The 57,671-nt window shown below is 56.4% G+C and carries 53 protein-coding genes (2 of these 53 only partly in view); 30 read left to right on the forward strand and 23 right to left on the reverse strand.

The window, feature by feature from the left end; translation table 11 throughout:
- From B3H65_RS08115 to hflX, 12 genes are all read left to right on the forward strand, one after another.
- Positions 1-169: the final stretch of a YajQ family cyclic di-GMP-binding protein gene (locus B3H65_RS08115; RefSeq protein WP_009140315.1), read on the forward strand. Its footprint begins 329 nt before the window's first position; the window shows 169 of its 498 coding nt (coding positions 330-498); the start codon falls outside the window, past its left edge; it ends in the stop codon at positions 167-169.
- A 9-nt stretch (positions 170-178) separates the two neighbouring features.
- Positions 179-1,519 (forward strand): 30S ribosomal protein S12 methylthiotransferase RimO, encoded by a 1,341-nt coding sequence (gene rimO / locus B3H65_RS08120; protein WP_009140316.1) that lies wholly within the window; start codon positions 179-181, stop codon positions 1,517-1,519.
- 2 nt (positions 1,520-1,521) lie between these two features.
- Positions 1,522-2,133, forward strand: coding sequence for a CDP-diacylglycerol--glycerol-3-phosphate 3-phosphatidyltransferase (gene pgsA, locus B3H65_RS08125; protein ID WP_286684829.1), 612 nt, complete (start codon positions 1,522-1,524; stop codon positions 2,131-2,133).
- 3 nt (positions 2,134-2,136) lie between these two features.
- The gene (locus B3H65_RS08130; protein ID WP_286684830.1) at positions 2,137-2,634 is read left to right on the forward strand and encodes a CinA family protein; all 498 of its coding nucleotides are present in this window, start codon (positions 2,137-2,139) and stop codon (positions 2,632-2,634) included.
- A gap of 206 nt (positions 2,635-2,840) precedes the next feature.
- Entirely contained in the window at positions 2,841-3,923 is a 1,083-nt protein-coding gene (recA, locus tag B3H65_RS08135) for a recombinase RecA (RefSeq protein ID WP_009140319.1), read from the forward strand.
- Positions 3,924-3,966: 43 nt separating this feature from the next.
- Positions 3,967-4,635 (forward strand): regulatory protein RecX, encoded by a 669-nt coding sequence (locus tag B3H65_RS08140; protein ID WP_286684831.1) that lies wholly within the window; start codon positions 3,967-3,969, stop codon positions 4,633-4,635.
- 294 nt (positions 4,636-4,929) lie between these two features.
- A complete protein-coding gene (gene rny, locus B3H65_RS08145; protein WP_117680104.1) occupies positions 4,930-6,480 on the forward strand; it encodes a ribonuclease Y in 1,551 nt (516 codons plus the stop codon).
- 1 nt (position 6,481) lies between these two features.
- The gene (locus tag B3H65_RS08150; protein ID WP_286684832.1) at positions 6,482-7,570 is read left to right on the forward strand and encodes an ATP-binding protein; all 1,089 of its coding nucleotides are present in this window, start codon (positions 6,482-6,484) and stop codon (positions 7,568-7,570) included.
- Positions 7,571-7,648: 78 nt separating this feature from the next.
- Positions 7,649-7,969 (forward strand): stage V sporulation protein S, encoded by a 321-nt coding sequence (locus tag B3H65_RS08155; RefSeq protein ID WP_009140323.1) that lies wholly within the window; start codon positions 7,649-7,651, stop codon positions 7,967-7,969.
- 2 nt (positions 7,970-7,971) lie between these two features.
- On the forward strand, positions 7,972-9,330 hold the full coding sequence (gene miaB / locus B3H65_RS08160; protein WP_286684833.1) for a tRNA (N6-isopentenyl adenosine(37)-C2)-methylthiotransferase MiaB: 1,359 nt from the start codon (positions 7,972-7,974) through the stop codon (positions 9,328-9,330).
- Positions 9,327-10,247, forward strand: coding sequence for a tRNA (adenosine(37)-N6)-dimethylallyltransferase MiaA (gene miaA, locus B3H65_RS08165; RefSeq protein ID WP_278561921.1), 921 nt, complete (start codon positions 9,327-9,329; stop codon positions 10,245-10,247). The genes miaB and miaA overlap by 4 nt, the downstream gene beginning before the upstream one ends.
- Entirely contained in the window at positions 10,248-11,537 is a 1,290-nt protein-coding gene (gene hflX / locus B3H65_RS08170; protein ID WP_286684834.1) for a GTPase HflX, read from the forward strand.
- 14 nt (positions 11,538-11,551) lie between these two features.
- On the opposite strand, the gene B3H65_RS08175 is transcribed toward hflX, so the two are convergent.
- Positions 11,552-12,292, reverse strand: a complete 741-nt coding sequence (locus B3H65_RS08175) for a heparan-alpha-glucosaminide N-acetyltransferase (RefSeq protein WP_286684835.1) — start codon at positions 12,290-12,292, stop codon at positions 11,552-11,554.
- The gene (gene lexA, locus B3H65_RS08180; RefSeq protein ID WP_009140328.1) at positions 12,293-12,931 is read right to left on the reverse strand and encodes a transcriptional repressor LexA; all 639 of its coding nucleotides are present in this window, start codon (positions 12,929-12,931) and stop codon (positions 12,293-12,295) included.
- Positions 12,932-13,089: 158 nt separating this feature from the next.
- Here lexA and B3H65_RS08185 point away from each other — a divergent pair, with 158 nt between their 5' ends.
- The 3 genes from B3H65_RS08185 (at position 13,090) to dut (ending at position 14,494) form a co-directional block, all read left to right on the forward strand.
- Positions 13,090-13,530 carry a LysM peptidoglycan-binding domain-containing protein gene (locus tag B3H65_RS08185; protein ID WP_286684836.1) on the forward strand — a complete coding sequence of 147 codons (441 nt, stop codon included), beginning with the start codon at positions 13,090-13,092 and terminating at the stop codon, positions 13,528-13,530.
- Between the two features lie 72 nt (positions 13,531-13,602).
- Positions 13,603-14,046 carry a transcriptional regulator NrdR gene (nrdR, locus tag B3H65_RS08190; RefSeq protein ID WP_009140330.1) on the forward strand — a complete coding sequence of 148 codons (444 nt, stop codon included), beginning with the start codon at positions 13,603-13,605 and terminating at the stop codon, positions 14,044-14,046.
- A 4-nt stretch (positions 14,047-14,050) separates the two neighbouring features.
- Positions 14,051-14,494, forward strand: coding sequence for a dUTP diphosphatase (dut, locus tag B3H65_RS08195; protein WP_286684837.1), 444 nt, complete (start codon positions 14,051-14,053; stop codon positions 14,492-14,494).
- Positions 14,495-14,539: 45 nt separating this feature from the next.
- Here dut and B3H65_RS08200 read toward each other — a convergent pair whose 3' ends face one another.
- The gene (locus tag B3H65_RS08200; RefSeq protein WP_286684838.1) at positions 14,540-15,805 is read right to left on the reverse strand and encodes an MGDG synthase family glycosyltransferase; all 1,266 of its coding nucleotides are present in this window, start codon (positions 15,803-15,805) and stop codon (positions 14,540-14,542) included.
- 104 nt (positions 15,806-15,909) lie between these two features.
- On the opposite strand from B3H65_RS08200, the gene B3H65_RS08205 reads away from it, so the two are divergent.
- The 3 genes from B3H65_RS08205 to B3H65_RS08215 all read left to right on the forward strand — a co-directional run bounded on the left by B3H65_RS08205 (position 15,910) and on the right by B3H65_RS08215 (position 18,013).
- Entirely contained in the window at positions 15,910-16,851 is a 942-nt protein-coding gene (locus B3H65_RS08205; RefSeq protein ID WP_286684839.1) for an NAD(P)/FAD-dependent oxidoreductase, read from the forward strand.
- Between the two features lie 344 nt (positions 16,852-17,195).
- Positions 17,196-17,513, forward strand: a complete 318-nt coding sequence (locus tag B3H65_RS08210; RefSeq protein WP_286684840.1) for a hypothetical protein — start codon at positions 17,196-17,198, stop codon at positions 17,511-17,513.
- Positions 17,514-17,530: 17 nt separating this feature from the next.
- Entirely contained in the window at positions 17,531-18,013 is a 483-nt protein-coding gene (locus tag B3H65_RS08215; protein ID WP_286684841.1) for a hypothetical protein, read from the forward strand.
- 27 nt (positions 18,014-18,040) lie between these two features.
- Here the strand turns inward: B3H65_RS08215 and B3H65_RS08220 are convergent, their stop codons facing one another.
- The 9 genes from B3H65_RS08220 to B3H65_RS08260 form a co-directional block, all read right to left on the reverse strand.
- Positions 18,041-22,117, reverse strand: coding sequence for an S-layer homology domain-containing protein (locus B3H65_RS08220; protein ID WP_286684842.1), 4,077 nt, complete (start codon positions 22,115-22,117; stop codon positions 18,041-18,043).
- A gap of 185 nt (positions 22,118-22,302) precedes the next feature.
- Complete coding sequence (locus B3H65_RS08225) at positions 22,303-23,202, reverse strand: peptidoglycan amidohydrolase family protein (RefSeq protein ID WP_286684843.1); 900 nt, start codon at positions 23,200-23,202, stop codon at positions 22,303-22,305.
- A complete protein-coding gene (locus B3H65_RS08230) occupies positions 23,202-23,444 on the reverse strand; it encodes a phage holin (RefSeq protein WP_286684844.1) in 243 nt (80 codons plus the stop codon). The genes B3H65_RS08225 and B3H65_RS08230 overlap by 1 nt, the downstream gene beginning before the upstream one ends.
- 10 nt (positions 23,445-23,454) lie before the next feature.
- A complete protein-coding gene (locus B3H65_RS08235; RefSeq protein ID WP_286684845.1) occupies positions 23,455-23,730 on the reverse strand; it encodes a hypothetical protein in 276 nt (91 codons plus the stop codon).
- A gap of 72 nt (positions 23,731-23,802) precedes the next feature.
- Entirely contained in the window at positions 23,803-24,243 is a 441-nt protein-coding gene (locus B3H65_RS08240; protein WP_286684846.1) for a carbohydrate-binding protein, read from the reverse strand.
- Entirely contained in the window at positions 24,236-24,388 is a 153-nt protein-coding gene (locus B3H65_RS08245) for a hypothetical protein (protein ID WP_286684847.1), read from the reverse strand. Before B3H65_RS08245 ends, B3H65_RS08240 begins: the two co-directional genes overlap by 8 nt.
- Positions 24,389-24,949 carry a hypothetical protein gene (locus tag B3H65_RS08250; protein WP_286684848.1) on the reverse strand — a complete coding sequence of 187 codons (561 nt, stop codon included), beginning with the start codon at positions 24,947-24,949 and terminating at the stop codon, positions 24,389-24,391. It lies immediately after the preceding gene.
- A gap of 45 nt (positions 24,950-24,994) precedes the next feature.
- Positions 24,995-25,633 (reverse strand): BppU family phage baseplate upper protein, encoded by a 639-nt coding sequence (locus B3H65_RS08255; protein ID WP_286684849.1) that lies wholly within the window; start codon positions 25,631-25,633, stop codon positions 24,995-24,997.
- A complete protein-coding gene (locus B3H65_RS08260; RefSeq protein WP_286684850.1) occupies positions 25,630-25,896 on the reverse strand; it encodes a BppU family phage baseplate upper protein in 267 nt (88 codons plus the stop codon). Before B3H65_RS08260 ends, B3H65_RS08255 begins: the two co-directional genes overlap by 4 nt.
- 126 nt (positions 25,897-26,022) lie before the next feature.
- Here B3H65_RS08260 and B3H65_RS08265 point away from each other — a divergent pair, with 126 nt between their 5' ends.
- Together B3H65_RS08265 and B3H65_RS08270 are read left to right on the forward strand one after the other, a co-directional pair.
- Positions 26,023-27,300, forward strand: a complete 1,278-nt coding sequence (locus tag B3H65_RS08265; RefSeq protein WP_286684851.1) for an IS30 family transposase — start codon at positions 26,023-26,025, stop codon at positions 27,298-27,300.
- Between the two features lie 356 nt (positions 27,301-27,656).
- A complete protein-coding gene (locus B3H65_RS08270) occupies positions 27,657-28,610 on the forward strand; it encodes a tyrosine-type recombinase/integrase (protein WP_286684852.1) in 954 nt (317 codons plus the stop codon).
- A 192-nt stretch (positions 28,611-28,802) separates the two neighbouring features.
- On the opposite strand, the gene B3H65_RS08275 is transcribed toward B3H65_RS08270, so the two are convergent.
- On the reverse strand, positions 28,803-29,672 hold the full coding sequence (locus B3H65_RS08275; protein ID WP_286684853.1) for a DegV family protein: 870 nt from the start codon (positions 29,670-29,672) through the stop codon (positions 28,803-28,805).
- 140 nt (positions 29,673-29,812) lie between these two features.
- Between B3H65_RS08275 and B3H65_RS08280 the strand changes: the two genes are divergently transcribed.
- A complete protein-coding gene (locus B3H65_RS08280; RefSeq protein WP_286684854.1) occupies positions 29,813-30,433 on the forward strand; it encodes a DUF1836 domain-containing protein in 621 nt (206 codons plus the stop codon).
- 94 nt (positions 30,434-30,527) lie between these two features.
- On the opposite strand, the gene B3H65_RS08285 is transcribed toward B3H65_RS08280, so the two are convergent.
- The 4 genes from B3H65_RS08285 to B3H65_RS08300 are packed head-to-tail and all read right to left on the reverse strand — an operon-like array spanning position 30,528 to position 33,200.
- The gene (locus tag B3H65_RS08285) at positions 30,528-31,061 is read right to left on the reverse strand and encodes an adenine phosphoribosyltransferase (RefSeq protein WP_286684855.1); all 534 of its coding nucleotides are present in this window, start codon (positions 31,059-31,061) and stop codon (positions 30,528-30,530) included.
- A 39-nt stretch (positions 31,062-31,100) separates the two neighbouring features.
- Positions 31,101-31,973 carry a MerR family transcriptional regulator gene (locus tag B3H65_RS08290; protein ID WP_286684856.1) on the reverse strand — a complete coding sequence of 291 codons (873 nt, stop codon included), beginning with the start codon at positions 31,971-31,973 and terminating at the stop codon, positions 31,101-31,103.
- Position 31,974: 1 nt separating this feature from the next.
- Entirely contained in the window at positions 31,975-32,409 is a 435-nt protein-coding gene (locus B3H65_RS08295; RefSeq protein ID WP_259298276.1) for an FHA domain-containing protein, read from the reverse strand.
- A 59-nt stretch (positions 32,410-32,468) separates the two neighbouring features.
- On the reverse strand, positions 32,469-33,200 hold the full coding sequence (locus tag B3H65_RS08300) for a CDP-alcohol phosphatidyltransferase family protein (RefSeq protein ID WP_286684857.1): 732 nt from the start codon (positions 33,198-33,200) through the stop codon (positions 32,469-32,471).
- 474 nt (positions 33,201-33,674) lie between these two features.
- On the opposite strand from B3H65_RS08300, the gene adhE reads away from it, so the two are divergent.
- Positions 33,675-36,320 (forward strand): bifunctional acetaldehyde-CoA/alcohol dehydrogenase, encoded by a 2,646-nt coding sequence (adhE, locus tag B3H65_RS08305; RefSeq protein ID WP_286684858.1) that lies wholly within the window; start codon positions 33,675-33,677, stop codon positions 36,318-36,320.
- An 82-nt stretch (positions 36,321-36,402) separates the two neighbouring features.
- Positions 36,403-37,167 carry a phosphotransferase family protein gene (locus B3H65_RS08310; RefSeq protein WP_286684859.1) on the forward strand — a complete coding sequence of 255 codons (765 nt, stop codon included), beginning with the start codon at positions 36,403-36,405 and terminating at the stop codon, positions 37,165-37,167.
- 101 nt (positions 37,168-37,268) lie between these two features.
- Here B3H65_RS08310 and B3H65_RS08315 read toward each other — a convergent pair whose 3' ends face one another.
- Positions 37,269-37,934, reverse strand: coding sequence for a thiamine diphosphokinase (locus B3H65_RS08315; RefSeq protein ID WP_349675994.1), 666 nt, complete (start codon positions 37,932-37,934; stop codon positions 37,269-37,271).
- Complete coding sequence (locus B3H65_RS08320; RefSeq protein WP_286684861.1) at positions 37,934-38,674, reverse strand: HAD family hydrolase; 741 nt, start codon at positions 38,672-38,674, stop codon at positions 37,934-37,936. The genes B3H65_RS08315 and B3H65_RS08320 overlap by 1 nt, the downstream gene beginning before the upstream one ends.
- Before the next feature lie 316 nt (positions 38,675-38,990).
- Here B3H65_RS08320 and glgB point away from each other — a divergent pair, with 316 nt between their 5' ends.
- From glgB to B3H65_RS08355, 7 genes are all read left to right on the forward strand, one after another.
- Positions 38,991-41,285: a 1,4-alpha-glucan branching protein GlgB gene (gene glgB, locus B3H65_RS08325; RefSeq protein WP_117680085.1), complete on the forward strand. Its 2,295-nt coding sequence runs from the start codon at positions 38,991-38,993 to the stop codon at positions 41,283-41,285.
- Between the two features lie 102 nt (positions 41,286-41,387).
- Entirely contained in the window at positions 41,388-43,814 is a 2,427-nt protein-coding gene (locus tag B3H65_RS08330; protein ID WP_286684862.1) for a glycogen/starch/alpha-glucan phosphorylase, read from the forward strand.
- 61 nt (positions 43,815-43,875) lie between these two features.
- Positions 43,876-45,024 (forward strand): glucose-1-phosphate adenylyltransferase, encoded by a 1,149-nt coding sequence (locus B3H65_RS08335; protein ID WP_286684863.1) that lies wholly within the window; start codon positions 43,876-43,878, stop codon positions 45,022-45,024.
- A 4-nt stretch (positions 45,025-45,028) separates the two neighbouring features.
- Positions 45,029-46,132 carry a glucose-1-phosphate adenylyltransferase subunit GlgD gene (glgD, locus tag B3H65_RS08340; protein ID WP_009140347.1) on the forward strand — a complete coding sequence of 368 codons (1,104 nt, stop codon included), beginning with the start codon at positions 45,029-45,031 and terminating at the stop codon, positions 46,130-46,132.
- A gap of 122 nt (positions 46,133-46,254) precedes the next feature.
- Positions 46,255-48,534 carry a glycogen synthase GlgA gene (gene glgA, locus B3H65_RS08345; protein WP_286684864.1) on the forward strand — a complete coding sequence of 760 codons (2,280 nt, stop codon included), beginning with the start codon at positions 46,255-46,257 and terminating at the stop codon, positions 48,532-48,534.
- 183 nt (positions 48,535-48,717) lie between these two features.
- Entirely contained in the window at positions 48,718-52,023 is a 3,306-nt protein-coding gene (locus tag B3H65_RS08350) for a 4-alpha-glucanotransferase (RefSeq protein ID WP_286684865.1), read from the forward strand.
- A 108-nt stretch (positions 52,024-52,131) separates the two neighbouring features.
- Positions 52,132-52,374 carry an FmdB family zinc ribbon protein gene (locus B3H65_RS08355; RefSeq protein ID WP_009140350.1) on the forward strand — a complete coding sequence of 81 codons (243 nt, stop codon included), beginning with the start codon at positions 52,132-52,134 and terminating at the stop codon, positions 52,372-52,374.
- Between the two features lie 160 nt (positions 52,375-52,534).
- Here B3H65_RS08355 and B3H65_RS08360 read toward each other — a convergent pair whose 3' ends face one another.
- The 4 genes in view from B3H65_RS08360 to priA are tightly spaced (at most 32 nt apart) and all read right to left on the reverse strand, a layout consistent with a single transcriptional unit that may run on beyond the window.
- Positions 52,535-53,941 carry a transcription antitermination factor NusB gene (locus B3H65_RS08360; RefSeq protein WP_286684866.1) on the reverse strand — a complete coding sequence of 469 codons (1,407 nt, stop codon included), beginning with the start codon at positions 53,939-53,941 and terminating at the stop codon, positions 52,535-52,537.
- Complete coding sequence (fmt, locus tag B3H65_RS08365; protein ID WP_286684867.1) at positions 53,941-54,876, reverse strand: methionyl-tRNA formyltransferase; 936 nt, start codon at positions 54,874-54,876, stop codon at positions 53,941-53,943. Before fmt ends, B3H65_RS08360 begins: the two co-directional genes overlap by 1 nt.
- A gap of 32 nt (positions 54,877-54,908) precedes the next feature.
- Positions 54,909-55,445, reverse strand: coding sequence for a peptide deformylase (gene def, locus B3H65_RS08370; RefSeq protein WP_286684868.1), 537 nt, complete (start codon positions 55,443-55,445; stop codon positions 54,909-54,911).
- A gap of 15 nt (positions 55,446-55,460) precedes the next feature.
- A protein-coding gene (priA, locus tag B3H65_RS08375) for a replication restart helicase PriA (protein WP_286684869.1) crosses the window boundary here: on the reverse strand, positions 55,461-57,671 show its 3' portion. It continues 255 nt past the right edge of the window; the window shows 2,211 of its 2,466 coding nt (coding positions 256-2,466); its start codon lies off the right edge, out of view — the gene reads right to left on this strand; it ends in the stop codon at positions 55,461-55,463.

Consider the following 57,671-nt stretch of genomic DNA (forward strand, 5'->3'; position numbering starts at 1 on the left):
TAAGAAGATCAACAAGGACGTCAAAGACATCAAGCTTAAAGTCAAGGTCACCATCGAGGCCGACAAGCTTCGCGTGAGCTCTGCTTCCAAGGACGCGCTGCAGCAGGTTATCGGCTTTTTGCGCGACCAGGATTACGGTCAGCCCCTTCAGTTCACCAACTATCGATAAGGCATCAGCATGGCTAAAGGTTCTCTACTCTACATCACGCTTGGTTGCGCCAAGAACGAGGTCGATACCGACCGCATGAGGGCGCTGCTTGACGCCGCGGATTACCAGGAAGTCGATTCCGCACAAGACGCCGACGCCGTCATCATCAACACTTGCTCGTTCCTTGCCTCCGCAACCTCGGAGAGCATCGAGACTACGCTCGCTTTGGCCGAGGAGGTCAAGGAGGGTGTTCGCGCTGCGCGCATCATCATGTGCGGTTGCGTGCCCTCTCGTTACGGCGACCAGCTGCCTCAGGAGCTGCCCGAGGTCTCCGCGTTTGTCCGTGCGGATGAAGAGGACGGTATCGTTGCGGTTGTGGACGAGTTGCTGGGCGTTGAGCGCGATATGCCCTCCTTTATTCCCAACATCAAGCGCACCGTCGAGGGCTCCGTCGCTTATGTGAAGATCTCTGATGGATGCGACCGTTTTTGCAGCTTCTGCGCTATTCCGTATATCCGCGGTAGGTATCACTCTCGCCCTGCCGACCGCATCATCGCGGAGGCGCGCGAGCTTGTCGCCGGCGGCGTTAAGGAAATCGTCCTTATTGGCCAGGATACCGGTATCTGGGGTAAGGATTTCAAGGACCAGGTCGATGGTCCCGCAAACCTCGCCCAGCTCCTTGTTGCGCTGGCTGAGGAGCTGCGTCCCCAGCACGTATGGATCCGCGTTCTCTATCTTCAGCCGGAAGGTATGTCCGGCGAGCTTATTGCGGCGATTCGCGACACGCCCGAAGTGCTTCCCTATATCGATATCCCGGTTCAGCACTGCAACGAGCGCGTCTTGAAGTCCATGCATCGCAGTGGCTCCGAGCAGCAGCTCGACGAGTTGTTCGCTCGCCTGCGTTCCGAGATTCCGGGCATGGTCATTCGCACTACCAGCCTTGTAGGGTTCCCCGGCGAAACCGACGAGGAAGCGGAGCAGATGCTCGCGTTCATGGATCGCAACTCCTTTGATTACACCAGCGTGTTCGCTTACTCTCGCGAAGAAGGTACCAGGGCCGCCGAGATGGACGATCAGGTGGACGAGGACGTCAAGCTCGAGCGCGCCCAGAAGGCCCTGGACCTTGCCGAGGCCCTGGGCTTCGCCGCCACCGCCTCGCATGTGGGGGAGACCGCTGAGGTCATCATCGATGGTATAGAGGAGAACGATGGTTTCTCCGAGTTCATCGGTCATGCTTGGTTCCAGGCTCCCGACAGCGACGGCGCTGTCCACCTTGATATCGAAGAGGCCTGCATTGGCGACATCGTAACGGTCGAGTTCACCGACAGCTTCTGCTATGAGCTGGTCGGTCATGTTGTTGAAAGCGAATAGTAATGGCATCCCAGCATAAAGAACTGCAAAGCATTTGGACTCCGGCGAACATCGTCACCTGCGTTCGCATCCTGTTTATCCCTGTGTATATGGCTTTTGCCCTCGGCGCCTTTACCATTGTGGGCATCTCCTATGAGTTCCAGGCGATCGCGGCATTCGTGATCTACATGGTGCTGAGCTTGACCGATAAGGTCGATGGGCATTTGGCTCGTTCTCGTGGCGAGATTACCGATTTTGGAAAATTCCTCGATCCCATCGCCGATAAGCTGCTCGTCTTTTCCGCGCTTCTTATCTTTATCGAACAAGGGGTGCTCGCTTCCTGGATCGTATTCATCATCCTCTTCCGCGAATTTCTGGTCAGCGCTCTTCGCATGGTCGCCAGCGCAAACGGCGAGGTGATCGCTGCAGATAAACTGGGCAAGTGGAAGACCGCGGTTACCATGGTTGCCATCTGCGGATACTTGCTTGTTGATGTTATAGCGCTGTATTCCCTTGATGCAGCATCCATTCTGCTGACCGTATGCCATGTTTTCATGGCGGCCGCCGTTGTGCTCACGGTGGTTTCCGGTGCGCAGTACTTTTGGAACTGCCGCAAGATTGTGTTTAGGGTGTAGCGCATGGAGCTTGAACAAGATATTTACGCGCTTTGCCAAAAGTTGGTCGAGACGTGCGCGGCTAAGGGCTTGACCGTATCTACGGCGGAGTCTTGCACCGCAGGTCTGGTCGCTGCTCACATCGCCGATGTTTCCGGGGCATCCGCTTGTCTCAAAGGCGGCGCCGTTACATATTGCGATGAGGCGAAGCAAGCGCTTCTAGGGGTCTCGCCTTCAACCTTGCATTCTTTTACCGCGGTGTCTCGACAGACCGCTTTGGAGATGGCAACCGGTTCTCGCCAGGTATATGCTTCGGATATAGCGGTTAGCACCACTGGGTACGCAGGTCCCGGCGGTGGCACCGAAGAAGATCCGGCGGGCACGGTTTACATCGGCATCGCCTCCAAGCGCGGCCATCAGGCTTGGCGCTGCTCATTTGCCGGTGACAGGCAGCAGGTCCGTCTCGAGGCGGTCCGATTCGCGCTCGATCAGCTTCTATGCGAATCCATGGAGCTTTCGTGATGTAAACCCTCTACAGCGTCGCATGTTACGACTTGAATGGGCTGTTTTACGTGCGGCGCTTAGATTTAACCGTTTTTCGAGACTCCTTTTTGCAATTAACGATAACGATTCTGTATAGATGCTCCTGCTTAGCATAAAGATATTTTCTTGCAACGAACAGCTGTTCGTAGTAGGATTATCAAGGAAATCATTCGTTAGGAGTCAAGATGGCAAAGAGCACAGGCCCTGCCCGTCAAATTCACGAGCGCACTACCGGCGCCGAGCGCGATAAGATGATCGAGGCGACCACTAAGGAAATCGAAAAGAAGTTTGGAACCGGCTCGATCATGAAATTCGGCGATGGCGGACCGGAGCTGGAGGTTGAAGCCATCCCTACGGGAGCGCTCGCCCTCGATGCCGCTCTTGGTATCGGTGGAGTGCCGCGCGGACGTATCATCGAGATCTACGGTCCTGAATCCTCTGGTAAAACCACGCTCTCCCTTGAGATTCTCGCTGAAGCGCAGGCGATGGGCGGCGTTGTCGCCTTCATCGACGCTGAGCACGCGCTCGACCCCACGTATGCCGCTCGCATCGGCGTCGACATCGATGAGGTCCTTATCTCCCAGCCGGATACGGGTGAGCAGGCGCTTGAAATCTGCGACATGCTCGTTCGCTCGGGCGCTATCGACGTGATCGTTATCGACTCCGTAGCAGCGCTTGTTCCTCGCGCTGAAATCGAAGGTGAGATCGGCGATAGCTCCGTGGGTCTTCAGGCACGCCTTATGAGCCAGGCGCTGCGCAAGCTCGCCGGTTCCCTCGCAAAATCAAAGACTACTTGCATCTTCATCAACCAGCTTCGCGAGAAGATCGGCGTCATGTTCGGTAACCCCGAGACAACGACCGGCGGCCGCGCGCTCAAGTTCTTCTCTTCCGTCCGCATCGATATCAGGCGTATCGACAGCATCAAAAACGGCGCCGATATCATCGGCAACAGGGTTCGCTGCAAGGTTGTCAAGAACAAGGTTGCGGCTCCGTTTAAAACTGCTGAATTCGACATCATGTACGGCACGGGTATATCTAAAGAGGGCTCTATTCTCGACATGGGCGTTGAGTACGATATCGTAACCAAGTCGGGCTCTTGGTACACCTACGAACAAGAGCGCTTGGGGCAGGGTAGGGAGGCTGCGAAGGAGTGTCTTCGCACCAACCCTGATCTACGGGATGAGATCGAGCACCGCGTACGCGTTGCGTGCGGACTTGATTTTGAAGACGACCCCGTTGGCGAGGTCGTGGATCAGACCACGGCGTAATGTCGCCCGCTTGCATAGTTTTCCATCCTAAGTGAGGCCCCCCTTGAGCGATATCGCTTCGGCCGCCGTCTTCTTTCCGGAGAAGGCGGCGGTTTACCAATCATCCTTTCAGCAGGTCAAGCCTACCTCCCGCCTCGTCCTAACCCTTATGGATGGGTCTGAGAGGACTTTTTGTGTCCCCATGCGGGTGGGGCGAATTCTTCAAGCCGACCTCGATGCGCTGCCCCAGTCCGCCTCCGAGGCTGTCGATTACATCGATTCCCTTCAGAGGCGAGTCGCATTCTCCTATTTGGTAGACGTGCTTTCCAGACGTGACCACTCTACAAAGGAGATCCAGGACAAGCTTAAAGGCCAAGGCTTTTCGCCGTCTTCTATTGAAAGCGCCGTCGAGAAGGCCCGGCAATCCCGGTACCTCGATGATGCGAGGTTTGCCAGCTACTTTGTGGATGAGCGGGTGCGGCGTGGATGGGGAAGGATTAAGATCGAGCAAGAGCTGCAAAGAAGGGGCGTGGATCCCGCCGAGATACCCGGGTATCCGGAAGAGTTTTTTGATGAACAGAGCGATGTAGAGAGAGCCGCGGCCCTCTTGGCGCGAAAGTCCATACCCGAGAACAAACCGTTTGAAAAGCTTGTAAGGCATCTTATGTCTAAGGGCTTTTCGTATTCAATAGCGCGAGACGCCGTTCAGCAGCGACTTTGTCGGGATTCCTGATCTTTGCAGTCCGTGATTCTTTAGTTTTGCCTGCTATTCATTTCATTTTGGTTTTTCGTCCAGCTCATTCACCGAAGTCTTTACCGTCTGCCCATGCTTCATTGACATACGTATATTATCAACGTACGATGATTAGGTCATTTGTTATGTGATATGCGCTCATCTAGGATGAGATTGATATATTTCTCATATTCATTTTCATGCGGTGGACTCAATCCATGCAAATGTCCCGCGCGCGGTCATTGGCCTCGTGCAGTTTGATGCATTCAAAATTCTAAAAAGGAGCGTACAAGCATGGAGATTGGCATTGGCATTGTCTGCCTTCTTATAGGAGCAGGTATCGCCGTGCTCGTCATGCGCAACGCCAAGACCGGTAGCATTCGCGAGGCTGAAAATAAGATTCAGTCTGCACATGCAGAGGCTGAGCAGGTCATGGGTGATGCGCGTCGAGCGGCTGAGACGTTGAAGAAAGAGGCTCTTCTCGAGGCGAAGGAAGAGATCATCCAGAATAAGCAGGCAGCAGAGGCCGAGGAGAAGCTTCGCAAGAAGGAACTTCGCGTCCTTGAGAATCGCGTTATGCAGCGCGAGGAATCCCTGGATCGCCGCAACGAGGCACTCGATAAACGCGAGCATCAGCTTTCCAGCCAGCAGGGCCAGATTGAGAAGAAGTCTCGTGAGTTGAACGAACTGTATGAGAAGCAGACCGATGAGCTTGAGCGAATCGCTGAACTCACTCGCGAGGACGCCCATAGGGAGCTTCTCGACAAGGTTCGCGGCGAGGTCACCCATGAGGCGGCAACGATCATCCGCGATAGCGAGCAGAAGGTTAAGGCCGAGTGCCATAAGACCGCTCAGGAGATCATCTCTCTTGCCATCCAGCGCTGCGCTGCCGACCATACCGCTGAGGTCACCGTCACCTCGGTGCACATTCCCTCCGATGACCTCAAGGGCAGGATCATCGGTCGCGAGGGTCGCAATATCCGCACCTTCGAGCAGGTTTCCGGTGTGAACCTGGTTATCGACGACACCCCTGAAACGGTTGTTCTCTCCAGCTTCGATCCGGTTCGTCGTGAGACGGCTCGCGTCGCTCTCGAGAACCTTATCGCAGACGGTCGCATCCATCCTGCGCGCATCGAGGAGATGTATCAGAAAGCTGCCGATTTGGTTCAGCAGCGCGTTCGCGAAGCGGGCGAGCAGGCATGCTTCGATACCGGCATTCACGATCTTCATCCTGAGATCGTCAAGACCCTTGGCGCCCTTCGCTATCGCACCTCGTTTGGCCAGAACGTTCTGCAGCACTCTATCGAGGTGTCTGAGCTTTGCGCAATCATGGCTTCCGAGCTTGGTGTGGACGTTCGCGTGGCCAAGCGCGCAGGCCTGCTGCACGATCTCGGCAAGGCAATCGATCATGACGTAGAGGGTCCCCACGCCGTTATCGGCGCCGATCTTGCTCGCCGCTACGGCGAGAAGCCCGTTATTGTCCACGCGATCGAGGCTCATCACGGCGATGTCGACCCCAACACCGTTCTTGCCGTGCTTGTTCAGGCTGCAGATGCAATTTCCGCGTCGCGTCCCGGTGCTCGCCGCGAGTCTGCCGAGAACTACATCAAGCGCCTTGAGAAGCTTGAGGAGATCGCCAACTCCCACGACGGCGTCGAGAGGACATATGCTATGCAGGCTGGTCGCGAGGTCCATGTCATGGTGCAGCCTGATAAGATTTCCGATGCTGAATCGACCGTTCTGGCTCACAACATCGCTCAGCAGATCGAGGAAGAGATGGAGTATCCCGGCCAGGTTCGCGTCGTCGTGATCCGCGAGAGCCGCGCTGTGGATATCGCTAAGTAACATGAGCGACTCTAACGACCTCATTGCTTTCATCGCCTCCATGTCCGGAGAAGGCAATCTTCGTGTTGAAGAGAACCTAGGCGACGGCTACGTAAAGCTTCGAGTTTCCGAAGCTGAGCGCCGTCAAGCTAAGCACGACATTCAAAGTGTCGAGGATATCGTTATCGAGATGCTCAGAAACGCTCGTGACGCTGGAGCCGATCGGGTCTATATCGCAACATCGAAAGAGGAGGGTGTTCGCACTCTCCTCTTCCTTGACAACGGTTCCGGTGTCCCGATGGGCATGAGGGAGCGTATATTCGACGCCCGCGTCACCTCCAAGCTCGAGACCATGAAGATGGACAAGTGGGGCGTTCACGGTCGCGGTATGGCCCTGTTCTCCATTAAGCAGAACGCTCAATCCGCAGAGGTCCTCACGTCCGGTCCGGGTCTCGGATCCGTTTTTCGCGTTATAGTCGATTGCTCCTCGCTTAAAGAGCGCGTCGACCAATCGACCTGGCCCCAGGCTGAAAAGAACGATGAGGGCGTCTTCGTTTGCACGCGCGGGCCTCACAATATCGTTCGCACCGCCTGCGAGTTCGCTTTGGAAGAGCTTCGTGGTTGCGATGTGTTCTTGGGAACGCCTACAGAGATCGCCTCTACGCTCTATAACCAGGCTCGCCGCGAGTTGGATGCTTCAAGCCTATTATTTATGGACGATGAATCGGGCCTTCCGGTGATATCTCGCCTAGGCTTTGCCGCTGATGCGTCAGATTTCATCCAAATTGCTTCCACTTTGGGCATCGAGATTTCCGAGAGGACGGCCCATCGTATTCTTGCGGGGTCTATCGCACCGTTGAGAAGCGTATCTGCTCGTCTTTTAAGGGAGCGAACCACGCCTGGCGAGAGGTTGATGCGTCAAGTTGATCTTGAACGCGATCGCAGGGGGCTAAAGATTTCGAAGGATGATATCGCCAGCTTTTCTCGGGCCGTGGAGAAGGACTTTAACGACCTTGCTTCACGGTATTACATCAACCTCTTGGGTGAGCCAAAGGTGCGAGTCCTCAAGGATAAGATCACGGTTACCTTTGACCTTGGTAAAGAAGAGTAAACGGTTTTCCAGGTCGCTCGCTTGCGGTATACTTAAAATAATATGCATAAACGCACCACACACGCTGGAGAAACATAGATGGAATTCCTCAAGGTATCGAGCAAGTCTTCACCTGCTTCCGTGGCGGGTGCCATCGCCGGTATGGTTAAAGACGGTGTGCCCGTCAATATGCAGTGCGTTGGCGCCGGTGCCGTCAACCAAGCGATCAAGGCGGTAGCCATAGCTCGCGGCTTCCTAATTCCTACGGGATTCGATATCTCCTGCGCCCCCATCTTCTCCGACATTCTCATTAACGGTGAATCGCGCACGGCTATCAGGCTTTCTGTGTACGTTCACCATCTCTCTATTCAAAGCTCGGACGCTGCCGAGCTGCTTAAAGATTTTCAAGAGGTCTGCTAAGAATGAACTCCTCTATCCTTTCAGGTAAAACCTATTTCATCCGTACGTTCGGTTGCCAGATGAACCTTCATGATTCCGAGCGTGTGAGCGGGTTGCTCGACTCCCTTGGGTGCTTGGAGGTCGGCGAGCCCTCGGATGCCGATATCGTTATCTTTATGACGTGTTGCGTTCGCGAGGCGGCTGATACACGTTTGTACGGACAGTGCTCTTCCTGCAAGAGCCTGCCTAAGCCTCCTAGCGGTCGCCGCGTTATCGCAGTTGGCGGCTGCATCGCTCAGCGTGACGGCGAGGGACTTCTCACCAACCTCGACAACGTTGACGTTATCTTTGGCACCCATTCCATCGCTCACGTGGGCGAGCTTATCGCCCAGGCCTTCGAAGATGGCGATCATCACGTTAGGTGCGAGGAGATCGAAGATAAGGGAGCCACAAGCATGCCGTGGCATCGCGCCACCGCGTTCCATTCTTGGGTCCCCATCATGACTGGTTGCAATAATTTCTGCAGCTACTGTATCGTTCCTTATGTTCGCGGTCGCGAAAAGAGCCGTCCGTTTGAGCAGATCGTTGACGAGGTCGCCGGACTTGTGCGCTCTGGCGTTCGCGAAATCACGCTGCTCGGCCAAAACGTTAATTCCTATGGACGAGACATTTTTGGTAAGCCGCGTTTTGCCGACCTGCTCCGTGCAGTGGGAGAGACCGGCATCGAGCGTATACGCTTTACATCCTCTCATCCTAAAGATCTCTTGCCTGAGACCATTAATGCGATGACTGATGTTCCCGCCGTTATGCCTCACCTTCATCTTGCGGTTCAGTCCGGTTCCACCCGTGTGCTTAAAGAGATGAATAGGCGCTATACGCGTGAGCAGTACATCGATCTTGTTCGCAGCATCCGTGAAAAGATACCTGGCATAGCACTGACCACTGATATTATCGTCGGCTTCCCCGGTGAAACTGAAGAGGACTTTTTGCAGACCCTTTCACTTGCTGAAGAGGTTCGCTACGCCCAGGCCTTTACGTTCATCTATTCTAAGCGCGAGGGTACGCCCGCTGCGAAGATCGATGATCCCACGCCGCATGATGTCATTCTCGACCGTTTCAACCGTTTGGTCTCCGTTATCGAGACCACGGCACATGAATTCAACCAAGGACAGCTGCATACCACGGTTCCTGCGCTCATCGAGGGCGCGTCCAAGAAGGATGATTGCATGCTCCAAGGTAAAAGCCCTTGGAATCAAACCGTTCATGCTCCACTGCCCGAAGGCGCCGACATCGATTCCTACATCGGTAAGATCGTCGATGTCGATGTTGATGTTGCTAAAACCTGGTATCTTTCCGGCTCCTTGGTTGGCGGGCCTCGATGACAATCCCCGTTATCTCTATTACGGGTCCCACTGCGTCCGGTAAGAGTTCTCTTGCCGATGAGGTCGCCTCTCGACTGCATACAGATGTCATCTCTGCTGATGCTATGCAGGTCTATGTTGGCATGGATATCGGTACTGCAAAAACACCAGAGCCAGAGCGTAGGGTACCGCTCCGTCTCGTGGATATCGTTTCTCCTTCAGAGAGCTATTCTGCAGCCCTGTATCAGCATGATGCACGGGCGATAATTGACTCGCTCCTTTCTGCAGGCAAGCCGGCCATTCTCTGCGGTGGCACCGGTTTGTACCTTCGTGCTGCTTTGGACGAAATGGAATTTCCGAAAGGCGAGGTTGAGGGCGAGCGCCGCTCGCGGTATCAGCATATGGCTGAGGAGCTTGGCCCGGAAGGGCTTCACGCCCTGCTTCGTGAAAAGGATCCTGCTAGCGCCGATCAGATTCATCCCAATAATGTTCGACGGGTTGTCCGGGCGCTCGAAATGATCGATGAGGGTATTAGCTACGCCGATCAAAAGGCCGGATTCTCCACGCCCCGCGCTCACTATGATTACGTTAGCTTCGCTCTCACTATGGATAGAGATCGTCTGTACAAGAGAATCGATGATCGCGTTGATATCATGATGCATCAGGGCCTTCTTGATGAGGTAAAAGGCCTCGTCGCTTCTGGTGCCGCTGATGCGATCACAAGCAGGCAGGCCATTGGCTATAAGGAGATCATTGATTATCTCGAGGGGATCTGCTCTCTTGCAGATGCGGTCTCTTTAATCAAGCAGAGGTCAAGGCGATATGCAAAAAGGCAGCTGTCTTGGTGCAGGAGGGATGATAGGACCATTTGGTTGGATATGGACCAGCTGTCAACCAATCAAGCCGCTGATTTCATCATGGAGAAAACGGGGTACTAAATGGCAAAACCGGGCTTCATCTCTACGACTCCCGTCCCGGAGCGAGCCCTTCTCGTTGGCGTTGACTGGAGGGTCAACTCATGGCCTACCGATCGGTCTCTTGATGAGCTCGAGCGCCTTGCTCATACAGCAGGTGCTGAAGCTGTTGCAAGTCTTACGCAGCGACTAGACAAGCCAATCCCCAAGTCATTTATTGGGTCCGGCAAGGTTGATGAACTTGTTCGAATGGTTCACAGCCTTGATATAGAAGTCGTCATCTTCGACGATGAGCTTTCGCCATCTCAACAGTCTTATCTTGAAAAAGCCGTAGGCGAACCAGTGAAGATTATCGATCGCACCGCATTGATTCTCGATATCTTCGGTTTACATGCGAAGACTCGCGAGGGTCGCCTTCAAGTTCAGCTTGCCCAGCTTCAATACCTTCTTCCAAGGCTTCGCGGTATGTGGAGCCATCTTGCAAAAGAGCAGACTCGTGGTGGAATCGGAAGCCGCTTCGGCCAGGGCGAAAGTCAGCTTGAAGTTGACAGGCGCTTGATCCGCAATAAAATCTCCGCGCTTCGAAAGCAATTAAGGCTCGTCGAGAAACGAAGGGGAGTGCAGTCTAAGGACCGACTGGAATCAAGTGCTTTCAGAGTAGCCCTAGCAGGTTATACCAATGCTGGAAAGTCGACTCTACTCAACCGCCTTACGGGCGCCGATGTTTTCACCCAGGATAAGCTGTTTGCAACCCTTGATCCTACAACTCGAGCGTATGCCCTTCCGGGCGGCAGGTTAATTACCGTCACCGATACGGTCGGTTTCATCCAGAAGCTTCCGCATGGGTTGGTTGAGGCTTTCAAATCGACGCTCTCAGAGGTTCTTAACGCCGATCTCATTCTCAAGGTTGTAGATATTTCAGATGATGACTGGATTCGTCAAATGGATGCAGTCGAGTCCGTTCTTTCTGAAATCGGTGCGGGCGATAAGTTATCTGTTACAGTCTTCAATAAAGTTGATCTTCTTGATCCCATTGAGCTTGGCATTCTCAAGTCCCGCTATCCCGATAGCATCTTCTTTTCCGCGCTTACTGGCGAGGGGATTGATTCGCTTACCTCTCGAATTGCCAACGAGGCATCCGCAAGCGACACCGTGCTCAGCGCCACGATTCCGTACAAGGAAGCTGCGCTGATTTCGTTGATTCGCGAGCAAGGTCAAGTTGTTCATGAGGAATTTCTAGGCGAGGGCGTGCGGCTGATTGCTCGCGTTCCCAGCCGTATCGCTCCTCGGATCGAACGCTATATTACCGAATAGCCCCTGCTATCTCACTAACCCAGTGTAGCTGTGAGCAAGGCTAGGACGATGGGCTGGTGGAGTAGGTAGATCAATAGGCTATGGCGTCCAATAATCGTTAACGGATGGCAGTAATCCCTCTTCATCCAACTTGGATATATATAAGCTTTCACGTCTCTAGACAGGTATGCGATCGCTGAAAACACGCCTGCGACATAAAGGAAGAAGTAGGGGATTGGGGGGTAGTAATCTCCGGAAGCAAATCCCGGACCCGGAAAGCCCAGCCACGACAGCCCTGCAAACATATAGCTACCCCTGGGAGCTCCATAGGTGATCGCGAATAATGACACGCAGATTGTTATGCCTATTAAAGGGTTGAGCCTCTTGAATAATCTCGCACCCGCTCCATAGGCTAAGGTACAAAAAGCCATGCAATAGAGAATTCCGAAGGATACGGGTGTGTCAACACTTGCGACAGATGTAACGAGAAACACCACCAATGCGGCGATGGCATACATCGCACCCCTTTTAAGATTGTTCCGCGAGTGTTGGGTCATCCAGCCTGCAAGTATAAGGAATGTCCAGCTAATTGTAGCTCTCCAAATATCTTGAAATATGCTAGATGTAAACCAAGGCAAATCAATCCCATATAGATATGCCAAGTCGTATGTGGTATGGAAAGCGACCATGGAGATTATGGTCAGCCCGCGAAGCGTATCGAAAAAAACGATTCTTTCCGCGGGCTTTTGCTGGTCGATGTCAGACTCGGTATTCATCTAGAACCTTCGCATCAAAGCTACAACCTTGCCAAGAATGGTGGGGCTCACAGCATAGATTGGCTCCATAGAATCGTTTTCAGGCTGCAGCCTCACCCTACCCGCTTCTTTGTAGAAGGTCTTAACGGTCGCCTCGCCATCGATCATAGCGACGACGATCTCCCCGTTCATGGCGTTGTGCTGTTCGCGAACAACTATATAATCCCCGTTGAAGATTCCCACGTTAATCATAGAGTCGCCGTGAACCTCAAGTATGAACGAACTTGAATCGGTTGCTATTTCAGTGGGTAGCGTGAACGTGTCTTCAACGTTCTGTTCGGCGAGAATCGGAATTCCGGCTGCTACGCGTCCAATGAGAGGCAGCGATATGGTCCCACGATTCGGAGTTTCAGTGACATTGGCAAGCTGGGCGTTGGTTCCGTCTTCGTTAAATACTTCAAGAGCGCGCGGCTTTGTTTTATCACGGCGAATCAAGCCATGCTGTTCGAGGGCGCTGAGATGGGCGTGTACGGTTGAGGGCGAAGACAGGCCCACGGCGGCTGCCATCTCGCGAACGCTAGGGGGGTACCCTTTTTCCAGCTGATACGAGCGGATGAAATCGTAGATCTGCTGCTGGCGCTTCGTAATCTTGCGTGCCATAAACGCTCCCTTCATAGTGAAACATTTGTTCGTATTTATCTTGACAAGAACAACTGTTCGAAGATAATAATAAACGAACACTCGTTCTTGTGCTAGTCATTTTTGTCCAGACGAACATATATAACTTTAATCGTTAAATGAGCCGAAGGGAGATACCGATGAATACGCAATCTTACGTTTCTGGAAACCTCGCACTTTCCGTCTATCCGGAACATGAGAACAGTCTTGTTGTTATCAACGGTGGGCGCGATTGCGCTGCGGTCGATACATCTATGGTTAAGCGTGCGCCTCGTACGATTCATTCCCGTAGGCTTTCTGCAATACGTGTTGCCGTCTTTGTTATTGTGAGTGTCGTGGTGTTCATGGCTACCTATCAGATTTCAGTTGCAGCTTCAGCTCCCACTTACGACTTGATCGAGACCATGAACTTACAGTCTGTACGGGCAAAGCAGGGGGAGACGCTCTGGGAGCTTGCTGAGGCGTACCATGTCGATGGGATATCGACTCAGGATATGGTCTCCGCCATTAGAGATTGGAACGACCTCGACTCCTCGATGCTCCAACCGGGTCAAACGATTTTGGTCGCCAATCCTTCGTAGTCATCCTGCTTCAACGCATCTTCGCTGTTCTGGGTTATCCTATATGCATTGTATATCTGAAAGGATGCTATTATGCGGTGCCCTAAATGCGGTGGAGAGAACACGAGGGTTATTGATTCGCGCATGCAGGAAGTAACCAACGCAATTAAACGACGTCGCGAATGTCGTACGTGCGGTCATAGGTTTACGACGTTCGAACGCTGCGAGGACCCTATAGAGGTTGTCAAAAGCAACGGTACCACTCAACCATTTGATAGAAACAAGCTGATGGTTGGTCTTATGCGAGCAACCTCGAAACGGGATATCGATCTTTCTCAGCTCAACTATCTTATTGACGACATTGAGTTAGAGCTTCGATCGAGAACGGTTAGAGCTGTCTCTTCTCATGAAATCGGCGACATGGTTCTAAAGAGGCTTGCCAACCTAGACAAAGTCGCATATATTCGCTTCGCATCTGTCTATCGTGATTTTAAGGATGTTGAAGAATTCTTTAACGAGCTCGACAAGTTGAGGTGAGCTGATGGCTGCTATTACGGTGCCTATTAAAAAGTTGTCCCCAGAAGCCCAGATTCCTTCGTACGCCTATGAAGGAGACGCAGGACTTGATCTTCGCTCTATTGAGACTGTTGTCCTTCAACCTTTTGAGCGCGCTCTTATCCCGACTGGACTGGCTATCGCACTGCCGGATGGATACGCTGGATTCGTCCAGCCTCGCTCCGGTATGGCAATCAAAAAGGGCCTCTCTATTTTGAACACCCCCGGTCTTATCGATGCGCATTATCGTGGCGAACTCAAGATCATTGCCATTAACCTCGATCCCCATGAACCTATCGTTATCGAAAAGGGTGACCGTATTGCCCAGCTTGTTATCCAAGCCGTTCCTAGCGTGACTTTGCTTGAGGTCGATGAGCTCGATGAAACTGACCGAGGCGAAGGCGGCTTTGGTTCAAGTGGATCCAAATAGTCGGCTTTTGTAATGGAGGCTCCTCTGCGCGGAGCCTCCAAGTATCTATCGGGTGTGAGCGGGTTTTTCACCCCAGTAAAATTCAAGAAAGTGCTTCTGTCGCCTTCTTTTGATCTTCGTTTGCCCCATGGTCGCTCGAACGATATCTTCTGCCGCATTCGGTTTTCTCAATGCATCGGCACCAATGAGCAGCGCATCGAGCGCTTCGGGGTGCCTATGGATTCGCTCAAGCGTGAGGACAAGCTCACGTGCTGTGGTCGCATGGAGGCTTGCGCCAAAAGACGTCAGCATTACCGTATTGGCTTTTTCCTGCCCATATGATTTCCCAACCAGGAGCATGGGGAGGTGCGCGCACAGGCATTCGGTAACGGTGAGGCCGCCAGATTTCAGTATCGCTAGGTTTGACGCCCTCATAAGAGAAGCCATATCGCTTACATAATCCAAGACAGTGGCGTTTTCTAGCTTCATTCCAGAGAACAAAGCTTTTAGGTTTCTTGCATATTCATGGTCTTTGCCCGGGAGAAAGACAAAGTGCATGTCAACGAAGCGTCGCAGATAGGGGAGCGTCTGCTCGATCGCCATTCTAAAGCGAACGTACGGCTGCGGTAAGCTTGCTCCTGCGAGAACGAGGACGATTTTCTTGTTTACAGGGAGTCCGAACTGCTCAAGAACAGCATTCCTATCGAAGGGCTCATTCTCAAAGCCTCCTCTAACTGGTATGCCGGTAATGGTTATATTCGCTTCCGGAACCTTACGGGGACGTAGCGTCTCTGCCATAAACTCCGTTGCAACGCAGAACATATCCGCTTCTTTATGGGGCCACAAGCCCTCTATCTCGTAATCGGTGGGGATGCAAACGATGGGATAATCGATATCGGTCATCATGCGAGCACCAACCGCTACGTTTGCCGCGGTGATATGCGTGCATATTAGTGCGAGGGGTCTCTTTTCACGAACATAATCATTAAAGGCTGGGAACATAATGCGTGACCAGGCGGAGCCGCCGCCCCAAAGCAAGCGTCCCGTTAACGTGTATCGCCAAGTGATATCGTAAATGGGGCGCGTGGCGCCGGTGAACGAGGCCGCGGTCTTGTTGCCGTCAAATTTAATTCGTCCAAAGTCTAACACGTCGAGGACTTCAACGATTACGTTGGATGGAACATTATTGGTTCCGCGCATTCGGTCTATCGCCTGAGCGACCGCATTGGCTGCAGCCTTATGTCCTGATCCGACGGATGCATGCATGATTGTTATGACTGGCGCAGGCGTGGCTGTGTTTTGCCAAGGTGCCATCGCACGCTTCTCGTCCATGTTCACTCCTTGCGTAAAATCAATCTTCTCCATTCTACGATTAACTTATCTACTTGTTGTCTCTAATAACGGGTATGAAAAGAAAGACTGATTGGAGGTCATGAATGAATGAACAGTCGACTTATGATGTCGCCATTATCGGCGGTGGACCCGCTGGATATACGGCAGGCATCTACGCCGCCCGCGCTAGCCTCAATGCAGCCGTGTTCGAACAAGGTATGCCGGGTGGACAGATTGCAACATCCGACACAATTGATAATTACCCTGCGTTTCCTTCGATATCTGGCGCCGAGCTTGGAATGAAAATGCAGGAGCATTCTGAACAAGCTGGTGCTCAGACCATCTATGAAATGGTGAACAATGTTCATATTGATGAAACGGGGGAGTTTGATGTTGAGACCGACTCCGCCACGTATCATGCGCGATCGCTGATTGTTGCTACCGGTGCAAGGCCCAGACTCGCGGGTTTTAAGGGTGAAAATGACTATCGCGGTAGGGGTATCTCTTATTGCGCAACATGCGACGGAATGTTTTACCGCGGAAAAGACTTATTTGTTGTGGGCGGCGGAAACTCAGCCGTCGAGGAAGCGATGTTTCTGGCTAAGATCGCTAAGCACGTTACGATGGTTGTGCGAAAAAATCATTTTAGAGCATCTCGGGGCATGGTCTCTAGGCTACTTGAGCATGATAACGTTTCGGTTCGCTTTAACACATCCATCAATGAGGTTACCGGCGGCACGCTTCTTAATCGTATAGAGTTCATCGATACGACAAACGGCGAATCTAGAGTCGAGGAACTTCCTGAGGGGTCATTTGGCATCTTTGTCTTTACAGGCAACGATCCCGTGGTCGATCTTGTGAAGGATTACGTAGACCTTGGTTCAGACGGCGGCGTTATCACCGATGATTCCATGATGACGAAAACGCCTGGCTTGTTTTGCGTTGGCGATATGCGCACTAAACAGCTTCGTCAGGTTATTACTGCTGCCGCGGACGGCGCCATTGCCGGTACGGCAGCGTACCGATACCTGGAGCAGTTGGATTAACGCTATTTGATTGTTTGCTTTGGGAGAAGGAAGGCTTCTATGCTCAAAGCAGTCCTTCTTCCCTTTTCTATTCGCGATAATATATCTTATGTAAAGTTATGTGTATTACAGCTATATTCTGCCATGTTTCACGATGATGCTATTCCACCAGGTCAGACTAATAAAATCGCTTCATGGCTTTACGCGGCATAACATTGCTTGCCGAATCTGCTGCGTATTTTGTTGGCACGTTGTTGGCACGAAACCGGAAGCCCGCCGCTAGCTCTTGGACCTTCGCGATGATACCCTTGCTCCAAAGGCGATTCACATCGTGTCGTTCGTTTGCCGATACGTTGGGAGGGGAAATGGCATCTGCAGCGACAAGGGCGAAGGAAGCCTGGCAACCTCGCGGAGGGTACGTCGACCCTCGCTCCATGAAGGCCGTGCGCTTCGAGGGCGCGCGTCCGCTCTTCCCCGCCGCGTCGGAGAACGTGCACCCGTCGGTGGTCGAGACGGCCGTGAGGCGCCTCCTTGCATTGACCGCCGGCGACACCGTCGAAGGCGCGTTCTCGGAGTGCGTCTTCTCGGCGCTCGTGGTCGGCCAGAGAGACGACGCACTGAGGCTCCGGGCGGACATCAGGGGGCTTGACGACGCCTCGGTCGCCCCTCGGCCTGCCGGCTGAGCGCGTACGAGGCCGCCTTGGAAGCCGGAATCGCGCTTCACGCCGAAGATGTCACAAGGATGCGGCCAAACGCCGCAACGCTCGCCAACGTCAGGACGATGGTCGAGTCGGCGTCGGGCTTCCTGAAAGGACGCCGTCTCGTCGCGCGCGCTCCCCTTTCCCCTGGAGGTTTCACGGACCTCGTGGACAGCGGATGCTGCGACTTCATGACGAAGCGCGCGCTCTGGGACGTCAGGACCTCGGACTCCGCGCCAGGCGAGGAGGACACGCTCCGTCTCGCCATCTGCCTGCTCTTGGGCCTGCGCTCCCGCTGCGGCCAGCTTTTCCGGCGGATATCGGAACTGGGCGTCGTGAACCCGAGGCTCCTTGTGGCGTACGCGGTCGGCGTGGAGGACATCCCGCCTGCCGTCATGCGCGAGATAGGAAGGAAGGCCGTCGGCGTCGAGGACGTCGAGTTCCCGCTCCCGCAGGGTTCCGCACATGCAAAAAGGCCCCGCTGACGCGGGGCCTCGCTTTGCGGACCGAGGTCACTTTCCCCAATCCTCGTTCTCCAAGAGCGCCGTCCACCTCTCGTGGACCCCGTCGCTCTTCAGGGTGTGGTCATGGTTGTTCGTGGCCTCTTCGACCGCAAGCCAATACCACTTCTCCTTGTCCTGGTTGTCAGGCCATTGCACTCGCCCGGCGATAAGGTCGGACTCGTCTTCCGGAAGCCTCTGAAGGACCCGGTTGGCGATCGCCATGGTCTCCGCACGCGTGATCGGGTCGTCCGGACGGAACTTGTCCGAGCCCTCGACGCCGAGGACCCATCCGTTCTCGGCCGCGACGAGCACTATGCGCTCCGCCCAGTGACCGTCCATGTCCGCGAACGGCTCCATGTCGGGCCATTCCCCGTCGTCGTCGAACCTGCCGGCCATGGCGGCCAGCTCGGCGCGCGTGATCGGGTCGTCGGGCCTGACCGTACCGACGCCGTCGTCTCCCCGCAGGATGCCCATCGCCTGGAGCGTGCCCACTGCGGGCTCGTACCACGCGCCGGGCTCCACGTCCGGGAAGGTGGAGGATTCGCGATAGTACTCAGCCCTCGTTCCCTCGTCAAGGAGACGGTAGAACATGGCGGCAGCCTCCGCCCTGGTGATGTTCGACTCCGGCATGATCAGGCGGCCTTGGTCGGTGTCCCTTCCCAGGACGTAGTTGACGTGATCCGAGGTGAAGCCTCCCGGCACCGCGGTGGACTCCCATTTGGCCCATACGGTCTTGTCGGCGTCCATGGCAAGGGGGTCCTCGGCAGGCTTCGTGAGGGTTTCATCGAGGTACCAGCCGGCGAAGGTGCAGCCTTCGCGCAGCGGGGTCTTAAGGTCGACCTTCGCCCCGAGAACATGGGTTTCGTCAGCGAGCGGACGACCGCCGTTGGTCTCGTAGTGCAGCGTCACGGTCTGGGGCTGCGGAGGCGTGACCGAACCGCCGCCGCTCGTTTCCCACGTGAGAACGAACGGAGAGAACCCGCCGGCATCTACATGGAACTTGATTCCCTGGTCTGTTTTGTCGATTCTCACCGGCTCGATCTCGGCAGAAGCGATGTCGTCCACGTCGTAGCCTGAGTTGCTTCCGTCGCGGTGGAGTCCCTTGAAGTGGTAGAGAGCGAACTCGGTGTTCTCGTCGGTGCCCTCGGGGTAGCCCCAGTAGACGTCGGTGCCTGCGGAGGCCGTGATCCACGCGTTGCTGTTGTTCGCGTCGACCAGGTCGAGGTACTTGGCCTGATAGCTCGGGTCGTCGCCGATGGACCCCTGTTTCTTGAGCGCGGTCAGCAAAGCCTCTGTCCTGTTGGCGTCGACGTCGATGATGTCGTCGAAGAGCAGCGAAGGGGCGGCGCCTTCGGGCAAGAGGACATTCGTGTCGTTCAGAGCGTACGTGGTGCCTGCGGGTTCGACCGCCATGGCGGTGCCGCTTGCCAGGGGTTGGGACGGGGCCGTTTTCGAAACATTGACGACTGCATCATCGGGGTCGGACTGCACAGCGCGGACGGTCAGCGTGCCCGTGCTTAACGCCACAGCGTATTCGTCCTCGCCCTTCGAAGCGGTGATGTCCGCTATGTTGTTATCTCCCAAGTACAAACTAACCGAGAACTGCGCGAACGTCTCGTTGACGGCAGAGACGTCGAATTCGTCGCTGACGACGGTCTTCCCATCCGCATTCGTGTACGTCACACGCACCTGGTCCTGACCTTGGTAAGGCTCGAAATGGTAATAGCCACCGCCGTCGGAAATCGCAGTCCAAGACTTGCCCTGGGATTCGTTAGCGAACGTTAGGCCGCTTGTGTCCTCGATGCCAGCTATCCTGAAAATGGGATGCGGCATCGAGTTCTCGGAAACCACCGTTCCTTCGTCGCCAACCACGGCCGAGTAGCCACCCCCGCCTTCGTAGACAGTGATGTCGGCGGGAGTAACTGTGACGACCTTGGGATTCGGAGATTCAGGGGTCTGCTGCAGGAAGACGACGGTGTAGCCGCCGGCGTTCTGGGCGGGCAGCGAAAGCGAGAACGAGCCGTCGGACTCCGCCGACACGGAATAAAGGATTGCTGAGGATTCGTTGGGCTTTCCGTTCTCGTCCGTCGGAACTATTGCGGCATACAGCGGCTGATTCTCGTCGAACTTAAGATCCGATATCCGAACGCAGACGGAATCGTTGTCCGATTGGTACCAGAAGGAACCGCGATCCTGGTCTAGACCCTCAAATTTCTGCTTTGCGAAAGACTCGCACTCGTCTCGACCTGTTCCAAGCTTAACAGGCCCAGACACCTCCATGGTCGCATTCGGCATGCTGGTATTGAACCTGATGGTGCGGTTTCCCTGGAGAACCCCGGGCGCGATCGAAAGCCTCTCTGTATCGCTCTGGGCGTTTCCGCCGCTTATCGAAATGGAAGGACGATCGGAGGAAGACGAGACGACGCCTCCGTTCAGGTCGCATTTCGCACCGTTCGTTGCAGTGAATTCGATGTTGAAAGGTGCCGTACTTGAAGAGATCGTTCCGCCATTCATCACGAAGTGAGCGTTCGCGTAATCCGCCTTGCCGCTGACGCGCACGTTGCCACCGGCGTTGTCAGAAATGACTCCTCCGTTCATCGTAACGGTAGTGCCATTGTTGACACGCACGCCCAGGCCATTGTTGCCAGATATCAGAGCGCCTTCTTCTATCGATGCCTCCGAGGTTCCACCAGAAAAGTTCGCCACGTAGAGCATGCTCGATAGCGACGCGGTATTGTCGGTAATCTGGCCTCGAACTATGTAGTGGGAGCCATTGTTCGAATACAACAAACCTCCGGCGCTCGTGGTGGTGTTGCCTGATATGGTTCCCGACTGTCCGATTACGATCAAGCCGTAGAAGGACCTAGCTAGTGAGTTGGAGCCGCAGGAATTGTCGCTGATTTCTCCATCGATCTGAATTCTATGCTCGTAATCGTCGCCTACGCTGCTGGCATGAAGAACCATGACGTTTTCGCACTGTTTAATGACGGATCCTGCATCCGCAGTGAAATTCGCCGAGTCAGCCTCGATGGCGCGAGGTACGTCATTCTCCGCACACTGTCCTTTGCTGATCCCGAATATCGTCCCAGTGCTCCCCAGGGTAACATCCGAACCACCGCGCACATGAACTGCGGCGCCTGCGGTTCCTTGCCACATATCGGTGTCGCAGTCGCTGCCCGAAATGGCGCCGTTGACCACGGCGTTGCCGCCGTTGTCAACATAGAGCGCCCTTCCGCGCACTCCGTCGATCGTTGAGCCGAAAGCCATTTCGAGACTTCCACCTCGGCACCAGACGGCGCCCGCAGCGCCATAGTCTTCTACGACTTTTTTCGCCCTGTCGGTGACCTTGTCGTCCTTGATGAGGCTTCCTGACTCCATGGTGAGCTTGCCACCGGAAACGTTGACGGCGGACATCCCTCCGAAGTCCCTGAGGACCGCACCAGAACCAAGCACGACCTCTCCTTCTGCGCCCGTGAGGCTATAGAGCGAGATAATGCCGTCTTGGACAATGTCGGTGTTGTTAACGCCGTTTGTGGAGCCGTTTCCTTCCGCAGGGATGAATCGGTTTCCCTCGTGCGTGCCGCAATCATCGATTATCAAGTTCTCGATGCGAAGACTGGACGGAGACTTCGGCATGGTGACCTCGAACATGGCAGGGTTGTAGTGGCTCCGCCTGTTGTCGCTGATCGTCTTAAAGTCTGAGGCACGAGATACGGTGAACTGCTGGCCTTCTACGCTTTTAATGGTCAAGTCCTTGTCTACAAGCCTGGCACAAGAGCTCATCGACAGATCGCTCATCACGTAGACGGTGGCTCCGTCGGGTGCTTCGTCAACGGCCTTGGAAAGCGAAGCGTATGGATGCTCTTCGCTGCCATTCCCGTTTACGTCTGAGCCAGTGTTGCTCACGTATACCTCAGACGCCGTCTTGGCGTCTACCGCAATGACCTCGTCGGTCAGCTCAGAAGGCTGCCCCTCCCCCGGCTCTATCGCGAAAGCCTGCCCGAACGGGCAGAGCGACAGAGCGAGCGCAACGGACGAGGCGACCGAAACGACGCGTCTTGCGATTCTATGGTTCCTTGCCACCACGGTTCCCCCTTTCCTCGATATCCCCTGGCCTCAAATTGCGCCAGCTTTCTTTACATAATAAGACTATATCTCACCGCGTTCCTTAGCGGCAAGCTATTGAGAGCCGTGCGATGCCGTTTGAATCGGCAGGATGCCGTAAAGCGCGAAAACCCCGAGCCGAAGCCCGGGGTCGCGAACGTTAAGCCTCATGCCCTCATCTGGACAGCGGTTATCGCTCGTCCGTAATCGCCTGCGAAGTCGTCTCCTTCGGGAGTGCCGCCGTCTTTCAGCCAGCCGAAATAGTCGCCTCCGCACGCGACGCGGACTTCGCACCCGTCGACACGGATCGCGTCCAAGGCGTGCCCGAAGTCGCCGGAGTACCCGTCGCCGGAGTCGTTCTTCCCGTCCATCGACCCCGTGAACACGGTCTCGCCGAGCCACCCGCCGCCTTTCACGTGCGACTGGACCGTGAGGGGCTTCCCGTCAGCGCGGTACGCCCTGACTCCGTCCACCTCCTCGCCGTTGTAGCCAGCATAGCCGTCCTCGGTGCCGTCGCACTTCGATACCGCCCCGAGCCACCCGTGCGCGATGGTGTGCACTTCGTAGACGACGCCGCATCCCGTAGAGTCTCCGCCGTTCGTGGGCTCGCTGCCGAAAGACGACGTCCTGTCGCCGGCGCCTGCGTAGCGCAGGATGCAGTCCCACGGGTAGTCGTACAGGCCTCGCAGGTTGGTCTCGCCGCCCGTCTGGTCTCCGGGCTGCCCGCCGGAGATGTTGCCGTTCTCGTCGATGGACGCCTGCGCGAGGCAGTCGCCGAGCCACACGGCGACATGGTTCGCATCGTTGAGCAGGATGTCGCCCGCCTGGGGAGACCACGTGAACGGGATGCGCTGCCACCCTCGCGCCGTGAGGTTGCCGCTCATGTTCCCGGTGTACGACGCGCTTCCCGTGTCGAACCCCGCCTCCTGCAGGGCGAAGATGACGAGGGAGGAGCAGTCGCACTCTCCTCCCTCCCTGATGTCCCACCTGTCGCCCTGGTCGTAGCCGAGGTCTCCCTCGGCGCACCAGAAGCGCATGCGGTCGACGAACGCCTGGATGCTGGCCATCACAGCTCCTCTCCGCCATCAGCGCTTCCGTCGCCGAAGCCCGGAGTGGTCGGGTCGACGACGATGCCGAGTATCGCAAGCAACGCGAACGCCGCGTTGATGATCGCAGTTAGCTGCTCGTTCAGGAGCGCGAAGTCCCATTGGTATCCGAACGGCGCCGCGCAAACCTGCACGAGCAGGAGCACGGCCGGGATGAGCGCCAGCCAGAATGCCTTGTTCTTGACCCTGTTCTTTACGTCCATTTCTTCCTCCTTACTTGAGGCCCAGATAGGCCCCTACTATTCCGACGACGAGGCCGAGAACGCAGGTGAGCAGATAGCCCTGAACCTGCTCCCACCGCTGTCCGGGCTTCGCCTCGAGCGCCGCTATCCGCGCCTCGGACTCGTCGCGCCATTTCTCGTAGGCCTCGGCCTGCTTGTTCGCCTCGTCCTGCTGCCTTTCGAGAAGCGCGGTTATCCGGACGACGCAGGCCTTGATGTCGTCTATCTCGCCGCTGTGGCTGTCGAGGCGCTTGTCGTGCTGTTTCAAAGCCCGAGCGTGCGCCGAATGGTCGGCGCATACGTCATCTATCGATAGGCCTCCTTGCATAAAAAATGCGCCCTAAGGCGCTTTCTGTCGGTCAATCAGCTTCCATCCCGCAGGGTACGCGTCGGGCGACCAAGTGTTTCCGTTAACGAGGCTCTCGTAAACGCTCCCGTTCTCGTCGGGATAGAGGACCCTGTCGCCAACGTTGTAGGCGTTGTGCGCGCCGCTCGGCTGTTGCCATACGTCGTATCCTGTCTCGGTGTCAATGGCGATCTTCGTCCAAAGGCTGGCGACGGTCGGATTGTTCTGGTCGCTCGACGTGTGCGCCTGGGCGCAACGGTAAAGATCTCCCACGTATCTGCATACCTGCTTCTGACGGTAGTCCACTCCGACGTGCCATTCCGGGTATATCGCGCTCACGGCGAGCGCTTGCTCGTCCGAGAAGGCGGCTTGGTTCTGCACCATGTAGGCGATGGCCAGCGACATCTGTTGAAGAGTCTCAATCGTGTTAGGCACTCTCAGCCACCTCCGTTTCGAAGGCGCTCGTGAGGGCGTTCATCTGCTCTTGCACGGTATCCGCCGTTGTCTTGGCTTCCGTGGCGGTTTCCTGTGCGGAATCCACTTTTTCAGAAGAAGGAATCTCTATCACCAATCTTCCCATCTATACCCCCTGTATAAGCAACTCTTGGAAGTCAACATACGGGCCCCATACGGGTGCGAACGTCAATGTATCGCCCTTGTCCAAGAACACGGCGACTGTCGCGTCGATAACATCCGACTTGAACGAGTAGACTTGCTCGTCGTTTACCTTCACAGCAGTTTCATAGCTCAATCCATACACGGCGTTGATCTTTATGACGGCGAAATGAGCTACGTTCGCCGTTATGTGGTACGAATCTGGGCCGACGGTATATCCTGAAACGTCAAGAGACTTAAAATAAACTCCGCTTTGCGTTATCTCGTAAACGTCCTCACCATATACACGATGGTCTTTTGGGGCTTTGAGCTTCTCGTCAACGCATTTCGGAGTCGCGAACCAGAATCCGGAGGCATCCCCGCTTGACGTCGGGTCGTCGGTCAGGTTGATAGAGCCGAGATCGAGCTTTCCGGCCGTGACGGCGCCGTCGGACAGCTCGGTCGAGCCGATTCCGCCGGCTGGGACGTGGAGCGTGTCGGAGGTGCCTCCGGGCTTGGTCCCGAAGGCGACCGTAGCCCCGTCCACCTTGTCCGCGAGCCCGAACTCGCTCTTCGCGGTCTCGGCGAACCTCTACATCGCGTCCGTCCCGGCGAGCAGGCCGGCCGCAGCGGAGCCGTTCCACGCGTCGTCTGCGTCGTCCGGCGTCATCGTCTTGGAGTCTATCCAACCGGCGAAGAGCGGGTCGAGGTTTCCCGAAACGGCCTGCTCGACGAGGTCGGCCGCGTCGTTCGCCCGCTTGGTCGCCGCCTCCGAAGCCTCCTGCCTCGCGGCCTCGTTCGCAGCGAACTCGGACCGGCACTCTTCGAGGAGCCTCTCTATCTCGGAGACGTACGCTTCCGCGACGCCGTCGGCGTCGAAAGCGGAGGGCAGCACCGCGATTCTCACGTCCTGCGTGGTCGAGACGGACCCGTCCTGCCCGACGAGGCGGAAGTACGCCGCCTTGCACAGGCCCGCCGTCGCCATCGCCGCCTCGTTGAGCGTGCAGACGGCGGTCGACCCCTCTTTCGACGTCGCCTCGTCGGAGACCAACCGGCCGTCCGGGGTGACGCAGTCGAAGAACACGCCGAAGGCCGAGAGGTCGACCTCGGCGCCGTGGTCCGCGATGGTCGCCCTGAGCGTCAGCGCGCCTTTCTCGCCTTTCCTGCAGAAGACCGTCGGCTCGCTCCCGGGCCTCTTCCCGAGGTCCAGCTCAAGCGTCTCCACGTTCACAGCACCATCACCTCCATGTCGTTCGTCGTCACGACCGCTCCGTCCTTCTCCAGCCTCACGTAGGCGGCCTTGGACCTCCCCGATTTCGAGAACGGCGGGATCGCGAATCGGACGCGTCCTCCGTCCGTCCGGCACGCAGTCCGGACGCTCTCGCCCGAATCGGTGACAGCCTCGAACTTCGCCGTCCATCCTTCGAGGTCGAAAGGCGCGCCGTGGTCGGTGATCTCGGCGACGACGACCGTAGAATCGTCGCCGCGCCTCACCGTTGATTTCCAACTTTATCGAAACGCCTCCAAACCCAGCGAAACGCGTATCGATGGGTTTGGAGGATAGTCCCTTCTCGTGGGGGGGGGGCGGATGGGCCGGCCCCGGACGACGAGGAGGCCGAGATGCCGAGGAGAAAACCATCTGAAAGGTCCTACGCGAGGCTCACGAAACACGAGCGGCAGACCATAGGGAGGATGCTCGACAGGGGGAAGGGGTGCCGCGAGATCGCCGGGGAGCTCGGCCGCGCGCCCTCGACGGTCGCCAACGAGGTGGGGAGGCACCGGTTCGTGACGTCGCCACGCGCGCTGCGCGGCGAGCCCGCGCCCGAGAACGGGGGGCTCGCGGCGGCGCGCCCGCGCCCGGCGTCGTGGCCGAGGTGCTGCAACGGGTGCGCCAGGCACCGGGGCTACGGGTGCAACCGGAGGCCGCGCGCCTTCTACAACGCGGGGATGGCGCAGCGCGCGGCCGACGCCGAGCTCTCCGGATCCGGGCGCGGCATAGACGAGACCGAGCCCGGCGCCGCGGCCAAGCTCGAGGCGATACGCGACGGGCTGCGGCGCGGGCTGTCGCCCGAGCAGATCGCGGCCACGAGGCCCGACCCGGGGCTTTCCGCGTCCACGATATACCGCTGGGCGGACGCCGGGTACGCCGAGATGACCAACATGGAGCTGAGGAGGAAGGTCGGCTACAGGCCGAGGAGGAGGCCGGCGCCGGGAGGGGCCGGCGGTCGGCACGAGCCCCGCAGGTCGCACGACGAGTTCGGGCGGCTGCCCGAGGACGAGCGCGCCGGCGCCTGGGAGATGGACACCGTCGAGGGGAGGAAGGGCGACTCGGCGAGGCTGCTCACGCTCTACCACAGGCCCACGGGCTTCCAGCTGGCGACACCCGTGCCCGACGGCACGTGCGCCCCGGTGCTCGCGGGGCTGGGGCTCGTGCGCGCCGCGCTCGGCGAGGCCGGCATGCGGCGGGCCTTCCGCCCGGTCGCCACCGACAACGGGGCCGAGTTCGCCGACGAGGGCGCGATCGCCGCGCTGCTCGGCGAGCTTCCCGGCGAGACGCGCCTGTACTACTGCGACCCGCGCCGCGCCGACCAGAAGGGCGGCTGCGAGAAGAACCACGTCGAGATCAGGAAGATTCTGCCCAAGGGGCGGGGGACCTCCTTCGACCGCCTCGACCGCGCGGACGCCGCGCTCGCGATGTCGCGGGTCAACTCCGAGCCGCGCGGGAGGCTCGCCTGGAGGACGCCGTCCGAGATGCTCCTCGCGGCGCTCGGCGAGGACGCCCGCGCGCTGATCGACGCCTTCGGGATCGAGAAGCTCGACCCCTCCGAGCTCGAGCTGACGCCGGGGTGCGTGGAGCGCGCCCGCGCCGAGAGGGGCGAGGCGCCGCCGGCCGAGTAGCCCTCCGGGGACAACCGAATCGGGACCGCGGTTCCCGTCGCGCTGAGTTTGGAACGGGCGCGCGGCGGGTCGGCGGAGCATGCCCTCTGGACTTATCGCGACGCCCCGTCACGAATCCTACACCAGCGGGGGCGGCGGCGGGAGGCCCCTTTCGGGGCCTCCCGCCCGTCTCGCTGACTGCGGAAACGCGCTATTCGCTCAGAGTGTTTCGCTGAGGTTGAAAATCAACCCGCGAGGACAAACCGCGCGCGAAATGCCGCAAATGGAGGCTGAAGGTCTTCCTCGGACGCGACGCCGACGGGCGCCAGCGGACAAGGTCGAAGTGCGTCACGGGGACGTACCGCGAGGCGCAGGCAATGCTGAGGGAGTTTACAGCCGAGGTCATGGAGGCTCCCGTCGCAGCCCCGACGGACGTCCTCGGCCTGTACGAACTGTGGCACAGGACGCGCAAGTCGTCAGGCGACTATTCGGAGCGCACTCTCGTTCTCGAAGAGCGGCTCATGAAGAACGTCCTGGCCCACATCGGGAAAGTGAGGCTGAAGGACCTTGACGCCGCGAAGGTCGAGGCCGCGTACGCTTCCCTTCGCGAAGGCGACACGGCGTCAGGACGTCCGCTGTCGGGTTCGACCATGCAGACCGTCCACCGCTTCTTCACCTGCATGGTCCACTGGGCTGAGAGAAGAGCGATGCTCCCGCGAGGGATGCTCGACGGCCTGTCGTCGCCGAAGAACGACGCGAGGCCTCGACGGCCCTTGAGCGAAGAGGAGGCGGAGCGGCTCGCAGGGATGCTTGCTGAGCCCAAGTGCGCCCAGGAGGCCGCGATCGTGCTGTACCTCGAAGCAGGCCTTCGCAGGTCTGAGGCGCTGGTTCTCGAATGGGACAAGACATTGACGGACGACGAGGTGATCGTCGACGGTTCCGTCGACGAGTCGGGCGAAAAGGGGTCGACGAAGACGCGGGCCGGAGTCAGGGCCGTTCCCCTGTCGAAGCGGGCGAAAGCGTCGCTCGAACATTGGAGGAAGGTCCAGCAGAGCAGATGTCCTGGATGCTCCCTCGTCGTGAGCGAGGACGGAACGCCGATCAAGCCCTCGAGCATCACGCTCTGGTGGAGATACCATGGCGAGCGAGACTACGGGACCGACAGGACCCTGCACGAGCTTCGCCATACCTTCATCACGAGGCTCGCGAGGAAAGGCGTCCAGCCCCGCGTCGTCCAAGAGCTTGCCGGCCACAGGAACCTGTCGACGACGCTGTCCGTCTACACCCACGTGTCCGGAGAGGAAAAGAGGAACGCGGTCGACCTGCTTTAGATTTTGTTGGCACGCTGTTGGCACAGCCATGGATGACGATGCTTCGCTCGTCTCCTGACCAGGCATTACGCTCGTGGATTTTACGGTTCTGCATTTCTGTTATGTAAAGTTGTTTTTTATATAATAGACCCGGCCGCCGCTATCAGCATCTTTATGAGCGGCGGCCGGGTCTACGGTTATTTTGAATGCGGACTATAGCCATCCATAGCCAACGATAATACCGCTCGCTTCAGCGTAGTACGAACAAAGGCCACCGCAAGGCAATATCTTTATTTCTGCGTTTGGCCATTGCTCTAAGAGGGTGCTTTTAAGAAGTTCAGCCGTATGCTCGTTATTAACATGATCAATCGCTATGAAGCCCCCATGATACCCATCGGAGACCATTGCATCTATGATACCGCGAATCGCTTTCTTCTCGCCTCTTGAGGGACCGACTAGCTTAATCGTTCCCTCCGAACTTGCCGTGCCGAGAATGCGGATATTTAAACGACTCGCAATGGCGCCGGCAACGCGTGGCATTCTACCTGCTTTTACCAGGTTCTCATAACTGCTAAGTGAGAAAAGGACCTGCGAAGTCACTTCGAGCTTCTTTGCGTATTCAACAGTTTCGCCGAAAGTAGGATTATTACTTAGGTACCTATCTAATAGGGTAACGATGAGTTCAAGTTTACCGCCGGCAGCGCGTGAATTTAGAACATAGATATTCTTACCAGCGATAACGCCGTTGTGATCTCGAGCATATTCGTCTAATACAATATTACGAGCCATCATTGCGGCATCATAGCTACCAGATAGATTCGAACTTATGGTTACGGCGATAACGTTGTCTGCCGACTTAAAGATCTCAGTCCACTCCCCTACGCTTGGACAAGAACTCGAACTTGCGGATGCCTCGATAGCTACAGCCTGGTTAAGCGCGTCGACATCGAGGTGCTCGTCATCGACATACTCGATACTGCCAACATTTACCTTAAGCGGCGCCAGACGGAATGACAAATGAGGAGTCTCGGGGGTGTACCCGCGAAGATTACAGCTTGAATCTGCTGCAATGCACCATGACATAGCAGTTCCCTTCTGAGATGATGAAGTTCAAGTTATTATACTCCTGCTCTCCATGTAGTTTTGTATACTAGGTCTAGTAATTTACAGTACCTTGTTTAGTGTAACCTTAATTCTTAGAAGAGAAGGACGAGGGGTTGTTCATGAAGCCGTCTCCCCAGGTTATTCCTATGGCAGATTCATCTGAGCAAATTTCTCCAGATGATCTTATTCCCACATTCCTTCCTGACGCATTTCTTAGATCAGAAGCGGCTATTAATATGCAGCGCTTCAAATTGCCCCGTTATGACGATCTTCCAGAAATCCCTTTATACCGTGAACAAGTCATCTCTTATATAGAAAAGGCATTTGAGCCGCTGTCTTATTGCGTAGAAGGTCCTTGGATAACGCCCTCTATGGTCAACAACTATGTAAAAGCTGGTCTTGTTCCCCCACCGGTGAAAAAGCTATATGGTAAAGATCAGCTTGCGCTGCTTGTTGCTATCTGCATCTTTAAGCAGGTTCTATCTATGTCTGCGATAGATCACCTCTTTAAAATTCAACGCATTACCTATCACAATGATGTTGCGTATAACTACACCGTTACTGAGGTTACCAATTCCCTTTCAGCTGCATTCACTTCCACGTTCGAGACATCAGAAGATTCCGCCAAGTTGATGACACGCGAATCACTTCTAGTTAGAAGTGCGGCTATTGCGTTTGCTTCTAGGTGCTACCTTATGGGCTATCTGAGATACACAGGTCTAGATAGGTCTTATAAATAATGGTTAGCAAGTGTCAGATAATTTAAACGCTATAAAATAAGGCGTCCGATTATCGGACGCCTTTCTAATCAATACATGGTTTTGCGAAATATGTCTAGCTTACCTTGATAAGGCTGAATACGTCGTGATTGCCAGACTCAGCAAGCGTCGTACGAGGATTAAGGAACTGCAGCTCAAGAATGCAAGCAAACCCGACAAGTTCGGCACCGATTTGTTGGACGAGCTTACCGGTCGCTGCAGCAGTGCCACCCGTTGCGATGAGATCGTCGACTATGAGAACCCTATCGCCGGGTTTGATTGCATCTTTGTGAATCTCAAGCGAGTCGGAACCGTATTCGAGTTCATAGCTAACCGAATAGGTATCACGAGGAAGCTTTCCAGGCTTGCGAGCAGGAATGAAGCCCGCACCCAGTTCCATGGCTACAGGCACGCCGACGATGAAGCCGCGCGCTTCAGGTCCGACAACCTTGGTGATTCCAGCATCGCGAAAATGGTCGGCAATGGTTACAACGGTTTCTCGGAGACCATCCGGATCGGCGAAAAGAGGCGTGATGTCTTTGAAAACGACGCCGGGCTCGGGATAGTCGGGAATATCGACGATAAGGGACTCGAAGTTGAAATCAGACATTGAACGGACACCTTTCCTGTGGCTGGCCTATAGCATCGTCTAACGAGGAGAGCTTGAAACCGAAGCACGGTTCTTAAGAGACGGAACCTCGATGGGCTTTATCTTCGCGGAATCGACATTGCTTTGAGCTGCCCGGGTCTTAGCCGCCTGGTCTGCGCGAGAAAGCTGCTCATCGATCGTGTCGACATCGGCGTCCTCCACAACAGCATTAAGCGACTCGAAAACTCTGTTTTTGAGCAGTGCGGTGCGAACGCCATCAGTGAGATCGTGAAGCTTGCTGAAAGCTCGTTCCAACTTTGCGGCGCGGTCATCGTCCGAATCGTCCATGCCGAGCATGCCAATCAAAACTTGCTCGAACATGGTCGACTCGCGGTTGGCTGCGGAAACGTACTGGCGAAGGTTGCGCGGCTCGATATGAAAACGAGAAAGCTCAGCGCAGTAGCGGATGATCTCGAAGTCACGACCATCGATGAGTTCGCGATTCTGCGGACTTTTGATGATGCGGATGAGGTCATTCTCAGCAAGGGAACGAACGAATGATATCTCAACCCCGAGCAGATCCGGCATGTCCTCTATAGGATGCAGTTTCTGCTTGCTCTCCTTAGGCTGCGCCTTCATGGGGAGATCGGAAAGCAATCCGATCTCAAAGGCGAGGGTGGATAAATCGGTAGCGCTCTCGAGCTTCTGCTTGATTACGTTCAACGGCATGTATCGCGTTTTTTGTAGATGCAAAATGACTTCGAGACGATCAACGTCCTCTTTTGAGTATTGACGGTAGCCTTTTGGAGTGCGATGCGGCGTTATCAGCCCCTCGTCCTCCAAGAAGCGAATCTTGGAGTTCGAGAGGTCTGGATAGGCGCCACGCAACAAGTTGACGACCTGACCGATGCTGAGGTAGCTGCGCTCAGCCAAATTACTCACCAGTCTCAATGCGCTCCGGCGTGCTCTCGTGATAGATGAGCGTGAACGTACCGATCTGAACGGAAGAACCGTCATGGAGGGGCGCGGAGTTTACGATAGCGCCATCGACCCATGTGCCGTTAAGGGAGCCCAGGTCTTCGATGAGGACCCCCATGGGACCACGCTTAATCTTCGCATGAGCGCGAGAAACAGTCATGTCGTTGAGGAAGATGCTGTTAGCCGGATCGCGACCAACGGTTGTTTCAACCTCGTCGAGCTCGAAGGTGTTGCCAGTCTGGGGACCCTTAATGATGGTGAGAACGGGAGTGCTAACTTGGACTCTTCTCATAAGATCGGGTGCGGTCGCATCGTCCAAAGGCATACGAAAAACGCAGGTGGCATCGGTACCCTCGCCCATGCCGGACATGTTGTTATAAGTTTCTACCATGGCAAACCCCTAGTAAAAAATGAAATTACATACTAGATATTCTACCCCACTGAGAACGATTAGTGCTCAGTGGAAACCTGCTCATCGGACTCAATTATTTCCGGATTGAGAAAATCCGCTTCTTCATCTTCCGGGTGATCAAGCGCGTGCTTAATCGCCTTGACACCCTTGTAGGTGTATATAACGCCCGTGATCATGGAGAAGATAACTCCAAGGTATACGAAGAAAATTCCCATAGGCGCCGGGGTGCCGTTAAGACCTGGAAAACTGGAAAAGGACGCGGGCAGAAAGCTCAAGCCATCCAAAACAGGGAGGCCAAGCAACATCAGCGAAAAGCCGGCCATAAGGAAAGCAGTGGCCGCTTTGCCGGTGTAGACGACGTCGATGGGTCGCCTATGATATCGGCGAACGATGAGGTTGCCCAAACCGAGATATACATCGCGACCGATAATGAGCGCGCAAACCCATAAGGGAAGCTCCGCTCTCGCAACAAGCCCGACGACACCAGTGAACAGAAGGGCACGATCAACGATGGGATCCATCATCTTGCCCAGCCAGCTGACAGTTTTGGTAGCTCTAGCTATCTGGCCGTCAAGCCAATCGGTAGATGCGGCGACCGCATAGATTACAAGCGCTACATAACGGTTGTAATCCGTGACAAATAAGTAGAGAAATACAAACGTTAAGATCAACCTTATAAAGGTAATGAAGTTAGAGATCGTAAAAATCTTATTTGAGGGGTAATCGGATGTACCGATTAGCTCTTTTTTAATCTTTTTCCTAAGGCCCACTGGCGGTCCCCGGTTTCCTCGAGAGTACACAACGTTTCATTACTATACCCGCTAACCATACTTTGAACGCTATCCCCACATACGTTCTGAATAGGTTTTCAAAAAAGTACCCGAATATAACCAAAAAGCAGCTAATCGTTACCCCTTCTTCGTTCGGCAAAAAAATGATTCTAGATAATCCTGTTCTAAATAAACTAGCTATAGAAAATTATATTGAAGCGCTCCAACTTTCTATATGCTTACAATTGCTTTAACCAGGACTTATCTATAATGAGAATAAAGATTACTAGGAGAATTGCCGATTTATATAGGGTGACAGCTCACTAATAAACCCGTTCACCATCTTGTTTATATAAAATAATTAGACATTGGAGCGCTTCAATAAGAGAAAACTGCCAAAAGTCTGTTCACTTCCCTATTCCTAATTGCTATCATTCAAGTTGTTGGGTAAGGCCGCCGCTTAAGGAGAGCAGTATGGCAAAGAAACCTATCGCAAACCCTGCACCCCAAATCGTAGACTCAGTTGAATCCCTTGAGGCAAAGCTCGCACGCATGCGCGAGGCCCAGGGGATTTTTGCTAAGTTTACTCAGGAGCAGGTCGACAAGATCTTCTATGAGGCTGCGATGGCCGCTAATAAGGCTCGCATCCCCTTGGCCCGTATGGCCGTAGAAGAGACCGGTCGTGGAGTCCTCGAGGACAAGGTGATCAAGAATCACTACGCCGCCGAGTACATCTACAACGCGTACAAGAACACAAAGACATGCGGAGTTATCGAGCGCGATGAGGCGTACGGCATCACCAAGATAGCCGAGCCCATCGGTCTTGTTGGCGCGGTCATCCCCACCACCAACCCCACCTCCACCGCTATTTTCAAGTGCCTTATCTGCTTGAAGACTCGCAACGCGATCATTATCAGCCCGCATCCCGCAGCTGCTAAGTGCACTATCGCCGCTGCCAAGCTGGTTCTGGATGCTGCCGTCAAGGCTGGCGCACCCGAGGAGATCATCGGCTGGGTCGACGTTCCCTCCATCGACCTTACTAATATGGTTATGCGCGACGTCGATATCATCCTCGCGACCGGCGGCCCGGGCATGGTCAAGGCTGCCTACAGCTCCGGCAAGCCCGCCCTGGGCGTCGGCGCTGGCAACACCCCCGTTGTCATCGATGACACCGCGGACGTCAAGCTCGCTGTCAACTCCATCATCCACTCCAAGACCTTTGACAACGGTATGATTTGCGCTTCCGAGCAGTCCGTTACCGTTATCGATACCATCTACGACCAGGTCAAGTCCGAGTTCGCTCGCCGCGGCTGCTATTTCGTGAAGAAGGGCGCCGAGATGGAGGCCCTGCGCGAGGCCATGTTCAAGAACGGAGCCCTGGACCATCGCATCCCCGGTATGCCCGCCGCCAAAATTGCCGAACTCGCCGGTATCGAGGTTCCCGCAAAGACCAAGATCCTGATCGCCGAGGTGGAGTCCACTGATCCCGAGAAGGAAGAGTTCTCGCACGAGAAGCTCTCCCCCGTGCTGGCGATGTATCACGCCGCCAACTTCCAGGAGGCAGTGGACAAGGCGGAGCACCTGGTCCTCGCCGGCGGCCCTGGCCACACCGCGTCCCTCTACGTGCATCCCGCCCAGGCCGAGAAGATCGCCCTGTTCGAGGACATGATGAAGGCTTGCCGCATCGTCGTCAACACCCCCTCCTCCCAGGGCGGCATCGGCGACCTGTACAACTTCGGTATGAAGCCCTCCCTTACCCTGGGTTGCGGTTCCTGGGGTGGCAACTCCGTCTCCGAGAACGTTGGGGTGAAGCACTTGCTGAACGTAAAGACCGTGGCTGAGCGCCGCGAGAACATGCTCTGGTTCAGGGCTCCCGAGAAGGTCTACTTCAAGAAGGGTTCCACCCCCGTCGCACTCGACGAGCTTGGCACCGTCATGGGCAAGAAGCGCGCCTTCATCGTTACCGACCAGTTCCTCTTCAAGAACGGCAATACCCGTGCTATCGAGGCTAAGTTGGACGAGATGGGCATCGCTCACGACTGCTTCTACGATGTCGAGCCCGACCCCTCGCTGCAGTGCGCGCGCCGCGGTGCCGCCCAGATGGCCCTCTTCGAGCCCGACGTCATCATCGCGGTCGGTGGCGGATCCGCTATGGACGCTGGCAAGATCATGTGGATGATGTATGAGCACCCCGAGTGCAACTTCGAGGACATGGCCATGGACTTCATGGACATCCGCAAGCGTATCTTCACCTTCCCCGAGATGGGCAAGAAGGCTTACTTCGTCGCCGTTCCGACCTCCTCGGGTACCGGCTCCGAGGTAACGCCGTTCGCGATCATCACCGATAAGGACACCGGCATCAAGTGGCCGCTCGCCGACTACGCGCTGCTGCCTAACATGGCGATCGTCGACGTCGATAACGCAATGACGGCCCCGCGCGGTCTTACCGCTGCTTCTGGCATCGACGTTATGACCCACGCCATCGAGTCCTACGTCTCCATCATGGCTTCCGACTACACCCAGGGCCTTTCCATGAAGGCAGTTAAGCTGGTGTTCGAGAACCTGCCTTCCGCTTACGAGAACGGCGCCAAGGATCCTCATGCCCGCGAGGAGATGCACAACGCCTCCTGCATGGCAGGCATGGCATTCGCTAACGCCTTCCTGGGCCTCAACCACTCTATGGCCCACAAGCTCGGCGCCTTCCATCACCTGCCCCACGGCATCGCGAACGCCATCATCCTGACCCGCGTCATGCGCTACAACGCCGCCGAGGCTCCTGTCAAGATGGGCACCTTCTCCCAGTATCCTTATCCCAACGCACTGCACAACTATGCCGAGCTCGCCCGTTACGCCGGCATCCAGGGCAAGGATGACAAGGAGGTCTTTGAGAACTTCGTTGTCGCCCTTGAGGAGCTCAAGGAGGCCATCGGCGTCAAGAAGACCATCGCCGACTACGGCGTGGACGAGCAGTACTTCCTCGACACCCTTGACGACATGGTCGAGCAGGCGTTCAACGATCAGTGCACCGGCGCCAACCCGCGCTACCCGCTTATGAGCGAGATCAAGGAGCTCTTCCTCGACGCCTACTACGGCCGTGAGCCGCAGTCCTACGAGGTCTAAGGGACTTAACCGTTGTTTAGAGCGGGGACGCTGATGTTCCCGCTCCCACCTGTCGGCGCTATACCAGAAAGGATGCGCAGATATGATTCTCCCCGATTCCAAGACCCAGATCGTCGAGCGCGGTAACAAGAAGGTTTATGACCTGGGCGACAAGATCGTCAAGGTCGCCAATGCCGCCAAGCCCGTATCGGATGTTTTCAACGAGGCCCTGAACCTCGCCCGCATCAATGAGGCCGGTATCCGTTCCCCCAAGGTTCTCGAGGTTTCAGAGGTCGAGGGCGACGGTTGGGCCGTTATGACCGAGAAGGTTCCGGGCGTCACTCTTGCCGAGAAGATGGCAGAGGACCCCAGCCGTTTCTATGAGTATCTTGAGCAGTTTGTCGACCTCCAGATTGAGATTCACGGCTTCCGTGCCCCGCTTCTTAACCGCCAGCGCGACAAGTATGCTCGTATGATCAACAGCCTGGCCCAGATCAACGCGACCACCCGCTACAACCTTCTTGAGCGCCTTGACGGCATGAAGAAGGAGTTCCAGGTGTGCCATGGTGACTTCAACCCCTCCAACGTTATTGTTGGCGAGGACGGCAACCTCTACGTCTGCGACTGGGCCCACGCCACCCAGGGCTCTCCCGCTGCCGACGCAGCTATGACCTACCTGCTTTTTGCGCTTCAGGATAAGCAGCAGGCAGAGGCCTATCTCGAGCTCTACTGCGATCGCGCCGATGTGCCCATGCAGATTGTTCGTCGCTGGATGTCCATCGTCGCTGCCTCCGAGCTTTCTCGCGGCCGCGCTGACCAGGATGCCGACTTCCTGCTGAGCTGGATCGACGTCGTCGATTATCAGTAGGAAATACAAGGCCTAGCCTCTAGCTAATAAATCCCCCGGCAGCTATATTCAAGCAGCAGCCGGGGGATTATTGTTTCTATTTGAAGATGGCTCCGTCAAGCTCAGCGTAGAAAAACCCAGGCGACGATGGTTCCTTTGTGGCAGGTTATTGAACCGTCTGGATAGTCGAGCTCGTTGGAAATGCCAAGGTCCGATAACAGGGTCGCCTGTTTGTGGTCGAGCTCCCACCTCATCCGATGTTCGGAGACCTCGCACGTGTCTGACAAGGGGATAAAGGAAAAGCGAGCACCCTGGTGGCCTTCAAGACTCCACGCCTGCCCGGCCTTGAGAATACGGCCCCTCCTTCCATCGTGAATAAGCTCAACTGATCCTTTCCAATTTATCAATCTGCCCATAACGGCTAGAAAATGATCTGGTAGGCCGCCTTCAAGACACGTTGCGATTATATGGACTAATCCCCATCTGGCCTCGATGGCCTTGAGAGCAAGGTCCAAATCAGTAAAGTCCTTATGAGGGTTATAACGCTCGACCTCTAAAAGGGCGAGTGGGCCAGAGGTAGAACCGATTCCGTTCACCAGGCGTCGGCCCTCCTCTCCAACAGAATCTGCATCACCGCAAAACAGGTCAACCGCGATTCCGGAGGCTAGCAGCATGTCGAGCCCCCGATCCACTGCAACGACTTTATCAACTTGATCGGCGATGCGACATAGAAGGTCGGCCGAGCATTGCTCGGGAGATCCTCCAACAAGCAAAACCTTCATGCGCATCACATGCTAAACGATATAATGCGGTCGAGCAGCTCATCGCTGAAATCATCGATAAAGATCTCCGAGTTTTCAATGACGTCGTTTCTGTCGCATCGCCCCGCGGGATCATGGATGCCGACGCGCTTATAGCCTGCAGCCCCGGAGCTCTTCAACCCGAATACAGCATCTTCGAAAACCCACACACTGGATCGCGGAGGAACGGCTTCGCCTAAGTGCTCCATGAGCGTTTTGAGTGACAGGTCGTAGACGTCGGCATGTTTCTTTGAGGCTCCCGCCTCGCCTGTGGTTGTGACGTTTGAAAAATACCGCTCAAGACCATTCGCCTCCAGCCCAAGCCTCACAAGATCAGAAGGAGTCGAGGTCGCTATCGACATAGGAATGTCGGCCGCTTTTGCGGCGTCGAGGAATGCGCGGACGTTTTTGCGCGGTGCGATCATTTTCTGGTACCGCTCCTGCAGCATCAAACTCATTTCTTCGAATAAAGCTTTACCGGAACGTCCAATCCCCCACTTTCTATGGTACGCCTCGCATTCCTCCTCCAGAGCGAGGTGTTCAAATTGAGCGAGGTCTTTGGCGGTGACTTGGATTCCGTATCTCCTGAGAAACTCAGGGCCAAGATCGAGCCACATATCCATAGAGTCTAGAATGGTCCCGTCGCAGTCAAAGATAAAAGCCTGCGGCGTACATGAGCCTGAGTTCACGCGGCCCGTCCTTTCATTCGGCAGATAGATAAACATCATATAGTTAATCCATGTTAGCAAAACAACAGTCTGTATTTATGCAGGTAGCGTCATGAGAACTTAAGGAGAATATATACATTTGTCAAGTGCGAATCCAACCTTTTCGTTCACTGCTAAAAACCTGCCAATCCCGTGTCTTCTCAGGATTTATCGAACCTTGGAGTGCTACATTAATGTTCGTCACAGGTTCCACATACATGCATGGATATTGTGGGCCGATAGCCATCTATCACTTCTAAAGCATGCCTGTAGAGCCAGCGACAAAAAAGGTACGGGCAAGCGGTTTTATACCGTCGATAGATGGGATGGTTCATCAATGGCACAGAAAGCCTCGCCTGCGGCATCCTCTCCCTGTCTCATGATTACTCCCGACGACATCCATCTTTTCAGCGAAGGCGCTTGGCAGCGCGGCTGGGAGAAGATGGGCGCTCATCCGGATGTGCAGAACGGAGTAGAGGGATGGCGATTCTGCGTTTGGGCTCCCGATGTTACGAGCGTGCACGTAATCGGCGAATTCAATGAGTGGAATCCAGAAGCTCACGCCATGTTCCCTATCGAGAAGAGCGGTCTTTGGCAGTGCTTTGTTGCTGGCGCCGAGAAGGGCCAGCTGTATAAGTATCTAATCGAAACAAAGGATGGCGAGAAGCTATACAAAGCTGATCCTTATGCCTTCTATTCTGAGTGCCCTCCGGGTACGGCGTCCAGACTTTGGACCATCGATGGTTATGCGTGGAAAGATGGCCGCTGGATGAACTCGCGCAAAAAGCGTGACCATATGCATAGTCCGCTTAATATCTATGAGGTTCACCTTGGTTCTTGGAAGCGCCATGGTGACGAGCCTCAGGGTGAACCGCGCGAAGACGGCACCTATCCGGGTCCCGGAGACCCGTTCCCCGCGCAGCGCGGCGAATTCTACAGCTACGACGACCTCTCTGAGGAGCTTGTAGATTACGTCAAAACCATGGGATACACCCACATCGAGGTTATGCCCGTGCTCGAGCACCCCTTCGATGGTTCATGGGGCTATCAGCCCACCGGCTACTTCGCCGCGACCTCGCGATATGGCACCCCCCAGCAGTTCATGCATTTTGTTGAAAGCTGCCATAAAGCTGGAATCGGTGTCATTCTCGACTGGGTTCCGGGGGGATTCTGCGCGGATGCCCAGGGTCTCTCCACATTTAATGGCAAGATGCTCTACGAGCGCGAGATCCATCCCAACTGGGGAACCCATAAATTCGATTTCGGTCGACCTGAGGTTGTCAGCTTCTTGATTTCCAACGCATTGTTCTGGGTCGAATGTTTCCATGCAGACGGCATTCGCATGGATGGCGTATCTAGCATGCTGTACCTAAACTTTGGTGTCGACAATCCTGCCGATAAGAAGTTCAATAAGTACGGGACAGAAGAAGATTTGGATGCATCCGCATTCATCCGTAAGGTCAATACCGTTATAGGTGAGACCCATCCCGACGTCATGATGATTGCAGAGGAATCCACCGCATGGCCCTTGGTCACCTATCCCCCTGCAGACGGTGGTCTAGGATTCCATTTCAAATGGGATATGGGCTGGATGAATGATACGCTGCACTACATGCAGACGGACTTTCCATGGCGTCCCGGAAACCACCGCATGCTGACGTTCTCGATCATGTACTCGTTCAACGAGAACTTCGTACTGCCCTTGTCTCATGACGAGGTCGTTAATGGGAAATGCTCTCTTATCGGTCGAATGCCCGGAGACCAATGGCGTCAGTTCGCCGGCTTGCGTACGCTGGCCCTGTATCAGATGACTCATCCTGGCGCCAAGCTCAACTTCATGGGCAATGAGCTTGGAATGTATATCGAGTGGCGCTATTACGAGGCCCTTCAGTGGTTCCTCGCCAAGGATTTCGAGGCTCATGCCAAGCAACAGTCCTTTATTGAAGCCCTGAATCACTTCTACCTCGATGAACCCGCTATGTGGGAGAATGCCTACGATGCGGACGGATTCGAGTGGATCGACGCCAACAATGACAAACAGTCGATTATCTCTTTTGTTCGTCATGGCAAGAAGGAAAAAGACGACCTTGTGGTCATCATCAACTTCGACCCCGCTTCATACGAGACCTTCCGCATGGGAGTCCCACGCGAGGGTGACTGGAAGCTGGTCTTCAATTCCGATAGCCCTGCGTTTGGCGGAAGCGGAGACCTTGGTGTCGACGTCGCAAGCAGCCAGCCGGCTGCATGGAACGGCTGCAAAGATTCAATCGAGATAGCTCTGCCCGGTCTTTCCGGCTTGGTATACAAGCGTATTGGCAAATCCAGCTACGTACCCCCTAAGCCTGCCGTCAAGAAGACGGTCCGCACTCGCAAAGCCCCTACGGCCAAGCCTGCTGCCGCCAAGCAAGGGGCGCAAACCAAACCGACGCAAAAGGCCCCCGCGACAAGCGCTAAGGATACGGCATCTAAGCCCAAAACTCCGGCAACCCGTGTGGCAAACGAATCCGAAGTCGCTGCGGAGCCAGCATCTCCCAAAGCGCCTGCTGCAAAGCCAAAGGCGGCCTCAAAGTCAGCTACCAAGGCATCGACCAGGGGCGCTAGCGCTCTTAAGTCTAGCCAGAAAGCAAAGTAAGTTCGTTCTATCAATTCGAGTCGGGGCACATGCCTCCAATCTCGCAAGCTGCCCGCACTCGCTGCGTCATTGACATCGCGGAATAGCTTGGGAAAGGAAACAATGGATACTATCTTCAACAGCAAGCAGGAGTTCATCGAGGAATACCGCGAGGCGGTTCGAGAGCTTTCAGGAAAGAAGTTCGAAATCACCAGCGATATCGATCGCTTCAATGCGCTGGCGGGCCTTATCGCATCCAAAGCTCGCTCCGTATCCGCGCGCACCGATGACCGCTTCAAGAAAGAAGGAAAGAAGCGCGTCTACTACTTCTCCATCGAGTTCCTTATCGGCAGGCTTCTCGATAACTATCTAATCAACTTTGGCATTCGTGACATGGTTGACGAAGCGCTTCGCGAGATGGGTTGCAATTTGGACGACCTCTGCCGCATGGAGCCCGACGCTGCCCTTGGCAACGGTGGTCTTGGCCGCCTTGCAGCCTGCTTCCTTGATTCCATGGCTCATGAGGATATCGCCGGCTATGGTAACGGTATGCGCTATCGTTACGGTCTTTTCAAGCAGGAGATTGTAGACGGCCGTCAGGTCGAAGTCGCCGATGAATGGCTCTCCCGCGGCTATCCGTGGGAGGTTCGCCGCCCGGATAAGGCGGTCCGCATCGGCTTCGGCGGCCATGTCGTCGGTCATACCGAGGGCGATCGCATCTTCTATTCCGTCGAGGGTACAGAGGACGTCTTGGCCGTTCCCTATGACATCCCCGTTGTCGGCTTTGGCGGAAAGACTGTGAACAAGCTTCGCGTTTGGAGCGCCGAGCCCATCGACGAGCATTTCGATCTCGAAGCGTTCAATCGCGGCGAGTACGCTATGGCCGATGCCTCCCGAGCCGGTGCGGAGGCGATATCCGCCATCTTGTACCCCAATGACGCCGGCGAGCACGGTCGCCTGCTGCGTCTCAAGCAGGAGTATCTGTTTGTTGCGGCCGGCATCCGCACCGCCCTTGACGTATTCCGCCGCGAGCACGGCGCTAAGTGGGAGCTTCTGCCTGATTACGTTGCCATCCACACCAATGACACGCATCCCGCCATGTGCGGTCCGGAGCTCATGCGCATTCTTATGGATGAGGAAAAGCTCACGTGGGAAGAGGCATGGGACATCGTCACCAAAACGATTTCCTATACCAACCACACCATTCTTCCCGAGGCGCTCGAGAAATGGCCCATCGCTACCTTCAGCAAGCTTCTCCCCCGCATCTACGACATCATCGATGAAATCAACCGCCGCTGGCGCGACTCTTTTGACACTTCCCAGGAAGGTTGGCAGGAGCGCCTGCGCAAGACTTCCGTTCTATGGGACGGCGAGGTCCGTATGGCAAACCTGTCCGTTATCTGCAGCCATTCGGTCAACGGTGTCGCCAAGATTCATACCGACATCCTGAAGCGTTCCGTTCTGAACGATTTCTATGCGCTTACGCCCGAGAAGTTCAATAACAAGACCAACGGCATCACACCTCGCCGTTTTCTCGCGGAGGCAAATCCCTCTTATTCAAAGCTCATCACCGAGGCTATTGGCCCCAAGTGGATGGACGATGCCGATGAGCTTAAAAAACTCGTAGAGTTCGAGAAGGACCCGTCCTTCCTCGTTCGCGTAGGAGATTCTAAGCGTCAGAACAAGGTTCGCCTTGCCCGCTACGTTCGTCGCGAGACCGGCCTGGTAATCGACCCCGATTCCATCTTTGATGTTCAGGTTAAGCGTTTCCATGCTTACAAGCGCCAGCTTATGAACATCATGAAGGTTATGGATCTTTACAATCGTCTGCTCGATGATTCGTCCTTTAGCATCCAGCCCACCACCTTCATCTTCTCCGGTAAAGCCGCTTCCAGCTACACCTTCGCCAAAGAGGTCATTAGACTCATCAATTCCGTTGCAAACGTCGTCAACAACGACTCTCGCGTCAACGACCTTATGAAAGTCTGCTTCATCCCGAATTTCCGCGTGTCCAACGCCCAGCTCATCTATCCTGCAGCAGAAATCTCTGAGCAGATTTCCACTGCTGGCAAGGAGGCCTCCGGCACTTCGAATATGAAACTGATGATGAACGGTGCGATTACCCTCGGCACTATGGATGGCGCCAATATTGAGATCGCCCAGCTCGCTGGCGAGGAAAATGAAAAGATCTTCGGTCTCACCACGCCCGAGGTAGAGGAACTTCGCGCGAGCGGCAACTACTTCGCATGGGATGTTGTAAACGCAGACCGCGACCGCTTGGGCCGCGTTATGAGCGAGCTCACCGATAATACCTTCGCCGGTCTTTCTGGAAACTTCGATAGCATCCACAATGAGGTCATGTCCAACAACGACTACGACCTAGTTCTTAAGGATTTCCGTTCCTACGTCGATGCATGGGAAGAGCTGACTAGTTCCTATGCTGACACGCGGGACTGGAACCGCCGCGCGCTTCACAACACGGCGATGTCGGGCTGGTTCTCTAGCGATCGCACCATTCGCGAGTATCGCGACGAGATCTGGCACGCGTGATCTAGCGCGCAGGTTCGGGGAAGGAAATATAGGTTCAGCACGTATTGAGAGGAAAGGTTCGATGAGTAAGAAAGAATGCATCGCGATGCTCCTCGCGGGAGGACAGGGCAGCAGGTTGGGGGCGCTCACATCCAAGATCGCTAAGCCTGCAGTCTCCTTTGGCGGAAAGTTCAGGATTATCGATTTCTCGCTTTCCAATTGCGCAAATTCGGGCATCGATACCGTTGGCGTTTTGACGCAGTATCGTCCGTATCTGCTCCATTCCTATGTCGGCTCCGGCGAAGCTTGGGATTTGGACGAGCGCGGCGCGGGCGTTTCCATCTTGCCGCCCTATGCTACCCAGGAAGGCGGCGCTTGGTATGCCGGCACTGCCGACGCGGTCACCCAGAATCTGGATTACATCAAGCTTCATGACCCCAAGTACGTCCTCATCCTTTCCGGTGACCATCTCTATCGTATGGATTACCGCAAGATGTTGAAGACGCACATCGAGAGCAATGCCGACCTTACGGTCTCCGTTATGCCTGTGCCCTGGGAAGAGGCGAGCCGCTTCGGTATCATCACTGCAGATGAGAACGATGGGCACATCATCAAGTTTACCGAGAAGCCCGAGAAGCCGGATTCGAACCTCGCATCTATGGGCATCTACATCTTTAGCGCCGACGTGCTGATCGATGCGCTCGAAGCCGACGCCCTTGACCAGCGTTCCAGCCATGACTTTGGAAACGATATCATCCCGAAGCTGCTCGGCGATGGTAAGCGTCTCTACACCTATGAGTTCAATGGTTTCTGGAAAGACGTGGGCACCATCGCTAGCTTCCATGAGACCTCTATGGATTTGCTCGGACCCAATCCCGAGTTTGATCTGTATGACAAGAGCTTTCCAATCATGAGCAACGTCACCACGCGTCCGCCGCATTACATCGGCCCCGACGGCCGTGTCGAGGACTGCTTGGTATCTAACGGATGCAAGATTTTTGGCACCGCCCGTCATTCCATTCTTTCAACTGATTCAGTGGTCGGCGAGCGCGCTATCGTTGAAGACTCCATCTTGCTGCCCGGCGCCGTCGTTAAAGCAGGAGCTCACGTTGTCCGCGCAATTCTGGGAGAGAACGCGGTTGTTGAGGAAGATGTGAAGCTTGGCAGTGTTGACAGCACGAAGGATACCGCCGTCGTCGGAAACGACGTCGTGATCGGGAAGGGGGAATGAACCGATGATCAACCGTAAGGCCATCGGCTATATCACCGCTAATTACACCTGCAGGGAGCAGAGCGTTCTTCTTGAGGATCGTCCCTTTGCATCGCTGCCTTTTATCGGACGTTATCGCCTCATCGATTTTCCGCTATCCAACATGATGAACGCGGGCATCAAGACCGTTGGCGTCGTGATGCCCGGAAACTACCGTTCTCTTATAGACCACATCGGCTCCGGTAAAGACTGGATGCTCGACCGCAAGAAGGGCGGCCTGTTCCTGGTTCCCGGCAACCCCTATGGCACGTCTCGCCGCGGCATGCGCTTCTTGCTTCGCGACATCATTTCCAACAAGGTGCTCTTCCAGCGTTCCGACAAGCCCTATGTCGTTATGTGCGGAAGCAACGTAGTGTTCAACATCGATCTCAACCAGATCATTGATGCCCACGCATCCAGCGGGGCCGGCATCACCATGGTCTACTGCAAGGCCGAACGCGCACACGAGGACGTAACTTCCCTCGTTATCGGCGAAGCCGGCCGCGTCCAGTCTGTCAAATCCGGCTGCCAGTTCGGCGACAACAAGTTCCTGGACTGCTTCATCATTGACCGCCAGCTTCTGCTCGAGATCATCGACCAGTACGCCAGCGCCGACTACATGGACTTCTTCGAGGCAATTGCCGGCGACTTTGCTCGCGTTGACGTCTGCAGCTACGAGTTCAAGGGCATGGCGGTTGGCATCTTTGATGAAACCAGCTTCTATAAGCGCAGCATGGAGCTTTTAAATCCGGACGTCGCCGACAAGTTGTTTATGCCCGATCGGCCCATCATGACCAAGGCTCACGACGTGCCGCCCGCAAAGTATGCCGCGACTTGCCATGCGTGCAACTCGCTCATCTCGTCCGGCTGCAACATCAACGGTACGGTGCGCAACTCCATCCTGTCCCGTGGCGTTATCGTCGAGAACGGCGCATCCGTAACCAACAGCATCATCATGCAGGACTGCGTCATCAAGAGCGGTGCGCGCGTCGAGAACGCGATCGTTGACAAGAACAATGTCGTTCCCGCCAACACCGAGCTGCGCGGCACGCCCGAGGCCATCCTTGTTCTTCCCAAGGCGCCGCTGTAACGGTTTCGCCTTGAGGCGTGGTATGTAACCAGCGCTTCACATGATGCTGGTATGATTGAATCGCCGTCCAGAACAGACTCTGGGCGGCGATTCTTAAAGGAATCTATTCTTTGGGAGAGAGCATGTCTGACAATCATAGGAAGATGAACGTCGTCTTTGCTTCGGCTGAGGCGGCTCCGTTCGTCAAGACCGGCGGTCTGGGCGACGTTGCGGGCTCCTTGCCCGCCGCGCTGCAAAAGGCCGGCGCAAACGTTATCGTCATGGTCCCGCTCTATGGGACTATCTCCGATGAGTACAAAAACAAGATGGAGCACGTTGCAGAGTTCTACGTCAGCCTTGGCTGGCGCAACGAGTATTGCGGCCTCGAGCGCCTTGTCCATAATGGCGTGACGTATCTCTTTGTCGACAACAAGCGCTACTTCGATCGCGATTATCCGTATGGATTCTTCGATGATGGCGAGCGCTTTGCATTCTTCTCCAAGGCGATCACCGAGAGCCTGCAGTATTTGCCCGATGGCTTTAGGCCGGACATCTTGCACTGCAACGACTGGCATACCGCTCTCGCACCGGTATTCCTGCGCGAGTTCTACCAGGGCATGCCGCTCTACGAGAACGTCTCCACCATCTTCTCCATCCACAACATCGCCTTCCAGGGCCAGTTCAGCGCTAAGGTGCTCGAGGACATCTGCGGCTTGGCACACATCCCCGCCGCCGCGTTCCAACTCACCTGCGGCCACGACGCCGTCAACTTCATGCAGGGTGCTTTGAACTACAGCGACGCAATCACCACGGTCTCCCCCACCTACGCCGGCGAGATCCAGACGCCCGCCTACGGCGAGCACCTTGATGGCGTGCTCCGCCGCCGCCGCGAGGCCCTTCAGGGCATCGTCAACGGTATCGACACCGACCACTTCAACCCCGAGACCGACCCCGCGATCGCCCAGAACTTCAGCGTTTCCGATCGCTCCGGCAAGGCCATCTGCAAGGCGAAGCTTCAGGAGGAGCTGGGCCTTACGGTTCGCGACGACCAACCGCTTATGACCATGGTCACGCGCCTCACCCGCCAAAAGGGCATGGACCTTGTCACCTATGCGCTCGACCGCATCCTGTCTAACGGCGTTCAGGTCGCCGTTCTCGGAACCGGTGATTACGAGTACGAGAACGCGCTTCGCTACTTCGCTTCCAAATACCCCGGCCAGATGGCGGCTCGCATCCAGTTCGATCCCGCCCTGTCCCAGCGCATGTACGCCGGCTCGGATATGTTCTTGATGCCGTCGCTCTTCGAGCCATGTGGTCTGTCCCAAATGATCGCCATGCGTTACGGCACCCTTCCCGTCGTTCGCGAGACCGGCGGTCTGAAGGATACCGTCATCCCTTACAACTATGAGACTGGTGAGGGCACCGGATTCTCCTTCGCCAACTTCAACGGCGATGAGATGGGCGATGCCGTCTTCCGCGGCGCACGTCTTTTCTGGGATAACCACGACGCATGGAACAACGTTGTCACGCAGGCGATGAACCAGGACTTCAGCTGGACCCGTTCCGCGAGCAAGTATATGGATCTGTATCGCTGGATGCACCCCGAGGTTCCCGTGTGGGTTCCCGAGTTGAAAGAAAAGACCGAGGAGATAGTTGAAGAGCCTAAGACAGAGGAAGCCACTGCCGAACATCCCAAGGCTGAAGAGGTAAAGGCTCCCGAAGCAGAGGCGCCCGCCGCTAAGCCCGCTCCGGCAAAGAAGGCGGCTCCTCGTAAGACCGCTGCCAAGAAGCCGGCTACAAAGCCCGCTGCAGAAGCTGTAGGGGCCGCTAAGGAAGAGATCCCTTCAGCAAAGAAGCCCGCGGCCAAGGCCGCCAAGCCCGCATCGAAAAAGTGCTCCGCGGCCGCGACCGCAGCTGAGGCCGCCGAACCCGTTGCTAAGAAGCCCGCTGTAAAAACGGCTGCAGCCAAGACGGTCGCGAGGGCCGTCGCAGAAACTCCTGCGAAGCCTGCTGCTGCAAAGGCTGCTACTTCCAAGTCCACTGCAGCTAAGGCTACGGCGTCGAAGGCCGCTACTACAACGAAGGCGGCAACTAAGGCGACCGCCGCTAAGTCCAAGGCGGCAAAAACCACTGCGACCAAGGCTGCAACTGCCACCAAGACCGCTGCCGCCAAGACAGCTACGGCCAAGACCATCGCAGCCAAGCCTGCTGCAGAAGAGGCAGCGCCCGCAGTAAAGCCTTCCGCTAAGGCAGGGATGAAGGCCGAAGAGCCCAAGGCTCCTTCCTCGTCCGTAAAGACCGCCGCCGCAGCGACCAAGGCTGCCGCCAAGCCCGAGTCCAAGTCCGCAGCTACCCCCGCGGCTGAGAAGAAGCCTGCTGCAAAGACGGTTTCCTCCGCCCGTAAAACTCAAAAGCGCCGTTAAGACCTGCTGAACCGTCTTAACGCGCAGGGCCCCGTTCTCATCGCATCGGTGGGAACGGGGCCGTTTTCATGTTTCGATATTTGGTCTCGTCCACATAGATTGCATATAATAGGAACGCTGAGATTCTCATGAACCTGGCATTCGCGCTGGATAGTACCCGTAAATGCGCAAGGAGTCACGTATATGAACATTCGACACAACAGCCGTTTGGCAGAGTACCGCTCCCCCTTTGGCGCCGTCGTCATCGGAACCACCGTGGAGCTTTCCATTCGCGTGGACGATATCGATCCCAAAGCGGTTACCGCCAAAACCCGCATTTGGGTAGACGGAGTCGGTGAGACCATAATCGATATGGATCACAAGGGCGATGGTTTTTTCAGCGCTTCAATTGAGTGCGACAAACCCCAGCTTAAGTGGTACAGCTTTATAGTTTCCACACAAGATGGCTATACCTGCCACGTGGGAGCACCCGTGGGCGCAACGGGCGGAGAGGCGGTCACCTACGACTACGCCGATGTCCCCTCATTTCAAATTACCGTCTACAAGCACCGAGCAACCAGGCCGGCTTGGTATGAAAAGGGCATGGTTTACCAGATCTTTCCCGATAGGTACCGCCGTGATGCCAATTGGCGCGAGCGCGCTGTAAAAGAGGTTGAAAAGCCCCGCAAGGGTCCTGGAAAGAAGATCGTCTGGGATTGGAATACCCCGCCGGTCTACGATAGGGCTAGCGATAATTCGATCCAGAATTGGGATTTCTACGGAGGCTCGCTTGAGGGAATCCGCGAGGATCTTCCCCGTTTGCACGAGATGGGCATCACCGCCATCTACCTCAACCCCATATTTAAAGCTCTGAGCAACCACCGCTATGACACCGGCGATTACCTCACCATCGACCCCATGCTTGGCACGGAGGACGATTTCAAGGCGCTGGCAAAAGACGCCAAGGAGCTGGGAATAAGCTTGATCCTCGACGGTGTATTCAATCATACGGGTGATGACTCGCTCTATTTCAACCGCTACGGCAACTATCCAACGGAAGGTGCCTGGCAAAGCGAAGACTCCCCCTGGCGCGACGCCTACCACTTTAAGGAAGATGGAAGCTATGCCTCTTGGTGGGGCATCGGCAACATGCCCGCGCTTAATGAGGACTCCCCACTTGTTCGCGATCTTATCTTGGGCGAGGACGGCGTGATTCGCAAGTGGATCCGCGCCGGCGCGAGCGGTTGGCGACTGGACGTCGCGGACGAGCTTTCAGATGAATTCATTCGCGATATTAAAACGGCGCTGCTCAAGGAGCGTCCCGACGGCCTGCTTCTAGGCGAGGTATGGGAAGACGCCTCGAACAAAATTAGCTACAGCAAGCTTCGAACCTACCTGCAGGGCGACGAGCTCGATTCCGCGATGAACTACCCCTTCCGTGACATGATACTCAACTTCCTGCTCGATAAGGAGACCGCGTACCAGGCTGCCGAGCGCATCGAATCGATTAGGGAGAACTATCCGCCCGAGGCCTTGATGTGCGCCCTCAACCTGCTGGGCAGCCATGATAAACCGCGCGTCGCCTCTGTGCTTGGCGATGGTCCGGATGAGTCGCAGATTCCCGAGAGCGAACGCGGTCGCTTTAGGTTGGACGAGAACTCCATGGGCCGTGCCAAGGGCCGTTTTTGGCTTGCCACGCTGATGCAGATGACGCTGCCCGGCGTCCCTTCGATCTATTACGGCGACGAGTTCGCGCTCGAGGGCCTCTCTGACCCCGGCAACCGCCGCACACTTCCTGAAGAGAACGACATCCACGACCGTGACATGCTAACCATGATCAGGAACGCCTCGGGCCTGCGCAAAACGCTTCCGTTCCTTATCGACGGCACGCTGCAGGCGCGCGCTCTGAACGACGACGTGTTGTGCTTCAAGCGCCGCAGCGCCGATGGCCAGGTCGCCACCATCTTGATCAACCGCAGCCTGTCGAATACGCGCGTTGTTCGCGTTCCGGTTGAAAACGACATGGCAATCGACCTGCTCAACGGCAACAATCTAGTTCGCGCGGCAGACGGTTGCGCCGAGGTCAAGCTTTGGCCCCTGGGATCCTCGGTCATCTACGCGAACAAGCAGCAGCGCCTGCAAAAAGACATGGAGCCCGGCGCGGGCGTTATCTGCCACATCACGTCCCTCCCCAACACCAAGGGAGAGCCCGGCACCCTGGGCGCCCCCGCGCGTCGCTTCATCGACCATCTCGCCGAGATGGGCATGAGATACTGGCAGGTACTTCCCGTCAACCCCACCGATAGTTTTGGGTCCCCCTATGCCGGACCGTCCGCATTCGCGGGCAACGAGTCGCTTTTGGAAGAAAGCGCGAGCGAGCTGAGGCAGGCGTTCTCGCAATTCAAGAAGGCCGGCGGCTTCAAGAGCGCCTCTTACCTGGAATTTGCGCGCGAAAACGAGCAATGGCTCGACGCCTATTGCGCCTTTATGGCGGTCAAAGAGTTCCACGCCGGCGCTTCTCGTCATAAGTGGCCCAAGATTTTGCAGCGCTACACCGTTGGTATCCTCTCCGATGAGACATTCTCGCCCAGCGCTGAATATCATGCATACGCCCAATATCGCTTTGATCGCGAATGGAAGGAGATGCTGGAGTACGCCCATAGCCGCGGCATCCAGATCATCGGCGACATCCCCATGTACGTCTCCGATGATTCGGCAGATGCATGGTCGGAGCCCAGCATGTTCTCCCTGGGAAAGGACGGTATGCCCTACGAGATCGCCGGCGTTCCGCCCGATCGCTTCTCTGCAACCGGCCAGGTTTGGGGCAACCCCACGTACAACTGGGACAGCATGAAGAAGGATGGATACGTTTGGTGGATGGCGCGCCTGCGTCGCTCCTTCAAGCTGTATGACCGCGTGCGTCTGGATCACTTCTTGGGTTTCCAAAACTACTTTGGTATTCCCGCGGGCAAGACGGGCGCGGACGGGCGCTGGCTCAACGGCCCGGGCTTCGACTTCTTCCGGCGCGCGTATGAGGAATTTGGTCCCCTGCCGTTTATCGCGGAGGACCTGGGCTTGCTTACCCCCGCCGTTCGCGCACTGGTCGCTTCGTGCGGCTTTCCCGGTATGGACGTTCTCGAGTTCGCCGATAACGATGTTCGCCAGGAGATCTGCCCCCATCTGGACAAGATCCTGTACATCTCAACCCATGATACGTCTACGCTCACGGGTTTTGTAGGCCGCGCATTCTGCTCGGACAACGACAAGCAAGGCGCCAAGTACCTTGCGGGTGAGATCCTCACGCGTTCGCTCAGAAGCCCCGCGAGCGTGGTTATGATGCAGTTGCAAGACTGCATGTTCCTGGATGATGACGCCCGTATGAACAAGCCCGGTATTGCTGAGGGTAACTGGGGTTGGCAGGCCGATGAGACGCAGCTCAACGCGTCTTGCAGCAAGATGGCGACGCTGCTCGTGGAATCGGGACGCTTTCACGACGCTAGCGAGCAATAATCGCCCCGCGCCTCCCGTAATTGGGTAAAGTATCAACCGTAAACGTGAGGCGCCCGCCATGTTCAAAATGACATGGCGGGCGATTTATGAGAAGCAGAAGGATTTGAAATGGCACGCTACGACTATCGCTGCGGCAGCTGCGGACATGTATTCGAGGTAGAGCACGGCATGCAGGAGCATCCCGCCGTCGTTTGCCCCCAGTGCGGACAGCCTGCGGATAAGGTGTTCTCTGCCAGCGGAATCAAGTTCGAGGGCAGTGGATTCTACAACACGGACATGCGAGGCGGATCGTCTAGCACCAGCGCTACCACCGGTTCGTGTGGATGCGCCGACTGCCCACACGCCAACTAGGTAACCAACAATTATTCGGTAGCCAACTACTCGGCCAATAGCGCCTAAGAAGGCATACGGCCCCGCCGACGGCTTAAATGACCGAGGCGGGGCCGTACTTTTTGGACGAGAATCACGTGGATAAGAGGCGAGTGGAGCGGTTTCAAGCGCTGCTCAAGAGCTAAGCGCGAACAAGGCGTGCGCAGAAATGGCCGTCCGGTTTACCCGTAGCAGGATGGCTCGCATAGCATCCGATCTCATTCTCGGAATCCCTTATGGTTGTAGACGCTTGAGCAAACGCCGGCAGATCGAAGATGGCAGAGCCGCTAACAGGGGCGAGCCTGAACTGGGACCCTAAAGGCGTAGACAAGAACCGCTGAACAACGGCAATGTTCTCGTCATGCATGATAGAGCACGTCGCGTAATAAAGCTCTCCTGCGGAGGCAACCCTTGAGGCGGCGGCGCTCAGCAATTCAAACTGCAATGCAGGCAGCTCGCGCTCTATATCTTGTTTCGCGAGTCGCCAGGGAATCTCCGGATGGCGCCTCATGGTTCCCGTACCAGAACACGGCGCGTCGAGAAAAACGGTGTCGAACATCACGCGCGCGGACTCCTCGCTATCGATTTCGCTAAGGACGGCATCAAGATCGCGAGCGTCGCCATGCGCAAAGCGTGCCGGCGGCAAACCGGCGTCGATAAGTCTGGCGGCATTCATGCGGGATTTCTCTTGGTAGAGATCGACCGCCACGTGGTCGCGGCTCCATCCCGCCCTAAGTGCCTGACAAGCCATGATGAACGTCTTGGTTCCTCGTCCAGAGCCAATCTCAAGGCAAGATCCTGGGCGCGTCGCAGATGTGGCGATAAGCTGGGCGCTTGCATCGCTGGCGACCGCCTTATAGACGCCTAGAGCACCGGAGCGGATGTATGCAGCGGAGTCCACGGGTTCGATGCAACCGGGAAGAGAAGCCTCCCCAACGCCGTAGCCTTGCGCGCATTCTCCGGTAAGCGGATTGAGATGGAAGGTAACAGGCGCGGGCGTAAGCTCGGACGCGAAGACGTCGCGGGCGGCATCTTGCCCAAGGGAGTCCTCGATACGTCTTGCAAGCCACACGGGAGTGCCCGATGTGCGAGCAAGCGAGACGATGCGCGCATGAACGGGGTCGACACCTTCCGCATCACGGAAAGAGGACCGATTGGATACAGCGCGGTGGAGCACTGCGTTGGCAAGTCCTGCGGCTCCGCGAGATTGGGAGCGCACAAGCTCAACGCCCTGGCTAACGGCTACGTTTGCGGGAGCGTCAAGGTAGAGCAGCTCAAAGAGCGCGATGCGCAGCGCGCAGCGAACGCGGGGGCTGAAGCGGGTTTTAGGATCGCTACACTGCTGAAGGAAATCATCCAGGCATCCAGACGTTGCGGTAACGCCAAGTACAAGGCGCCGCGTAAAGCCCGCATCGCGCTCGTCCAGGTTTTTAAGCAAGGTATTGGCATTCATCACGTCGCGTGCGAAAGCATCGCGCCGCCCAACGTCGAGAAGGATGTCGAGCGCTAGACGGCGGGCGGGAGACAAGGTTGTGGCGTGGTCGTTCATTAGGAAATCGAATCCCAGCTAGCATCTTGCCCGCGCAGGCCGGCGGACCAGGAACGGGCATCCATAAGGCGCTTGCCATCGGGCTTGATGGAAAGGACCTCGAACGCGCCGTCCGCGCAGCCGGCGAAAACGCGGCCGCCGTGAACCGATAGAACGCCTTGCTGAACAGACGGCGCCGCACCATCAGCCATATCGATAAGAGAGGCGTCTACAATGCGAGCGCCCTTGCCGACAAGCTCGCAGCGCGCGGGAGCGGTATCAGAAGACGCCAGCACGCGGCGCACGTTATCGAGGGCGGATGCAGACGGATCGAGCTTGAGTTCAGCTTTGGAGATCTTCGCCGCATGCGTTACCAGCCCCTCGTCCTGAACGGTCCAGGCAACCTCATGGGAAGCAAGCTTGGGCAACGTGTCGACAAGCAGGTTTCCGCCAAGGTTGGCGAGCTCCTGCGTAAGCTGGTCGGCATTTTTACCGGAAACCGAGCAGGTGGCTTGCGCGCAGTAGTCACCGGTGTCGATGCCGTGGCCAATGCGCATGATGGAGACACCCGTGACGTCGTCGCCCTCTAGGATGCAGCGTTGAATGGGTGCTGCACCGCGCCAACGCGGCAGTAGCGATGCATGGACGTTGACGCAGCCAAAAGGCGCGATCGTGAGCACCTCGTCGGGAAGGATGCAGCCATATGCAGCGACGCAGAACACGTCTGCCCCCGCATCGCGAAGGGCATTGAGCACGTCTGCATCGATGCGGTTCGCCTCGAGAACGGGAAGGCCCAACTCAAGGGCGGCCACCTTGACGGGAGACGGTTCGAGTTTCTTGCCGCGTGAGCGGACGGCGTCAGGCCTGGTGAGCACCAGGGCGACGTCGTGCTCTTGAGCAAGGCGTGTAAGAGACGGCACGGCAAACGCCGGCGTACCCATGAAAACTACGCGCATAGGTGGTTCCAATCTTTGGACGATGAAGGGGGCTACTCGGTGTCGCCGGGCTTGGCTCCGCGGTCCAGCGCTTCTTGATAGGCTCTCAGCGCATGCACGCGCTGCATGGGAGAGAGACGCTCAAACATGGTCATGCCATGGAGATGGTCGATCTCATGCTGAAGACATACGCACATCAAGTCGCCGGAGGCCTCGTAGCGCATAAGGTCGCCATCAAGGTTGTACGCCTCTACAACAACATGATCTGGGCGCTTGATCTCGCAGTTGATACCGGGAATAGACAGACAGCCCTCGTTATAGGGCACCAGATTGTCGGACTGTTCGACGATAACGGGGTTGATGAGGACGTAGGGGTCGTAATCTGACTCGTCCGAATAATCGGTATCGACGATGGCGAGCTGAATGAGCTCACCCACCTGGGGCGCCGCAAGGCCACAGCCGCCGTTCTCGAACATGTCGTCTTTCATCTTCTCAACAAGGTGCTCGATCTCGGGCGTAATCTCCTCGATGGGCGCGCACTCCTGGCGAAGACGGGGGTCGGGTGAAAGGACGATGCCGTTAAGCTCCATCACGCTCTCCTTTTGCTACATCAAATCGTAGGCGTCGACGTCGACGCTGACGTTAATACCTGGCTGGGGCCCAATCTGCGACAACGCGCCGCCGACTGCCTCTGAAACATGGTACCCCACAGGGGACTTTACAATAAAGTGGAACCTATAGCGGTCTTTCGCCCGCTCGAGCACGCAAGGAGTGGGCCCTAGGACGATGGGGGCCGTTGTTGGGTCGCCGGCAAGCGTCCACGCCTGATCGGTCCCTCGCAGGGAATCAAAGCGCTGACGCACCGCCGCGGCGAGCTTGTCAATATACCGCTTTGTCGCAGCCTGATTTGTCCCCCACACCAATACATTGGTTAGGCGAACATACGGGGGATAGAAGGCCTCTTGTCGCTGGGCGAGGTCATGCGTGGTGAAGATCGAGCGATCATGGGTGGCGACCGCGCGGATTACCGGGTCATGCGGCAAATACGTTTGGATAACCACCTCGCCCGAAGTCTCTCCCCTGCCGGCGCGTCCCGCAACCTGCTCGAGCAGGTCGTAGGCACGCTCCTGGGCGCGGAAGTCCGGCATCTTGAGGGCATAGTCCGCATTGATAACGCCAACAAGCGTGACCTCGGGAAAGTCCAGGCCCTTGGCGATCATCTGGGTACCTACCAACACGGCGCACTCCGATGCGTCGAACGCCTCGAGCAGCTCTTTGTGCGCATCCTTGCCCTTGGTGGAGTCCGCGTCCATGCGGATGATGTCCACATGCGCGGGCATGATCTGTCGAAGGGCGTCTTCAATCTGCTGCGTACCCAGCCCCATCTTCGCGAGATATCTACTGCCGCATTGGGGGCAGGCCGAGCCGGGCGCGGGGTACGGGTTGATGTGGTAGACGGCGCCGCACGTATGGCACTCAAGCGTGTGAGTGCGCTCATGATAGGTTAGAGACGTGGAACAGTGCTTGCAGGTGGGCACGCATCCGCACTCGCGGCACAGCAAAAACGGGGCGAACCCTCGCCTATTATGAAGCAGCACCGCTTTCTCGCGGCGCTCGGCGATCCTCATAAGGCCATCGTAGAGCGGTTTGGAGAAAATGGAGCGGCTGCCCGCGGCGAATTCGCGGCGCAGGTCTGAAATAGTCACCCTTGGCAGTGCGGATGAGCCGGGACGCTCCGGCATCTCGACGCGGGTCCACCTCTGCCCCAGATGCTCCCCTGCCGCAACGCGGGCAAGCGCCTCTGCGGATGGAGTCGCCGAGCCGAGTACCAACGGAAAGCCTCCGAGCTTAGCCATGAACGCGGCTACGTCCCTGGCGTGATAGCGAGGGGACGAGCCCTGCTTGTATGATTGTTCGTGTTCCTCGTCGATAACGATGAGGCCCAAATCCCTTAGGGGGCAAAACAGGGCGGAACGAGCCCCGACGACAACGCGAGCGGCACCGCTTTTCACCATATCCCATTGGTCCAGGCGCTCGCCGGCGGATAGACGCGAGTGGAACACCGCGACCTTGCCGCCAAAGCGAGAACGAAACCTACCGACGGTCTGCGCGGTAAGGGAGATCTCCGGAACAAGGACGCACGCCGTCTTCCCCTGCTTGAGAACGCGCTCGATGGCCGAAAGATAGACCTCCGTCTTTCCTGATCCGGTGACGCCGTCGATCAAGATAACGTCACCGCGCCCCGCTTGCAGACAAGAATCGATTTCCTGAAGCGCGCGTTGCTGCCCGTCGGTAAGCGTTTTTGGAGTAGTAGCGCGGGCGGAGGACAGCGTGGTCTCATCGCCCGGGCCACGCCATGCGCGGCGCTCGTCCACCCTTACCACGCCTTTTTTTGAGAGGGTGCGAATTGTAGAAGACATATCCGTATACAGGAGATTGAGTTCCCTTGTGCTGACGGGGCCGCAGGAGAGTGCCTCGATTAGTTGGCGCTGGCGGTGCGCGTTCGCGAGCGGGGCGTAATCCGCGCCCTCCGGCGTGATGGACACCACGCGCTCGCTGACGGCGTGCACGGCGGGCTCTTTGAGGCGATAGACTCCATCGTCCCCCTTGACAAGGCGCGGCGTGCCGCCTGGAGGAAGAAAGAGCCGTAGGCACTCGGAGAGCGCGGCGACGTACTCGCGGCTCATCCAAAAAGAAACGGGAGCAAACAGCTCGCTGCATGAGGATGAGGCGAGAAGGTCGCGAATAGGTTTTACCTTGGATGGGTCAAGATCGGCGGCACCGGGAAGCTCGGTGAGGACGGGCGACAACGCGAC

It is taken from the genome of Collinsella sp. UBA1693 (assembly GCF_002320115.1).
In the GTDB taxonomy this organism is placed as follows: Bacteria; Actinomycetota; Coriobacteriia; order Coriobacteriales; family Coriobacteriaceae; genus Collinsella; species Collinsella tanakaei.

Excerpts from the sequence above, each read along its gene's own strand:
- B3H65_RS08330 (WP_286684862.1), top strand. The coding sequence starts at position 41,388 with ATGGATACTATCTTCAACAGCAAGCAGGAGTTCATCGAGGAATACCGC.
- B3H65_RS08315 (WP_349675994.1), bottom strand. The coding sequence starts at position 37,934 with ATGCGCATGAAGGTTTTGCTTGTTGGAGGATCTCCCGAGCAATGCTCG.
- B3H65_RS08130 (WP_286684830.1), top strand. The coding sequence starts at position 2,137 with ATGGAGCTTGAACAAGATATTTACGCGCTTTGCCAAAAGTTGGTCGAG.
- B3H65_RS08175 (WP_286684835.1), bottom strand. The coding sequence starts at position 12,292 with ATGAATACCGAGTCTGACATCGACCAGCAAAAGCCCGCGGAAAGAATC.
- B3H65_RS08210 (WP_286684840.1), top strand. The coding sequence starts at position 17,196 with ATGGCATCTGCAGCGACAAGGGCGAAGGAAGCCTGGCAACCTCGCGGA.
- B3H65_RS08230 (WP_286684844.1), bottom strand. The coding sequence starts at position 23,444 with ATGGACGTAAAGAACAGGGTCAAGAACAAGGCATTCTGGCTGGCGCTC.
- miaB (WP_286684833.1), top strand. The coding sequence starts at position 7,972 with ATGAACTCCTCTATCCTTTCAGGTAAAACCTATTTCATCCGTACGTTC.
- B3H65_RS08275 (WP_286684853.1), bottom strand. The coding sequence starts at position 29,672 with ATGTCATGGTGCATTGCAGCAGATTCAAGCTGTAATCTTCGCGGGTAC.
- rny (WP_117680104.1), top strand. The coding sequence starts at position 4,930 with ATGGAGATTGGCATTGGCATTGTCTGCCTTCTTATAGGAGCAGGTATC.
- glgB (WP_117680085.1), top strand. The coding sequence starts at position 38,991 with ATGGCACAGAAAGCCTCGCCTGCGGCATCCTCTCCCTGTCTCATGATT.
- B3H65_RS08150 (WP_286684832.1), top strand. The coding sequence starts at position 6,482 with ATGAGCGACTCTAACGACCTCATTGCTTTCATCGCCTCCATGTCCGGA.
- def (WP_286684868.1), bottom strand. The coding sequence starts at position 55,445 with ATGGAGCTTAACGGCATCGTCCTTTCACCCGACCCCCGTCTTCGCCAG.
- B3H65_RS08350 (WP_286684865.1), top strand. The coding sequence starts at position 48,718 with ATGAACATTCGACACAACAGCCGTTTGGCAGAGTACCGCTCCCCCTTT.
- B3H65_RS08310 (WP_286684859.1), top strand. The coding sequence starts at position 36,403 with ATGATTCTCCCCGATTCCAAGACCCAGATCGTCGAGCGCGGTAACAAG.
- B3H65_RS08285 (WP_286684855.1), bottom strand. The coding sequence starts at position 31,061 with ATGTCTGATTTCAACTTCGAGTCCCTTATCGTCGATATTCCCGACTAT.
- B3H65_RS08280 (WP_286684854.1), top strand. The coding sequence starts at position 29,813 with ATGAAGCCGTCTCCCCAGGTTATTCCTATGGCAGATTCATCTGAGCAA.
- B3H65_RS08270 (WP_286684852.1), top strand. The coding sequence starts at position 27,657 with ATGCTGAGGGAGTTTACAGCCGAGGTCATGGAGGCTCCCGTCGCAGCC.
- miaA (WP_278561921.1), top strand. The coding sequence starts at position 9,327 with ATGACAATCCCCGTTATCTCTATTACGGGTCCCACTGCGTCCGGTAAG.
- B3H65_RS08355 (WP_009140350.1), top strand. The coding sequence starts at position 52,132 with ATGGCACGCTACGACTATCGCTGCGGCAGCTGCGGACATGTATTCGAG.
- adhE (WP_286684858.1), top strand. The coding sequence starts at position 33,675 with ATGGCAAAGAAACCTATCGCAAACCCTGCACCCCAAATCGTAGACTCA.
- B3H65_RS08295 (WP_259298276.1), bottom strand. The coding sequence starts at position 32,409 with ATGGTAGAAACTTATAACAACATGTCCGGCATGGGCGAGGGTACCGAT.
- B3H65_RS08185 (WP_286684836.1), top strand. The coding sequence starts at position 13,090 with ATGAATACGCAATCTTACGTTTCTGGAAACCTCGCACTTTCCGTCTAT.
- B3H65_RS08335 (WP_286684863.1), top strand. The coding sequence starts at position 43,876 with ATGAGTAAGAAAGAATGCATCGCGATGCTCCTCGCGGGAGGACAGGGC.
- rimO (WP_009140316.1), top strand. The coding sequence starts at position 179 with ATGGCTAAAGGTTCTCTACTCTACATCACGCTTGGTTGCGCCAAGAAC.
- hflX (WP_286684834.1), top strand. The coding sequence starts at position 10,248 with ATGGCAAAACCGGGCTTCATCTCTACGACTCCCGTCCCGGAGCGAGCC.
- B3H65_RS08225 (WP_286684843.1), bottom strand. The coding sequence starts at position 23,202 with ATGGCCAGCATCCAGGCGTTCGTCGACCGCATGCGCTTCTGGTGCGCC.
- nrdR (WP_009140330.1), top strand. The coding sequence starts at position 13,603 with ATGCGGTGCCCTAAATGCGGTGGAGAGAACACGAGGGTTATTGATTCG.
- glgD (WP_009140347.1), top strand. The coding sequence starts at position 45,029 with ATGATCAACCGTAAGGCCATCGGCTATATCACCGCTAATTACACCTGC.
- lexA (WP_009140328.1), bottom strand. The coding sequence starts at position 12,931 with ATGGCACGCAAGATTACGAAGCGCCAGCAGCAGATCTACGATTTCATC.
- fmt (WP_286684867.1), bottom strand. The coding sequence starts at position 54,876 with ATGCGCGTAGTTTTCATGGGTACGCCGGCGTTTGCCGTGCCGTCTCTT.
- B3H65_RS08265 (WP_286684851.1), top strand. The coding sequence starts at position 26,023 with ATGCCGAGGAGAAAACCATCTGAAAGGTCCTACGCGAGGCTCACGAAA.
- B3H65_RS08320 (WP_286684861.1), bottom strand. The coding sequence starts at position 38,674 with ATGATGTTTATCTATCTGCCGAATGAAAGGACGGGCCGCGTGAACTCA.
- B3H65_RS08205 (WP_286684839.1), top strand. The coding sequence starts at position 15,910 with ATGAATGAACAGTCGACTTATGATGTCGCCATTATCGGCGGTGGACCC.
- dut (WP_286684837.1), top strand. The coding sequence starts at position 14,051 with ATGGCTGCTATTACGGTGCCTATTAAAAAGTTGTCCCCAGAAGCCCAG.
- B3H65_RS08245 (WP_286684847.1), bottom strand. The coding sequence starts at position 24,388 with ATGGGAAGATTGGTGATAGAGATTCCTTCTTCTGAAAAAGTGGATTCC.
- B3H65_RS08200 (WP_286684838.1), bottom strand. The coding sequence starts at position 15,805 with ATGGACGAGAAGCGTGCGATGGCACCTTGGCAAAACACAGCCACGCCT.
- glgA (WP_286684864.1), top strand. The coding sequence starts at position 46,255 with ATGTCTGACAATCATAGGAAGATGAACGTCGTCTTTGCTTCGGCTGAG.
- pgsA (WP_286684829.1), top strand. The coding sequence starts at position 1,522 with ATGGCATCCCAGCATAAAGAACTGCAAAGCATTTGGACTCCGGCGAAC.
- recA (WP_009140319.1), top strand. The coding sequence starts at position 2,841 with ATGGCAAAGAGCACAGGCCCTGCCCGTCAAATTCACGAGCGCACTACC.
- B3H65_RS08155 (WP_009140323.1), top strand. The coding sequence starts at position 7,649 with ATGGAATTCCTCAAGGTATCGAGCAAGTCTTCACCTGCTTCCGTGGCG.
- B3H65_RS08360 (WP_286684866.1), bottom strand. The coding sequence starts at position 53,941 with ATGAACGACCACGCCACAACCTTGTCTCCCGCCCGCCGTCTAGCGCTC.